The organism is Flavobacterium polysaccharolyticum, assembly GCF_038739875.1.
GTDB lineage: Bacteria > Bacteroidota > Bacteroidia > Flavobacteriales > Flavobacteriaceae > Flavobacterium > Flavobacterium polysaccharolyticum.
Window position 1 is genome coordinate 57,672 of record NZ_JBCGDP010000003.1, and the last position, 57,671, is coordinate 115,342.

Genomic DNA, 57,671 nt, shown 5'->3' on the forward strand with positions numbered 1-57,671 from the left:
TGCCTGCTAAGATTAACAAAGGATGAAGTATCGCGATAAAAGCAGCAATTTTTACCTCTCTTGCTTCGATTTTCTTTCCTAAGAATTCAGGAGTTCGACCTACCATTAATCCTGAAATAAATACAGCCAAAATGATAAAGATGTAAAAATTCAACCAGCCAACTCCACAACCACCATAAAAGGCATTGACCATCATAGCCAACAATTGCATCGTTCCTGAAACTGGCATCGAACTATCGTGCATACTGTTCACAGAACCTGTAGAAATTACGGTCGTAGCAATACTCCAAAAACCAGAAATAGCAGCACCAAAACGCACTTCCTTACCTTCCATCGCGCCGGTTGTTTGGGTAATTCCCATTTTTCCGATAGCTGGATTTCCGTTGATTTCGCTTATCACTGTTGGAATAACGAGTAGTAAGAAACCTACTGTCATTACTCCAAAAACGATATAAGAAAACTTTCTTTTCTTAAGAAAAAAACCTAATGCAAAAATCATTGCAAACGGGATAATTAACTGCGCCCACAATTCAACCACATTAGTCAAATACGTAGGGTTTTCCAAAGGATGAGCCGAATTCGCTCCAAAAAAACCACCTCCGTTTGTACCAATATGTTTGATACCAATAAATGCAGCAGCAGGACCACGAGAAACTTCAACGGTATCTCCTTGCAAGGTCATTATTTTATCTTTTCCTTCAAATGTCATTGGAGTTCCACTAAATACTAGAACTACAGCAACAATAGCAGAAAGAGGCAATAAGATACGAGTACAACTTTTGATGAAAAAATTGTAAAAATTCCCTAGTTTATCTGTGGTTTTTTCTCTCATAGCCACAAATACCATAGCAGCTGCCGCCATTCCTGTTCCCGCAGAAACAAATTGCAAAAACATTAAAAATAGTTGACCCAAGTACGAAAGTCCTGTTTCGCCAGAATAATGTTGTAAATTACAATTCACTACAAATGAAATGGCGGTATTGAATGCCAAATCTGGACACATTGATGGGTTTCCATCTGGGTTTAATGGTAAACTACCTTGGAAGAGTAAAACAAAAAAGCAAAGAAAGAACCAAACCATATTTACACTCAAAAGCGCTTTTAAATGTTGCTTCCAGTTCATTTCTTCAGTAGCATTGATACCACTAATTTTGAAAATAAAGTTTTCAATGGGATTAAAAATTCCGTCAAGCAAAGTTTTATCTCCCAAAAAGACTTTGGCTATATACCTTCCAACAGGAATAGCCAAAACGATAGAGAGGATAAAAATACTGATGACGCCAAAAAATTCTGTGTTCATATTATTTGAGTTGTTAATGGTGAAATGTGAGATGTCAAATGTCAAATGTGAAATGTCAAATGTGAGATGTCAAATGTCAAATGTGAAATGTCAAATGTCAAATGTCAAATGTCAAATGTCAAATGTGAGATGTGAGATGTGAAATTGATATTTCTATAACATTTTACATTTCACAAATCACTTTTTACACATGTTTAAAATTTTTCGGGTTTAATTAGTACATAAACCAAATAACCGAATACGGCAAGTGCGACAATAAATAGTGCTAACATAATTTTAGATTTTTTCAAAAAATTCGACGGATTTAAAACAAAGCGCAAAGAGCAAGGCTGCTAAAGCGAGTAAAAGAATAGTGGTTAACATAAGATTTAAGATTATAGAATTCAGATTTAAGATTAGCGATTAAGAGATAATTGATTATAGAGTTAGTGACTTAATTTTGTCACAAAAAGTGATTCATAGTTTTTAGCCAATTGTCTATATTCTATTATCTTTTTTTAAACTCCAGAAGTATTGATTTGTTTAACGTATTCCGCTTTTAACAAGGGAGGAAAAAAGTTCGAGATACTGCAATGACGCAGTTCCATTTGTTTGTATACATTGGTAATCTGATTTTTCATAACAATGATTTTAATGTTGTGCTGTGCTTATGCCAAAAGTTGTTCCGAAAAAACACCAAACACTCTAAAACATTGTTAACAAAAGGATTGGGATGTATCGCTCAAAATGAAGCATAAAAAAAGCCTATCAAAATGATAAGCTTTTATTGAAATGATAGGATTGTATGGTAGTTACAATATTAAATAAAGGCAGTTTTACAACTTGTATTCTTCAATCTTTCGGTACAAAGTGGCAATTCCAATTTCGAGTAATCTTGCCGCCTCTGCTTTATTGCCTTTAGTGTAAGCTAATACTTTTTGAATATGTCCTTTTTCGATGGTTTGCATCGCCAAAGCCGAAGTAATTTTATTATAATGTTCTTGTTGATATTGAATTTCATAAGGTAAAACGTCTTGCGTCAAGATATCGCCATTGATTAAAATCACGGAACGCTCAATCACATTTTTCAATTCGCGAATATTCCCAGGCCATTGATACTCCTCTAATTTTTGGATAAAATCGGCACCAATATGTAGCTTTTTCTTATTGGTTTTCTCGGCAAACTGTGCCACAAAAAAGGAGGTTAAAACGGCAATATCTTTTACTCTTTCTCGCAATGGCGGAAGGTGGATTTCAAAAATATTCAAACGGAAATACAAATCCGAACGAAAATGATGCGCTTCACTCTCTTGTTTCAAATCGCGATTGGTAGCCGCAATCAGCCTGAAATTGGATTTTCTTGGAGTAGTGTCTCCCAAAGGAATATATTCATTGGTTTCTAGAACCCGTAATAATTTGGCTTGCAACTCGAGTGGCATTTCTCCTATTTCATCCAAAAATAATGTCCCACCATTGGCTTCTTCAATAAATCCTTTTTTGTCTTTTAGTGCGCCAGTAAAAGCCCCTTGTTTGTGACCAAACAACTCACTTTCTAAAATTTCTTTACCAAAAGTACTGCAATTCAACGCAACAAAGGATTTGCCTACTCTCGTACTGTTTTCGTGTATGGCTTGCGCAAAAACTTCTTTCCCAGTTCCCGTTTCACCAGTTAACAAAACGGTAGAATCGGTTTGAGCTACTTTCTTAGCCAAGTCAATAACTTGCTCCAAGGCTTTGGATTTTCCAAGAATCGATTCAAAAGAAAATTGTGCTCCAATACGTTGCTCTAGTTGTTGGACTTTTTTCTGTAGTTCCACTTTTTCTAAGGCTTTGTACAATAGTGGAATAATTTTGTCATTGTCATCACCTTTGACAATATAATCAAAAGCACCGTTTTTCATCGCTTGCACTCCGTCGGCAATATTGCCATATGCGGTTAGCAAAATAACTTCGACTAACGGGTCTGCTTTTTTTAATTGAGGAACAAAATTGACTCCGCTCCCATCGGGTAATTTGACATCGCACAGCACCACATCGATTGTATTTTGCTCTAGTTTTTTCAAACCAGATTTTAAATCACCTGCTTCTAGAACATCAAAATTTTCAGCTTTTATGATGCGAGCGAGTAAACCACGTAGTTTTTCTTCGTCGTCTATAATTAGAATTTTTTTCAAAATAGGTAGTGAATTAAAAAAGCAAAATTACTATATTTACTTTCGTCTTGTATCGATAATCGCTACAATTTTCCATTGTCCATTCTCTCTATACAATGTAAAAACATTGACGCCCGAATGGCTTTTTTTCCCATTGACATAAAATTCATAAGGTGTCCAATCGATAGCCATAGCGCCATCTATATGAATCGTATGGCCTAATAATCGCTCTTCAAACTGCATTGTCGTAGGGATAGAGGCAATCGACTGATAGAATTTTGTAGCCGTTTGTGTTGAAAATTGACTGCCTTTCGTATTCTCAGCTATAGATTGCAAGCCCATCTTATCGGAACACACTTTTTGAATCGCAAGTGAATCTCTAGAATGAAATCCCTTGAAAAAAGTTTCTATGGTTTGTTGTACTTCCTGATTTTGAGCTTGGGTAGTCATTCCGAACAACACCAACATTCCTAGAATAAATTTTCGCATAATTATTTTATTTATAACGTTTTGAATCTCCTATATTCATCTTAAGAGATGAAGATTAAAGGGTAGTAAAATAAGAAAATAAAAAAGGATTTAAGAAATCTACCTCCTTTTAAATAAAGACAGCTTACAAGAAAAAATATAAAACGAATATCGTACTGCTAAACCTTTACAATTTTATTACTTTTGCACCCTAAAATTAAACACAAAGGTATGTCAGTAGCCAAAAAAGATTATAAAAGAATTACGACCAAATCCTTAATTGAGATGAAAGCCAATGGCGAAAAAATCTCAATGCTTACGGCTTATGATTACACTATGGCCAAAATTGTAGATACCGCTGGTATTGATGTTATTTTAGTAGGCGATTCTGCATCCAATGTGATGGCAGGTCACGAAACAACTTTGCCAATTACTCTAGACCAAATGATTTATCACGCTTCATCTGTTGTTAGAGCCGTAGAACGAGCTTTGGTAGTTGTTGATTTACCCTTCGGAAGTTATCAATCCGATCCAAAAGAAGCTTTGCGTTCCTCCATCCGAATTATGAAAGAAAGCGGCGGACACGCTGTAAAATTAGAAGGAGGGAAAGAAATAAAAGAATCGATCAAGAAAATATTGAATGCTGGTATTCCAGTAATGGGACACTTGGGTTTAACTCCACAATCTATTTATAAATTTGGTACTTATACCGTAAGAGCCAAAGAAGAAGAAGAAGCAGAAAAATTAATCGAAGATGCTCAAATGCTTGAAAAATTAGGCTGTTTTGCTTTGGTACTTGAAAAAATACCTGCACACTTAGCTGAAAAAGTAGCCAAAAGTATTTCGATTCCTGTCATTGGGATTGGTGCTGGTGGTGGTGTTGACGGACAAGTATTAGTAATTCACGATATGTTAGGAATGAACAACGAATTCAGTCCACGATTCTTACGTCGTTATTTGAATTTGTATGAGCAAATGACCACAGCTATAAGTAGCTATGTAAGCGATGTAAAATCACAAGATTTCCCTAACGCAAACGAACAGTACTAAGTCCAAATGAAAGTTATCTCTACCAAAAACAATCTTCAAGTCCTTCACGAAGACAATCATTTGATTGTAGTGAACAAACGAGTGGGCGATTTGGTACAAGGAGATAAAACAGGCGACAAACCGCTTTCGGAAGTAGTAAAAGAATACCTTAAAGAAAAATACAACAAACCCGGAGAAGTATTTCTAGGTATTGTACATCGGTTAGACAGACCCACTACAGGAATCGTAGTTTTTGCTAGAACCAGCAAAGCTTTGACCCGAATGAATGAACTGTTTAGTAACCGAGAAACAAAAAAAACCTATTGGGCTGTGGTTAAAAACAAACCCGAAAAACCGCAAGCCCAATTGGTTCATTACCTTAAAAGAAACGAGAAAAACAATACTTCAAAAGCACATAACAAAGAAGTTCCTGATAGCAAATTGGCCAGTTTGGACTATACCATTATCAAAGAACTTACGAACTATTTTGCTTTGGAAATCAATCTACACACTGGAAGACATCACCAAATCAGAGCACAATTAGCCGCTATTGGCTGTCCTATCAAAGGCGATTTGAAATATGGTTTTGACCGAAGCAATCCTGATGGTGGCATTCATTTGCACGCTCGAAAATTAGTCTTTATTCATCCCGTTTCAAAGGAACCGCTATCAATTTTAGCGCCCGTTCCAGACGATGTTATTTGGAAAGCCATTTGATTTTTGTAAAAAAAATTCTTTTTTAAGTTTTTAAAAATTAACTTGCAGTACCTAATTTCATCGCTATAGAAATGAATTATAAAACCAGTTTAGATTTTAGAAAAGATACCTTAATAAAACTACTCAATACCGTTGCCTTACTAGAAGACGAAATCGTAGAAGCATTGTATAAAGATTTCAAAAAACCTGCTTTTGAAGCCGTTTTGACTGAAACCAATTATGTCATTACAGAACTAAAAGACACCATAAAAAACCTTAATAAATGGGCTAAACCAGAAAGGGTATGGCCTTCTATTTTAAATTTTCCTTCCACTGATTATATTTTAAGAGAACCTTACGGAAAAGTTTTAATTATTGCTCCTTGGAACTATCCTTTTCAATTAGCACTTTGTCCATTAGTATCTGCTGTTGCCGCCGGTAATCAGGTGGTTTTAAAACCTTCAGAGCTAACGCCAAATACGGCAGCAATAATTAAAAAAATAATTGAAAAAGTTTTTCACGTAAGTCACGTAAAAATAGAGAACGGTGGTGTTGAAGTCGCTCAAAAATTGCTATCACAACGCTGGGATTATATCTTTTTTACTGGTAGTGTACCTGTAGGTAAAGTGGTAGCCAAAGCTGCCGCTGAACATTTGACTCCAGTAACTTTAGAATTAGGTGGAAAAAACCCTTGTATTATTGACGAAACTGCCAATTTAAAACTTGCAGCTAGACGAATTGTTTGGGGCAAATTCATCAATGCAGGACAAACTTGTATTGCTCCAGATTATATTTTGATACAAAAAGACATGAAAAGTCATTTTGTTGACTATTTGAAAAATGAAATTCAAAAAGCTTACGGAGATGACCCGCAAAAATCTCCAGATTTAGCACGAATTGTAAATGAAAAAAATTGGCTCCGATTGATCAACATGATCGACCCACAAAAAGTCCTTATCGGTGGCGAATCAAATATTGAAGATTGTTACATTGCTCCCACACTCATTGAAGAAACCGTATTAGATAGTTTGGTAATGCAAGATGAAATCTTTGGTCCTTTACTTCCCTTGTTAACCTATGATGATCCCAAAGAAATTGAAACCATAATTACTCGATATGAAAAGCCTCTAGCACTTTATGTGTTTACGGAGGACAAAGTATTTGGAAAAGAAATCATGAAAAAATATTCTTTTGGTGGCGGATGCATCAATGATACTGTGGTGCATTTTTCTAACCAAAGATTACCTTTTGGAGGTGTAGGGCATAGTGGTATTGGAGCTTATCATGGTCGATTAAGTTTTGATGTTTTTTCACATAAAAAAGGAATTGTAAAAAAAGCAAATTGGCTAGATTTACCTATGCGATATGCTCCATACAAAAACAAATTACAATCTATAAAAAAACTATTACAATGGCTTTAGAAAAAACAGTAAGTGAGGCAATCCAATACCGAAGATCTGTTCGCGTTTTTAAAAATGAAGCTATTGATGATGAAAAAGTAAAACAATGTCTAAGCCTAGCCACCTTAGCTCCCACAAGCAGTAATATGCAACTTTGGGAGTTTTACCATATTGTAGATTCCGATAAAATTCAACAAATAGCAAAAGCTAGTTTTGATCAAAATGCAGCAAAATCAGCCAACCAGTTGGTAGTTGTCGTAGCTAGAAAAGATTTATGGAAAAAAAGAAAAGAAGCTAATATCTCCTTTTTAAAAGCACAATTCGGAAACAAAAAAGAATCTGAGTATAGCAAAAGAGAGAAATTTGCCTTGAATTATTATCAAAAAATCATCCCAACGATTTACACAGATTTTTGGGGAATTCTTGGTAGAATAAAATACTTAGCTTTTCAATGTATTGGTTTGTTCAAACCCATTTACAGACAAGCACGACAAAGCGATATGCGAATCGTAGCGCACAAAAGTGCCGCTCTGGCTGCTCAAAACTTTATGATTAGCATGGCAGCTATCAACTATGATACTTGTCCCATGGAAGGATTTGATTCCTTAAGAGTAAAACAAATTATTGGTTTACCGAACAGCTGTGAAATCAATATGATTATAGGCTGTGGTATTCGTGATGAAAATGGTATTTACGGTGAACGCTTTAGAGTACCATTCGAACAAGTCTATTTTAAACTATAATTAACCTACAAAAACATAACTTATGCTTACTCAAAAACCAACTGAAACCAATAAATACAATAACACTTTAGATTTCGAAACAGTATTAAATCATTCTTTTGCCAATTATAAAAAAATAGCTTTGTATGCAGGATCGGCACTTTTAGTTTTCCTGTTTTTCTATGCTATCTTTTTAAGTGCTGTATCAATAAGTATTGTTGGAGCTGAAAATATTAGTAAAAAATCCATAGAAAACTTTCAGAAATTATTACTTACCAAACCATATGTTTGGTACTATACTGGATTTTCCATTCTAACATCTTGTTTATTAAGCCCATTCATGGCAAGTTTTTACAAAATGGCCGATGCTGCCGAAAAAGACACTTCTTTTGGTGTGTCTGGTTTGTTTTCAATGTACACTTCACCATTATTTGTACCTATCTTTTCCGTAACTTTTCTCATCGGTTTAGCCACCAATGGCCTCAGTCTAGTTTTTGACGAAATCGGACTTTCATTTGTTGGAATCCTATTGATCTTAATCATTAGTTTCTTCACCATTTTAACCATTCCATTAATTGTTTTAGGGAATTATTCTACTATTGAATCAATAAAAACGAGTATAGCAATTGTTACAAAACAACCAATTGTAATCTTAATGCTAGTTATTATAGCTATTCTTGGTGTTTGCCTAGGTCTATTTGCTTTCTGTATTGGTGCGTTTTTTACTTATCCTTTTTTAATTTCTGTAGTATATACTATATACAATCAAGCAACTTCTAAAGAAAAACTAGAATAAATACTAAAAAAAAATATCTTTTACACATTTTTAACTATTTTAGTAAACATTTAATTTAAATTACTATTTTTCATACTAACATAAGTACCACACATCAAATCATAGTATAGCATTGCCAACCAATCTATTATATACTATTTTCAATTTACCAACATTAAACAGTTGGTCGTTATTTTTATTGGAGAAAAATTACATCAAAATATTCAGTTATCACCAATTTACTCTCTTTCAAATTGGTATTTTGATTTTTACTATTTGCTTATTTGTGTATATCTATTTCTTTGACAAACGAATTAGACAATCTCCTAACTATAGAATTTCAAAAACTATTGAAAAAGAGTACCAATTATATCTGCTTTTTTTTAGTGCAATAATTATTACAATGGAATTGGTATTTGATGTATTTCAAATGCGAAGCAAAAGTATATTGGTCGAAAAAACAGCTATAACTATTCTTTTAATTTTTATTTTTTTCTTAAGTAACAAAATAAAATTATTAAGAAAAAATATTGATTCATTTTTTACTTTATTTTACTTATTGTATTTTTTTGTAATAGCTAATAATATAGTTAACAACCCCAATGATACTATATCAAAACTGACTTTTGTAATAATGCTGTTTTTGGCTTATGATGCATTAAAAACCAACAAAAAATACACTTATTTCCTTTACTTTTTATTCATATTTTTAATCACTTTAACCTATTTTGATAGAATTTCTAGAAAAACTGGAGTATTGATTATCAGCTATTCTTGCGTTGTAGTTTTATTGAATTATATCAGAAAATTAATAGAAAACTCACTCTCCAAAGAAAGTAATTTCATCAAAGAAATCATCAATAAAGGAAATTCACTTACCATTGCTTGCAATTACAATGGTGAAGTAATTTATTGTAGCGAAACCATTGCATCAATCCTAGGCTATACACATCAAGAAGTGATGGGGTACGAGTTTTGGAGATTAACCGAAGATCCTGATTTTATAGGATTACCCTATCACGATGTATTTGTTGATGGTCAAATTTATACCCGGAAATTAAAATGTAAAGATGGATCTTATAAATTCATACAATGGACAGATAAAAAGTTTGCTGACAATATCATTGTAGGCATTGGACAAGATGTAACAGAACAAAGAAACTTAAATAACAAATACGAAGACATTATACAAAATGCCAATGATTTAATTTTTGAAGCGAGTCCAAGAGGAAACTTTACTTTTATCAACGACTTTTCAGTAAAAACTCTTCAATACGATAAAGATGAGCTTTTAGGTAAAAATTTCATTTCAATAATTCGAGATGATTATTTTGAAGAAATAAGAACATTATTTATCAGGAATACCGATTACCCGTTGGTGGAGTTCCCAATTAACACCAAATTTAACGAAAGCATTTGGATCTCATTAAAAGTGATTATTAGAAAAGACGAAAGCGGAAAAATTATTGGGTATTCCGGAATTGGTCGTGACATTACAAAACTCAAAACCAATGAAATAAAAAACAATCAAAGACAACAAAAAATTGAGTTATATAATTCGACAATAAAGAATTTATTCACCATCAATTTTAGAGACTTTGAACAAATAGAAAGCATCGTAAAACTAATCATTGAGAACGCAGGTACTATTTCTAAATGTGATCGCGTGAGTTACTGGAAATATCGTGAAAAAACTATTATTTGTGAATGTATTTATTTCCTTAGTTCCAATTCATTTGGCAAAAAAATTATCCTAAAAAAAGATAATTATCCTGTTCATACACAAAAGATACAACAAGGCATTCAATTACATAAAAATGATATCAATGTAAATATCGAAAATAATGAATTTTACGAATCGTACTATCGAGTTTATAACATTAAATCAGCAATAGATACTCCTATCCTACTTAATGGCGAATTACTGGGTGTACTCTCTTTCGAAACAACTTCTTTACAACGAAATTGGGATCAAGAAGACCTCACTTTTGCAAGAACTATAGCAGATATACTATCACTTGCCATTGCCACTCAAAAACAATTTGAAGCCGAAAAAAAATTACAAAAAAAGAGTGACTTATTGGCTGAAATGGCACTTTGTACCGAAAAATTTTTATTGAGCAAAAGCTTGAATGAGATGTTTACTGACACCTTTGAAATCATGGGAAATGCGACTCAAGTTGATCATTTATTTTATTACGAAAAAGATACAAAAACCCAATTAATCAGTCAGAAATTCAAATGGGCAAGAAAAGGAATTCCATTACAAATAACCAAACTACAAGAATTCTCAGAAGAGCATCTAGAAGAAATTGTTACAAAAGCCAACAAAAAAAAACTATTCAAAACCAAAACGAGTAAACTAAAAAAATCCTTTTTTAAGCTATTACTCATTAATAACGAAATCAAGTCTATTTTGATTGTTCCTATCTATTACAACGATGAATTTAGTGGATTCATTGGAATGGATGACTGTACTTTTGAAAGAAACTGGTCAAAAGAAGAGAGTTTTATCCTAAAAACATTAGCCAGTAATATCTCTTACGCTTTAGAACGAGATAAAAATGAAAAACTAATTCACAAAAGTGAAGAAAAATTCAAACTTATCGCCAATAATATTCCAGGAACAGTTTATCTCTCAAAATTTGATGAATATGCCTCAAAAGTATACTTAAACGATTCTATAGAAAAACTAACTGGCTATTCAAAATCAGATTTCTTACAACAAAAAATCTCTTTAATTAACTTATTACATCCCGAAGACAAAGATCTTGTAGTCGAACATCAAAATAGAAACTTTAATAATGGCAAACCGTATCACGATCGTTACCGAATCAGAAAAAAATCAGGACAATATATTTGGATAGAAGAATTTAGCGACGCTATTAAAAAAGATAATACTATAGAATACATTGGAGGCATTTTGTTCGACATTACCAATCAAATCGAAACCGAAGCCATTCTAAAAGAAAAAGAACTGGCTGAAGCTGCCAACAAAGCAAAATCGGATTTTTTGGCCAATATGAGTCACGAAATTAGAACACCGTTGAATGGAATCATTGGTTTTACTGATTTGCTCATGAAAACCCACCTTAATCGTACGCAAGAAAAATACATGACTACGATTAATCAATCGGCGCTCTCGCTCTTAGACATCATCAACGATATCTTGGATTTTTCTAAAATAGAAGCAGGAAAACTCGACCTTTTTATAGAGAAACAGGAACTATCCGAAATTTTAAACCAAACCATCGATCTTATTTTTTATGAATCCAATCAAAAAAAATTAGATTTATTCTTAAAAATTGCTCCTGAAGTTCCCAAATTCGTATGGGTAGATTCAGTTCGTTTGAAACAAATTTTGATCAATCTACTGGCCAATGCCGTAAAATTTACCGAAAAAGGAAGCATCACGCTAGAGGTTGGTGTAATTGCCCAAAATAGCGAGTCGCAACAAAGCCTGCGTTTTGCTATCATCGATACCGGAATTGGAATTCTAGAAAAAAATAAGAAAAAAATATTTTATGCCTTCTCTCAAGAAGACAGCTCAACCTCCAAAAAATTCGGAGGAACAGGTCTTGGACTCACCATTTCGAATCAATTATTAAGTTTAATGAATAGCCAACTCCGACTGGAGAGCCAAATCAACAAAGGAAGTACTTTTTACTTCGATATAGATTTAGAAACTTCAAACGAAACAAATTCATCAGAAACCGAATCCAATACCTCACAACTCACCACAATTGCTTCAAATAAAATAAAACACGAGTACCCTAATCTCAAAATAATGATTGTTGAAGACAACAAAATCAACATGTTATTACTCAAAACAATCATCAAAAACCTTTTCCTTGATGTAGAAATCTTTGAATTCTTAAATGGGAAAGAAGCCATAGAACAATTTGAATTCCTAAAACCAACCCTAGTATTTATGGATATTCAAATGCCTATTATGAACGGATACGAAACGAGCAAAGCAATAAGAAATCTCAAAAACGGAAAAGACATTCCAATTATAGCCATCACCGCTGGAACTGAAAAAGAAGAACGCAAAAAGTGTCTAAAAGTCGGAATGAATGATTACATCCCAAAACCTATTATAAAAGGAGTTATTGAAGAAGTAATATTGAGATGCATTAAAAAAATTTAATTAAATTTATTACTAACAAAAAATAAGAACAATATGAAATGGCAAGGAAGAAGACAAAGCGATAACATGGAAGATCGCCGTGGCATGTCTACTGGAGGAAAATCAATCGTAGGCGGAGGCATCATAGGTATTATCATTTTATTAGTCAATATTTTTGGTGGCGAAAATGCTCAGATGATAACTCCTATTTTAGAACAATTCAACAACCAATCACAAAGTGCACCCACAGAACAAAGAGCCTTAACCGCTAGCGAAAAAGAAGAAGGAAGATTTGTAAACGCAATATTGGTAGACAACGAAGATGTTTGGAGTAAAATTTTTCAAGAAAATAATCTTCAATTTGAAGCTGCAAAAATTGTTCTTTTTAGCGGACAAGTAGAAACCGCCTGTGGTGGAGCCAGCTCCGCCTCTGGACCTTTTTATTGCCCTGGCGACAAAAAAATCTATATGGACATGTCATTTTTCGAGGAATTGAGAACTAAATTTGGGGCACAAGGTGGCGACTTTGCCGTAGCTTATGTCATTGGTCATGAATACGGACACCACATTCAGAATCTATTGGGGACTTCAACCAAAATGCGTCAACTACAGCAAGGAAAAAGTGAAGCCGAAGCCAACAAACTCTCCGTAGCTCTTGAACTTCAAGCCGATTTCTATGCGGGTCTTTGGACAAATTACAACGAAAAAACAAACGCTATGTTAGAACCTGGTGATATAGAAGAAGCACTAAGTGCAGCCCAAGCCGTGGGTGACGACGCCATTCAAAAGAAAATGCAAGGTCAAGTCGTACCCGATTCCTTTACTCACGGTACCTCAGAGCAGCGGATGTACTGGTTTCAAAAAGGATTGCAATCCGGAGATATCAAACAAGGCAATACCTTCAATTACATCCAGTAACTCTTAAAAAACGAAAAGAGCTATTTATCCTCAATAAGTAGCTCTTTTTTTTTGAAGCGGCATCAATAGGCATTCTTGTAAAGAGGGCACCCGTTCTCCGCTGCAATCTTTGCAGCCGAACACCGGCAACAAAGGATTTCCACTACGATCGGGGCTAAAAGGAAACAATTTGACTTATCAGTAATCATCTAAAAAACTACCCCAACCAACCTTCTCTATCCAAACTACGGTATTGTATCGCTTCCGCTATGTGCGAGGCCATTACGTTGTGAGACGCTTCAAGGTCAGCAATAGTTCTAGAAACTTTCAAAATTCTATCATAAGCTCTAGCCGAGAGATTCAATCGCTCCATAGCAGTTTTCAACAACTCTTTTGAAGCATCATCCAAAGCACAAAACTCCCGAATATGTTTCGTGTTCATTTGAGCATTGTAATGAATATTTTCTAACGATGCAAAACGTTGACTTTGCAATTCTCTAGCAGCCGTCACACGTTGTCTAATATCCACACTACTTTCAGCTTTTCTATCATCCGACAATTTCTCAAAAGGAACCGGAGTTACTTCAATATGAATATCAATTCTATCCAAAAGTGGCCCCGAAATTTTGCTCAAATACCGCTGCATTTCATGAGGAGAAGAGGTTTGAGGGGCACTAGGATCATTAAAAAAACCACTCGGACTCGGATTCATACTCGCTACCAACATAAACGAGGAAGGATAAGTCACCGTAAACTTCGCTCTAGAAATCGTTACCTCTCTATCTTCTAAAGGCTGACGCATCACTTCCAAAACATCCCGCTTGAACTCGGGCAATTCATCCAAAAACAACACCCCATTATGCGCCATCGAAATCTCACCCGGCTGAGGATAACTCCCACCACCTACCAAAGCTACATTCGAAATAGTATGATGCGGGCTCCTAAAAGGCCTTTGATTCATTAGTCCTATTTCTTTCAATTTACCTGCAACACTATGAATTTTAGTGGTTTCAAGTGCTTCGCGTAGTGTCATCGGAGGCAAAATACTAGGCAAGCGTTTTGCTAACATCGTTTTTCCCGCCCCTGGAGGTCCAATCAAAATAATATTATGCCCACCAGCAGCAGCGATTTCCATACAACGCTTAATACTTTCTTGCCCCTTTACATCCGAAAAATCAAATTCAGGAAAATCTAAAGTCTTATAAAATTCAGCTCTTGTATCAATTCTAGTGGGTTCAAGAGTTCCTTTCCCCTCCAAAAAATCAATAACTTCTTGCACATTTTCAACACCATAGACATCCAAACCTGCAACTATGGCGGCTTCTTTCACATTTTGTTTCGGCAGAAAAAAACCTTTAAATCCTTCTTCTTTGGCTTTTATAGCAATGGGCAATGCTCCTTTTATGGGTTGTAAACTTCCATCCAAAGACAATTCACCCATTATAATGTATTCCTCTAAAACTGTAGTCGAAATCTGAGAAGAAGCTACTAAAATTCCCACCGCCAAAGTCAAATCGTAAGCAGAACCTTCTTTTCGTAAATCGGCAGGAGCCATATTGATGGTAATCTTTTTTCCGGGCAAGGCATACCCATTATTTTTGAGTGCAGCCGCAATGCGATAACTACTTTCTTTGATAGCATTATCAGGCAACCCTACCAAATGGTACCCTACCCCATTATCAATATTAACCTCTACCGTAATAGTGGTGGCTTCCACCCCAAAAACGGCACTTCCAAAAACTTTAACAAGCATATAAATATTCTTTTAAATAAAAGTAAAATAAAATCCGACACTATAACAGTAATCAACTTGTTAAATTTAAAAATTATTCACAATAACTTCAAAAAATAACCTCAAAAAAAGTAAAATTTTAGTAAAAAAAAGCATCCAACCCTAAAACGAAAGTTAAAATTAAAATAGCAATACTTAGTGTAATTAATTTTAGTAATTTTAAAAAAATTAACTAACCCATTATGAAAAAACTTATAATCCTACTCTTTTTTGGTGTTTTTATAGCGAAAACACAAGCACAAGAATACTTTCCGAATAACGAAAGTATTCCAAACAAAAACAACTATTACACTGCGTTTACCAACGTAAAAATCTATGTTACCCCTACTCAAATCATTGAAAAAGGAACATTACTAATCCAAAACGGTAAAGTTCTAGCATCAGGAGCCACAGTAGCAATCCCAAAAAATGCTATGATTATAGATGCAGAGGGAAAATCTATTTATCCTTCATTCATCGATATGTATACTAGTTTTGGTGCCGAAAAACCTAAAAGAGCGGCATCTGGCGAAAGAGGTTCTTCTTATGACACCAAACGAGCAGGCTATTACTGGAACGAAAATATTCGCTCAGAGATCAATGCATACGAAACTTTCTCTTATGACGAAACCAAAGCTGAGGAATTATTAAAAGCAGGATTTGGTGTAGTAGGCACTCACATTCAAGATGGAATTGCCCGAGGAACTGGAGCTATTGTGGCATTGAACAACAGCGATAAAACCAATCGAATTTTGAGCAACAAAGCCACTCAACACTTTGGTTTTACTCGTAGTGTGACCACCAATCAATCCTACCCTTCTTCACTGATGGGAATGATGGCTTTGCTTCGTCAAATGTATCACGATAAAGAATGGTATAAAAATGGTAACGCCACAAACAAAGACTTATCCTTAGAAGCTTTGATTGCTAACGAAAAACTAGTTCAAGTTTTTACTGCTGAGGACAAACTTAATAGTTTAAGAGCTTCAAAAATTGCAAAAGAATTTGGATTGAATTATATCCTAAAAGGAGCTGGAAACGAATTTGAACGCATTCAAGAAATCAAAAAAACGAATGCTAGTTTTATCATCCCGATTAACTTCCCAGAAGCTTACGATGTTTCAAATCCGTTCAATGCGAACCAAATGGAGTTGGCCGATTTGCGTTTTTGGAATCAAGCACCTAGCAACTTAAAAGTACTATCTGAAAACGGAATTACTTTCGCATTAACTACAGACAAATTAAAAAAGATAGAGGACTTTAGAGGGAATTTATTAAAAGCCATTCAATTTGGTTTTGACCCGACCAAAGCGTTAGAAGCTTTGACTACTACTCCAGCTGCTTTACTTGGAAAAAGCAATGAAATTGGAAGTTTAAAAACAGGAAGTTATGCCAACTTCATCATTACCTCAGGTGCTATTTTTGACGAAAAAACCATCGTTTTCGAAAACTGGGTACAAGGCAATAAATATGTGATTAACGATTGGACTGTAAAAGATATTCGAGGAGAATATGATTTGACCGTTAGTAATGAAACCTATAAATTAAAAATTGAAGGAGAAGTTGCCAAACCAAAATCAGATATTACTACGGCTGATAAAAAGAAAGTAAAATCGAATTTGACTTTTGCTAATCAATGGGTAACGTTATTAATTAAACCTAATGACGATGTAAAAACGAGTTTTACAAGATTGAATGGTTTAGTAGACAATACCGAAAATCTTTCAGGCAAAGCTATTCTAAACAATGGATCAGAAGTGACATGGTACGCTAAAAAAACAGCACCATTCAAGATAGCAAAAGACTCAAGCGCTGTTGAAAAGCCATTCGCAGTTCAGCCAATTACTTATCCAAACCTTGCTTACGGAAATACTGAAGTCCCAAAAGCACAAACGCTATTGTTCAAAAATGCAACGGTTTGGACCAACGAAAAAGACGGAATTTTAGAACAAACCGATGTCTTAATTAAAAACGGAAAAATTGCTGCAATCGGAAAAAATCTTTCAGATGGTGGGGCAACTATCATTGACGCCAAAGGAAAACACTTGACTAGCGGTATCATTGACGAACACTCTCACATTGCTATTTCTAATGGTGTAAATGAAGGAGGACATAACTCAAGTGCCGAAGTAACTATCGAAGACGTAGTGAACTCCGAAGACATTAATATTTACAGAGATTTAGCGGGTGGTGTTACTACATCACAATTACTACACGGTTCTGCTAACCCAATCGGTGGTCGTTCGGCTATCGTAAAATGGAAATGGGGAATGGAACCAGAAGAATTGTTATACAAAAATCAACCCAAATTCATCAAATTTGCCTTAGGTGAAAACGTAAAACAATCCAACTGGGGTAACGCGAATCCAACACGTTTTCCTCAAACTCGTATGGGAGTAGAACAAGTATTTACGGATTACTTTCAAAGAGCCAAAGAATATGACTTAGCTTGGAAAACATACAATGCAAGCAGTAAAAAAGACAAAGCAAAAGCGCCAAGAACCGATTTGGAATTACAAACTTTAGCTGAAATTTTAAACAACAAACGATTCATAAGTTGTCATTCTTATGTGCAATCAGAAATCTTGATGTTAATGAATGTGGCGGACAAAATGGGCTTCAAAGTAAACACCTATACCCACATTCTTGAAGGATACAAAGTGGCTGACAAAATGAAAGAACACGGTGTAGGAGCCTCCACTTTCTCTGACTGGTGGGCTTATAAATTCGAAGTAAACGATGCTATTCCACAAAACGGTCCGATCATGCACAACCACGGGTTATTGGTAGCCTACAATTCAGATGATGCCGAAATGTCAAGAAGATTGAATCAAGAAGCTGCAAAAGCAGTAAAATATGGTAATCTTTCTGAAGAAGAAGCTTGGAAATTCGTGACTTTAAATCCTGCAAAATTATTACATATAGATGACAAAGTAGGAAGTATAAAAGTAGGCAAAGATGCCGATGTAGTACTTTGGAACAACAATCCCTTGTCTATTTATGCCAAAGCAGAAAAAACGTTAATCGAAGGTGTAGTTTATTTTGATAGCCAATTAGACGAAGCCAAAAGAGCAGCAAATGCTAAAGAAAGAGCTCAATTGATTGGTCAATTATTGTTAGAAAAAAACAAAGGAATGACTACGCAAGCTCCTAAAAAATCAATCAAACCTGAGTACGAATGCGATACGATGGAAGAATTGTAATCCAATTTAGTATGCACTACAAACACCAAATTTTAAAAAAGATGAACATAAAAATAGCACTTTTATTGGCCACTCTAGGTTTTTCAACACTTAGTCAAGCCCAACAAATACCTGCGCCACCACAATCTCAATCGATACTTATCCTTAATGCAACAGCACATTTAGGAACAGGTGAAGTAATAGAAAACGCAGCCATTGGTTTTAAAGACGGAAAAATCACTTTGGTAGCCAATGCCCAACAAATAAAATTAGCCAAAGATGCCTACAACACTACAATAGATGCCACGGGGAAACACGTATATCCTGGATTCATTGTACCCAATTCTACTTTAGGATTGGTAGAAATTGACGCGGTAAAATCTTCGGATGATGAGGAAGAAATCGGAACTTTTAACCCAAACGTAAGAAGTATTGTGGCTTACACTGCCGATTCAAAAGTGATTGAAACGGTTCGTCCTAACGGAATTTTGATGGCTCAAATTACGCCAAGAGGAGGAAGAGTTTCTGGTAGTTCTTCTATTGTACAATTAGATGCTTGGCACTGGAAAGAGGCTTTGATCAAAGAGAATGACGGTATCCACATCAATCTCCCTGCTACTTTTAGAAGAGGAGGCTGGTGGGCAGAACCAGGTTCAATCGAGCCTAATAAAGAGTACAACAAACAACTTCAAGAATTAAATGTTTTTTTCAAAAGTGCCAAAGCTTATTTAGGCGGTACATCAGACAGCAGAAATTTAGTTACTGAAGCTACCAAAGGCCTATTCGACGGCACACAAACCTTGTTCATTCATGCCGATGAAGAAAAACAAATAACGGATGGCATTCAATTGGCTTTAGAGAACGGAATTAAAAAAATGGTCATTGTTGGCGGATTCGAAGCCTATAAAGTAGCGCCACTTTTGCAAAAAAACAATATCGGTGTGTTTTTGAGAAGAGTACACGATATGCCTACTAACGACGACCAAGATATCGATTTACCGTATAAAATGGCCAAAATACTAACAGACAAAGGAATTCTAGTAGCCTTAGAAAATAGCGGAAGCAAAGAGCGTATGAGCTCAAGAAATCTTCCATTTTTAGCAGGAACTTGTGTCGCTTACGGTTTAGACAAAGAAAAAGCCCTACAGCTGATCACCTTGAATACTGCTAAATTATTAGGCATTGACCAACAATGTGGCTCCTTAGAAGAAGGAAAAGACGCTACTCTTTTCATATCAGAAGGCGATGCTTTAGACATGAGAACCAACAAACTTACCCATGCCTTTATCCAAGGGAGAATGATCAGTTTAGCTACGCATCAAACAAAACTTAGCGATAAATACAAAGCAAAATACAATCAAAAATAAACAACTATGGGACTATTCAATGCCATTTTAGGAAACGCCTCAGAAGTAACTCTCGAAAGTGCTTCTAAAGAATTCGAACCAATATTAATTGAAGGCGAAGTCATCGAAAAAGCCTTTCGATTAATAAAAGATATGTTTGTATTTACTAACAAAAGACTAATCTTGGTTGAAAAACAATTAGTAGGTTCAAAAGTTGACTACTTATCCATTCCATACAAAAACATCAAAAAATTCTCAAAAGAAAGTGCAGGAATACTTGATTTGGATGCCGATTTAAAAATTTGGTTGAACAATGAAAATGAACCCATTTCAAAACAATTTGGAAAAGGAAGCAATAACATCAATGAGGTGTATCGTATTTTAAGTAAACATACCTTAAAATAAAAACATTTTTTTAATTTAAAAAAAGGAGGCGTTTCAAAAAAACGTCTCCTTTTCTTTTTTTAATCCAAAAAAGAAAAACATAGTTAAGGGCTAGAACGACTCAAATTTTTACTTTTATTAAAGTAATCCCCAAAAAAACACATTAACAAAATGTAAAATAAAGAACAATAATTAGCAAATACCCTCAAAATTGATAGGGGTAAAATATCAAATTAATAAAAATTAATTTTTAATTATGATTTTTTATAGGGGTTTGAAATCATTTTATATTTTTAACCCATATTTAACTAAAACTAAAAAACTATGCGAAAGATTATTTTGAGTGTGATACTGATCACAATTTTGGTATTATCCGTTTTTTCAATTTATTTCCAAAGCGAAGCTGCTACTCTTGGCGCACATGTTGTAGCCTTAAAACTAGATACAGGTGACACAGCTTGGATGATTGTGGCTTCTGCCTTAGTATTAATTATGACTCCAGGTCTTGGTTTTTTCTATGGAGGTATGGTTGGAAAAAAGAATGTAATTAGTACCATGTTACAAAGTTTTATGGCTATGGTCATCGTAACTGTATTATGGGTAGTAGTTGGATTCGGATTATGCTTCGGTCCTTCTATTGGAGGAATTATTGGAGATCCATCAAGCAATTTCTTATTTCAAGGGGTAAATTCAACAACCGCATGGGAATTGGCACCAACCATTCCATTTATATTATTTGCCTTCTTTCAAGCAAAATTTGCGATTATCACACCAGCATTAATTACTGGAGCTTTTGCGGAACGTGTTCGTTTCTGGGCTTACTTGTTATTTATGGTGTTGTTCATTTTATTTATTTACGCTCCTTTATGTCATATGACTTGGCATCCTGATGGATTATTCTTCGGATGGGGAGTACTAGATTTTGCTGGAGGAACTGTAGTTCACATGAGTGCAGGTTGGGCTGCTTTGGCAGGAGCAATGTTCTTAGGCAAAAGAAAAGTACAAAAAGTAAACCCAGCTCGTATTACTTATGTATTATTAGGTACAGGTTTATTATGGTTCGGATGGTTCGGATTCAATGCAGGTTCTGCTGTTGGAGCTAGCGGTTTAGCTGCTCAAGCTTTAGGAACAACAACTGTAGCTGCTGCTGCTGCTGCAATGGCTTGGGTTTTCTTAGATAAAATATTAGGTCATAAATTATCAGCAATGGGTGCTTGTATTGGTGCAGTTGTAGGATTAGTTGCTATCACGCCAGCGGCTGGTTTTGTTACTATTCCTCACGCAGTTGCTATAGGTATCATTGCTAGTATTGTGAGTAACTTTGTATGCAGCAAATTCCCTAAAGGAAAAATTGACGATGCTTTGGATGTATTTGCTTGTCATGGTGTAGGCGGTATGGTAGGAATGTTATTAACAGGTGTTTTTGCTTCAAAATCTGTGAACTCAATTGTTGGTGATAACCAAGGATTAATCTACGGTGACGCAACCCTATTCTTAATCCAATTGAAAGCTTTAGTATTGGTTTCTATCTTTGCTTTTGCTGCTTCTTATGCTTTATTCTTTATTGTAAACAAAATCACTCCTTTGCGTGTAAGTGAAGATAAAGAAGAATTAGGATTAGATATTACGCAACACGGAGAATACTTATAAAAAATACCCGCCCCAAATTAAAAAATGGCTGTTTCTTTTTGAGACAGCCATTTTTTTGTAAAAGATACTAAAGTTTAAAATAAATACAACATTTCACTATTCATTTTGAGACGTAAATTATATCCTATTCTTTATGACAACTATTCCATAGAACAATAAATATTGAAGCTTATGGTAATATTTGGCAGCGTTTCATAACTATCAATTAAAGACATATTGGTAGCTGACACATGCCCCTTATTACCATTTTTTGTATAGGCAACTACACTGTTGGGACCATTTACAAAAGTACCTTTTTCAGTAACAAACGTTATTACAACAAAATTTACCTGATTTTCACCATTTGAATAAATGTAATTTCCAGTATTTACATTTCCGTTAAAGGCGCCTAAGTTAACTGTTAACGAATAATCGATATCATTATTCACCGCTTTGAAAGTTAAAATATTTAGGTTGTCGTTTGTTTGAAGAATACATGGGTCTGCTGACAGATTGTATTTTTTATCATTAATAGTAATATAACTTTCATTCTCATTAATACTTTTTTTATTAAAACTAGCTCCTTGGACTTTATTAATTACTGTATTTTGGTTGTCTTTATTTATGAAATCAATTAACAATATGACACTTAATAGATTTATTAAAATTAATATATGAGTTTTCATAGGTTTGGATATAAGAAACTTTAGATATCAAATTTAAATCAAAAAGTAACCCCAAAAACATTGCTATATAATAAATACATTAAAAAGAAATAAAATTTTATAATCTCTTCAATTAACACGAAACAACCATTCATTTTTATCATAAAAAAACCTCCAAACTAGTTTGGAGGTAATTACAAATGAGAGAATTCATTCTTTATTTTAAAACGGTAAATTCAATAGCTGAGTCTGAATACACACGATGGGTTTGTTTTTTGAAATCTTCTGGCTTAGCATAAAATATGTTCGGCACAAAAGTTTGAGGATTCAAATCAATCAAAGGAAACCAAGTACTTTGCACTTGAATTTGAATTTTATGTCCTTTTTTGAAGGTGTGAAAAACATCTTGCAATTTTACATTTACTGGAGTTTTCTCATTGACCACAAAAGGCTGTGGATTCACAAAACTATTGCGAAAACGACCTCTCATTACCTCACTGCGCACCATCATATGATAATTACTCATTTTTAAATACGGTTGCACTTCTTTTGTTTCAGGTTCGTCATTCGGGAAAACATCTACTACTTTAACTACCCAATCCGCATCGGTTCCTGTGGTAGCAACTTGCAATTTGGCTAAAATATCCCCAGCCAAAGTAACATCTTCTGCTAAAACATCTGTCTCAAAAACCAAAACATCAGGTCTTCTAGCCGCAAATCGTTGGTCATCGGTCATATATTTTCTTGGAGTCAAACCTTGTTGTTTGATATCTTCAGAGTGCGGTACTGGTTTCTTTGGGTCACTGATAAATTCCTCAAAAGACACTGCTCCTGCATTATTAGTTAACTTCTGTTGCGGTTGCAAGTAGAATTGTTGTTTCTCTGTGTTTTTTGGTGGCCAAGTATCGTAGGTTTTCCATTCTTTTCTTCCTGTATCAAAAACATACGCTTCGGGTAATTTGTTTTCCCCTTTCCCATTATTTTTCAAGAAATGACGGAAAAAATTAGCCTCAATATTCTTTTGATAAAAACCAGAAATACTGTCACCAAAATTAATATTCCCTATGATTTGTTTTTCTGAATTTCTAGCCCAATCGCCGTGGCTCCAAGGCCCCATAACAATAGTGTTGTAATTTTTACTGCTTTTTTCTATGGTTGAATACGTATTCAATGGACCATACAAATCTTCAGCATCGAACCAACCACCAACAATCATTACAGCAGGTTTGATGTTTTTTAAATGCTGCAACAAACCTCTTTTTTGCCAGAATTCATCATAGCTTGAATGTTCCTTAAGTTGTTGCCAAAATTCATTGGATGAATCGTAGTATTTATCCAAATTCACTAACGGTCCAGCATTCAAAAAGAACTGATAATCGTCATTGGTACCTACATTTGGGAACTTAAACCAAGCTTCTGTAGTTGGCTTTGTTTTTTGAGGACCAAAAAGTGGCGTCACCTTCCAATAGCTTAACAAATAAGCTCCATTATGATGGAAGTCATCAAAGAAGAAATCACTAATACAAGCTTGTGGAGAAACTGCTTTTAAGGCAGGATGCCCGCTCAACAAAGAATAAGAAGCATAATAACCTGGATATGAAATCCCCCAAGTCCCCACATTTCCATTGTTATTGGCCACATTTTTCACCAACCAATCAATAGTATCGTAGGTATCTGAAGCTTCATCAACCTCTGTTTTTTCTTTTTTATTTGGAATATATCCTCTCATATTGTCATATAATCCATCGCTCATATAGCGCCCTCTCACATCTTGATACACTACGATGTATCCTTCTTTCATCATCGTTTCGTTGGGGGCAATGCTTCTTTTAAATTGGTCTGGTCCGTAAGGAGCACAATTGTATGGAGTACGCTGCATTACAATAGGATACTTTTTAGAAGTATCTTTTGGGGAATAAATAGCTGTAAATAATTCTAAGCCATCACGCATTTTGATTCGCACTTCCTGCTTGGTATAATTTTCAGCTACATAGTTGGGTTTCTTTTCTTGTCCTAATGCCGAAAGACACAAAAACAAAAAAGGGAGCATTAGTAATTTTTTCATATTGGTTGGTTTATTGATAATTCGTAAAAATAAGAAATCCCATCGGTTTTCACAGATGGGATTTCAAAAAACCTAGTTTTGTTTAAAACTTTGCTATACCAGACTTTAACCAAGCTTCGTACTCTTCTACGCCAACATAACTTATCGTAGGCTGTGCTGCATTCAAACTTTTTCCTTCTAAATCTGTCAAGACGTACAAAGGCTGGGTGTTTGTTTTATATCGAGTAATCATAAAATCGGTCCATTTATCGCCAATAGTTTCAATTTCAGAATCGGTTGCTTTGGAGAAGAATTGTTCGTTTTTTGGCAATTCTCTTTTATCATCCACATACAATGAAATCACAACCACCTTCTCTTTTAAAATAGACAACACATTAGGATTGGACCAAACATTGTTTTCCATTTTACGACAATTTACACAAGCGAAACCTGTAAAATCGAGCATAATGGGTTTGTTTACTTTTTTGGCATAAGCCAACCCTTCTTCATAATCATCAAAAATAACAATCCCGTGAGGACCACTTTTAGCTCCCTCTGGTAGCATCGCTGTGGTTGCAGATTTTGAAGAACCGCCAAATCCCATTGGGCTTTCACTATATTCCATTGGCGGAGGAAAAGCATTGATAAATTTCAATGGCGCACCCCATAATCCTGGAATTAAATAAAAGGTAAATATCAATGAAAGTAATCCCATATACAGTCTACCCACAGAAATGTGTCCTACTGGACTATCGTGTGGCAGTGTAATTTTCCCAAAAAGATACAACGATAACGCTCCAAAAATAGCAATCCAAATGGCGATAAAAACTTCACGTTCTAGCAAATGCAATTGCAATACCAAATCTGCATTGGATAAAAATTTGAAAGCCAAAGCCAATTCTAAAAATCCAAGAACAACCTTTACAGTATTCAACCAACCTCCAGATTTTGGTAAAGAATTCAACCATCCTGGAAACATTGCGAACAACATAAAAGGTAAGGCTAATGCCAATGAAAAGCCTAACATCCCAACTACTGGTGCGATTCCGCCTTTAGAAGCGGCTTCTACCAATAAAGTTCCAACAATAGGACCAGTACAAGAAAAAGACACAATGGCTAATGCCAATGCCATAAACAAAATACCTATGATTCCACCGCGGTCGGCTTGGCTGTCTACTTTGTTTGCCCAAGAATTCGGCAACATAATTTCGAATGCGCCTAAAAAAGATGTGGCGAAAACAATCAATAAAACGAAGAAAATAAGGTTAAACCAAACATTGGTAGACAAGGCATTCAACGCATCAGCACCGAAAACCCAAGTAACCAATAAGCCCAAACCTACATAAATAACAATTATAGAAATTCCGTAGATAATGGCATTTCTGATTCCTGCTGCTTTATTTTTACTTTGCTTGGTAAAGAAACTTACCGTCATTGGAATCATTGGAAAAACACAAGGCGTTAACAATGCCGCAAAACCAGATAAAAAAGCAATAAAGAAAATTGCCCACAACCCGTGTTCTGTTGTTGCGCTTTTTGCTGGAGCTATTTGAGAAGCATCTGTAGTATCTGAATCTTTTACAGTATCAGTGATAGCTGTTGTTGCAGAATCTATTGTCTGCGCAGTCGTATCTTTTACTAAATCATTAATTGGAGTAGTTGGAGATGCTGTTGTAGCAGCGTTTTTCAACTCAGGAATGGCAATGCTAAATTTCTTTTCGAGATTGATACAAACTTCTTTGCAAGCTTGAAAATTCAGCTCTACTTCTATGGTCTTAACGCCTTTATTTACGAGACTTATTTTTTGAGTAATTTGTGCTTTTTTCTCAAAAAAAGTTTCATTTACTTCAAAAATATCATTGTAAGCGGTTCTTGTTTTACTCTCTTTGGCTTTGCCTAATAAAGTGTAATTCCCTTTTTGATTTTTGAAATTAACTTCTAAAGGCAGTGGACCACCATCAGGAGTAAACTGCGAATATACGTGCCATTCGTTTTCGATGGTCGCATTGAATGTAACTATAAAATTGGTTGCTGTTTTTTGCTCGATTTTGGTTGTCCATTTTACTGGATCCAAAATTTGGGCGTTACCCAAACTACAAAAGAAAACTAAAAGTCCTAAAAGAAGGTGTTTTTTCATTACTATAACTTATATTAATTCTATTTTTATAATTGTGTTGGTGGTGTGTTCTACTTTAAATCGTTCGTCAGCTCGCATTCCTATTACCCAAACGATGGCCTCATTGGAACACAAAAGCCAAGTATTTTCTTTGTCTAAAAGTGAAATTTTTTCATCTTTAAAAAACTTACTTACTTTCTTGCTTTTGCCGTTCATTCCCAAAGGATAAAAGAAGTCGCCTTCTTGCCATTTTCTGAGCACCAAAGGATAGGCTAACTTTGATTCATCGACAAAGATAGCACTTGAATCTGCTTTGTAAATGTCTGTCACTTTACAAAACTGGAGTTTTAAGGGAATCTTAACTTTATCTTGATTTTTTTCGATGAAAAATATCTCCTTTTCAGGTTCTTGTATTGGACTCAAAATAAAAAAATCGCGGTCTTTTAGCAATCGGTAATCTGCTGAAAAAACTTGTTTTCCTGATTGGCTATCGACCAAATTGTAAATGTCATCCCAAGCCGAAAAGCCATATTCTTTAAGCCATTGGTACAAATAAGAGGCATAATTTGGCAAGCGCATTAATTGCTTTAAATCAAAATAGATGGTATCCCCGTCTTCTCTTGCTACTTGTTGATAAACCATACTAGCCGCATCTGAAACCAATTCTTGTGCTTGTTGCAAATACTCTTGAGTCATTCCAAAAGCTTTTAAAAAATCAGGATTCAGTTCTTTGAGCATTGGAACTAAATGATGGCGAATTTGGTTACGCAAATATTTATCCGAGGCATTACTGCTGTCTTCGCGCCACTGTAAATTATTAACTTTGGCATATTCCTCAATTGCTGTTCTAGAAAAAGGCAACAATGGTCGAATTACCGCCTCGTTTTGAGCAGGTATACCCGACAAACCGTCTAAACCTGTGCCTCTTGAGAGATTGATTAAAAAAGTTTCCAGATTATCATCGGCGTGATGGGCTGTTAAAACAAAGTCGAATTGATGGAGCTCTAGTTGTTCGTAGAACCAATCGTATCGCAGTTCTCTTGCGGCTACTTGTGTCGAAAGTTTATAATCATTGGCAAATGCCTGAGTATCGAATTGAGTGCAAAAAAAAGGAATTTGATGTTGAAGCGCATACTCTTGAACAAAACTTTGGTCTTCAAAACTTTCAATACCACGGAGTTGAAAATTACAATGAGCAATGGCAATGGTGCATGGCAATTGCTCCAATAAATGCAAAAGTACCATGCTGTCTAAACCACCGCTTACAGCCAACAATAATTTTTTGTTTTCGAGAAACGGAAATTGCGTTTGTAGATGTTGGTAAAAGAGGTTTTGCATACTCAAATTTACTTTTTTTTAATTAGATGCTTTTTTTGTCTCCAAAAATAGACAATTGTTACTCATTAGCCCAGATAGTAGCGGCATCCTCTTGTATGGCGGAAGCCAATACAATAGATATAGCGGATAGCTGGAAACCCTCTTGGCAAAAAATCCTATTGTTAGCGCTCCTAAAAATAGTTTCTGTTTTAAAAACTTTATTCTAATACGCTCTTCATTGCTTTGGCTTTGAGCAAACATTCTTCGTATTCTTGCTCTGGCACCGATAAGGCTGTGATGGCACTTCCGACCGAAAAAGAAAGGTATTGCTTCTTTTGATTGTACAAAATACTGCGAATTACGACATTGAAATCGAAATCGCCTTCGGGTGTGAAATAACCTACTGCCCCGCTGTACAAGCCTCTTTTGGTGACTTCTAATTCTTCGATAATTTTCATAGCCGAAATTTTGGGAGCTCCCGTCATACTTCCCATAGGAAATGTGAGGCGTAAAACATCAATTACAGAATATTTTTCGTCCATTTTTGAGGTGATGGTTGAAATCATTTGATGGACTTGCATAAAAGAATAAATGCCGCAAAGTTCTTCTACTTGCACCGAACCTTTTTGGGCGGTTCGCGATAAATCATTGCGAACCAAATCGGTAATCATAATATTTTCAGCGCGTTCTTTTGGATTGGCAGCTAAATCTTCTTTTGCTTTTTCGTCGGCCACAGGGTCTTCATAGCGTTTTGCGGTTCCTTTTATGGGTTGCGAAATCAAATCTTCTCCTTCTTTTCTCAAATAGCGTTCTGGCGTGGCAGACAACAAGTACTGTTGGTTGTTTTTTAAGAAAACCGCAAAGGGTGGTTGCGAAATTGAATTTAACTTTTGAAACTTTTCGAGCGGTTGAATGGTTGCGTTTTCTGCATAAAATTCCATACAAAAATTGGCTTCATAAATGTCCCCTTTATGAATGTATTCCTGCATTTTTTGTACTTGTTCGATGTATTTTTTTTGGTCTATTCTAGCTTGTACTTCAACAGATTCCAAAGCGGTATTTTGTTGAGGAACAATAGTCGTGATATCTTGATAATCTTCTTGTAACTCGTCATCACATAGGTGTAAATACCTTGTTTCAAGCTGATTACCTTTTAGCAAAAAAATCTTTTTAGGCTGAAAAAAGAATAAATCTGGAAAATCTAATCCATCAAAATTATTGGATTGCAAGCGCTCGCTATCGTTTTTTAAATCATAAGACAAATAGCCAAACAGCCAGTCCTTAGTGGTTTGCTGATATTGCTTTAAATCCTCAAAAGCATTATGATAATCGGTTTGAAGCAAAGTGAAAGCGTCTACAGCCAACAAACAATCATAACTAGAATACGCTTGTGGATAATTATTGCTATCCAAAAAAGCTACTTCACGAAACTGCTGTGCCCAATGCAAAAGTTGTTCCTTAAAAAGTGAAGGATTGTCTATAGTATAAAATTCAGAGACTCTCAATAATAATTATTTTAAGCTCCAAAATTACGACAAAAAATTCCCTTCTGCCTTCTTCCTCAAAAAAATTGGCACACTTTTTAATAGGTAAAAAAAGTACTACTTCACTAAATAAAATTTAAGTATTGATTAAAAAACTACGCTTACTCCATTTTGGAACATTTATTTGAATTTTAACCCTTTTTTAATCTATTAAACTATTTTATTTATGAAAACAATTGCAAAAGCAGGCATCCTAGCCGTAATCATCGCAGTAGCACTATTTTCGTGCAAAAAAGCCGAGGTTCCGGCAGAAGAAACCGCAGATTATGCCACAGCTGTTGCCGATAGTGCAACCGTAAGCAACACCCAAGAAAAAACCACCGAAACTCCAAAAACAGTAGAAAAAAGGAAGCTCATTCGAACAGCAGATATCAAATTCAAAGTAAAAAGTGTCGTCCAATCGACCAACTTGATTGAGAATACCACTAAAAAATGGGGTGGTTTGGTTACCTACTCCAACCTCCAAAGTACCATAAATGACAAAATAAGTACTAAAGTTAGTCAGGATAGCACCCTAGAAACCACAAAATACAAAGTTGAAAACACCATCACCCTTCGTGTACCTCAACAAAATATGGATACTGTGGTAAAAGAAATTGCCAAAGAAATTGATTATTTAGACTACCGATTAATCAAAGCTGATGATGTAGCGTTACGATTATTGTCCAATGAGTTGTTACAAAAGAGAAGCGCTACCAATGAAAAAAGAATCGCTAATGCCATTGATACAAAAGGTAAAAAAATCAATGACATTATGAATGCCGAAACGCAACTTGAAAATAAAAAAGCGCAAAGCGACAGTAGTGCTATTGAAAACTTATCCCTTCAAGACCAAATCAATTATAGCACCATTACCCTTCAGTTGTATCAAAGAGAAGTGGTCAAACAAGAATTGGTAGCCAATGAAAAACAAGGGTATTATTTTGAACCCTCCATTGGAATTCAAATCTTGGATGCGTTACAATCTGGTTGGTTTCATTTGCTGTCGTTGGTAGTTTTACTTTTGAAATTATGGTGGCTAGCCCTAATTGGTTTAGTAATATATTGGATATTCAAGAAAGTCCCTTTCATAAAAAACATAAAATAAGTTTTCTAAATCCTTTTTTTTCTTCCCACTACAAAATCAAAATCCGAAAAACAAGACTTTCAATTCATTACATATCAATAAATTACCTAAATTTGATAAGCGATTAAACATTTCCTAAAAAACTATAATTTTAGATGTACAACCCAAACTAAGAAATGATTAGTTGTTAATTTCAAAAAAAGTAACCCCTAAAATTTATTATAAATATGAAAATAGCCACTACCATTATTCGGATTTTGATTGGACTACTATTACTGTTCGCTTCAATCAGTTATTTTTTTCATTTAATGCCTGAACCTGAAACAACAGGAAATTTTAAAGCATTCAATGTAGGACTTGTAGCCGCTACCTATCTTATGCCTCTAGCCAAAGCAATTGAACTCCTTTGTGGATTAGCTTTTGTGAGCAATCGTTTTGTGACGTTAGCCAATATTTTGATTCTTCCCATCACAATAAACATTTTGTTCATCAATATCTTTTTAGCTCCCGAAGGCATCCCGATTGCAGTAGCCTTATTCTTGGGGAATTTATTTTTGATTTATCGTTATTGGGATAATTACAAAAGTGTTTTTACTCCTTGATTTAACGCAGATTCCGCATTAGAAATCTGGTTTTAAACAACAAAACCCGTCTCATAATCACGAGACGGGTTTCTTATTTTTGAAAGCTACGCTTTTATACGTGTAACGCTCTATTATCAGTGGCAGCTAATGCCGCTTCTTTGATTGCTTCCGCAAAAGTAGGATGTGCGTGTGACATTCTAGAAATATCTTCGGCTGAAGCTTTAAATTCCATAGCAGTAACTGCTTCTGCAATCAAATCAGCTGTTCTAGCTCCAATCATATGAACACCAAGAACTTCATCCGTTTTTGCATCAGCAAGGATTTTTACGAAACCGTCTAAATCTGCACTAGCGCGTGCACGACCCAAGGCTTTGAAAGGAAAATTACCCACTTTGTATGAAACACCTGCCGCTTTTAATTGCTCCTCTGTTTGTCCAACAGCTGCAACTTCTGGCCAAGTATACACTACACCAGGAATTAAATTATAATCGATATGTGGTTTTTGACCTGCTATAATTTCAGCAACCATCGTACCTTCTTCCTCAGCTTTGTGAGCCAACATTGCGCCACGAACCACATCACCAATAGCGTAGATGTTTGGAGTAGACGTTTGCAAGTGGTCATTCACTTCAATTTGACCTCTATCAGAGATTTTTACACCTGCTTTATCTGCATTCAATCCATCAGTATAAGGACGACGACCTACAGAAACTAAAGAGTAATCTCCTTCTAAAGTAATGATTTCACCTTTAGCATTTTCAGCTTTCACGGTTACTACATCACCAGCTCTTTCTACTGACTGTACTTTGTGAGAAGTGTAAAACTTCATTCCTTGTTTTTTAAGGACTTTGGTCAATTCTTTAGACAAAGAAGCATCCATTCCTGGAATGATTCTGTCCATAAATTCCACAACAGATACTTGTGCACCAAGACGTAAATACACTTGTCCTAATTCAATTCCAATTACACCTCCACCAATAATTACAAGGTGCTTAGGCACTTCTTTTAATTTTAAGGCTTCAGTAGAGGTAATAATTCTTTCTTTATCGATTGAGATAAAAGGTAAAGAAGAAGGTTTTGAACCTGTTGCGATGATGATATTTTTAGCTTCAATAGTTTCAGAAGTCCCGTCAGCTTTGGCAACAGTAACGTGAGTCGCGTCTGCAAAAGAACCCAAACCGTTAAAAACCGTGATTTTATTTTTATCCATCAAAAACTGAACACCTCCAGATGTTTGATCAACAACGGCTTGTTTACGAGCAATCATTTTCTCTAAATTCACCTTAACCTCACCAGAAAGTTCAATTCCGTGATCGGCAAAATGTTTAATTTCATCGTAATGATGTGAAGAAGCTAGAAGCGCTTTGGATGGAATACATCCTACGTTTAAACAGGTTCCTCCAAGTGTGGAGTATTTCTCGATAATTGCGGTTTTGAAACCTAATTGTGCGCAACGAATAGCCGACACATATCCTCCAGGACCAGAACCTATAATGACTACGTCAAATGAACTCATAGTGTGTTGATTTATTTTTTTTGAATGACAAAATTAAGGAATAAAGTTTTGTTTAAACGCTAATTTTTAAGGTTTTTTGTGTGAATTTCTTGAGGTATGAAATACAGAATGAACAACAACTTCATTTTGACTTATCAAGTTACTTACATAAAAACACTCAGATTTATAGTAAATACAAGGATATGGAAAAGATATTTCAGGATGAAAACATTTTAGAGTTCATTAATTCTTTCCCTGACAAACAAAATAGTCATGTACTAAAGCAAGTGATAATAAAAACATAGCTATGAACGTAAACATTGTGCGATAACATAAAGCATATTTATTTTTAAACCCAAATTCCATATTAGACTTCGTGACGAAACTGATTTGCTAATAAAACAAGAGCTCAAGGACTATTTTAAAAATACAATATTTTGTGTATTGAATTTAAAAACGGATGTAAGCTCTTGTTTTTGAAGAATAGCTCTGTTGTTATAAATTTCTAATGTAGAATTTGGGTTAAAAATAATGGTTAGTTAATTAGGAATTATTTCTTAATAATTTTTTTTATTGTAACACTATTTTCAGTGTGTACTTTTACCAAATAGGTTCCATTGGCAAGATTACTCATATCAATACTTGTATTACTTCCTTGATATGTATTTACTATTGATCCAGTTAAATTATAAACTTCGACTTTTTGAATTGCTTCATCTGAATCAATATTCAAGTCACTAGAAACTGGATTTGGATACAAGGTCAGTTTTGTAGAAACCACATCTTTTTCTAATAAACTATTAGTAGACTCTCGCGCTAAAGTATTAAAAGTCGTACTGATGTAATACAGATTTGCAACAGAACCTTTTGTTATTGTATTTGCTCCTGCTGGAAGCGATACCGTAACAACTCCAGAAACAGCAGTATAAGATACATTATTCACTTTTATTGTTCCTGTAAAATTAGAATCAAATACCAATGTTAATGTCGAAGCCGCAGTTGTATTGTATGTTATAGATGTATTGGACTCCATTTTTAAACGGGCTGTTAATGTTAGTCCAGCATATGTTACAGAACCCGCAGTCGAATTCATATTCCCTGTAATGCTGTAAAATGTACTTGTTTTTCCGGATGTTGTAAAATTATGAATCTGGTTTCCTGTAGCTGTACCAGCAACTGTAATCGTTCCTGATCTTGTAGCCGCTGTTCCGCTTCCAGTTGTAACAATAGAATAAGAAACCGTTGCCGTTGGTGTTCCAGTAATCGTAATGGTTTTAGAAGTGGTGTTTTTTACAAAACTAATACCTGAGGCTGGCAATCCTGTTACCGTAGCATCTGTTGCACTTCCTCCCCAAGTGAAAACAATTGAACTAATTGCTGTTCCACTGCTAACCGTTTGATTATTGTTTGTCGTTGAAGTAAGTGTTTGAGCGCTTACCGTTGTTACTGTAATCGTTCCAGATCCAGTCGCAGCTGTACCAGTGCCTGTAGTAGCAATAGAATAAGAAACTGTTGCCGTTGGTGTTCCTGTAATCGTAATGGTTTTAGCTGTGGTGTTTTTTACAAAAGAAATACCTGAGGCTGGTAATCCTGTTACTGTAGCATCTGTTGCACTTCCCCCCCAAGTGAAAACAATTGAACCAATAGACGTTCCGCTTGTTACAGTTTGATTATTGTTAGTAGTTGAAGAAAGAGTCTGATTACTTACCACATTTGTTTCACCTTGTACTGAAACTAATGTTCCTACATAATTAGTAAGAGCTGATTTTAATGCTGTAATTACTGTAGAAGACACATCATCGACTGAGTTATTAAAGGTCCATTTTAAGTCACCTCCAGAAACACGACCGGAATATTGAACTACCTTACTTTGCGCCACTGCAGGCTGATCGATAACCAGATTTTTAACATAAAACGCTGCATTGGTATCAAAGTTATTATAACTATTAGCTCCTAGCTTTGATTTAATACTACTGCTGATAATTTCTCCTCTAGTTGCAACTTCAACAGCATCAAACTCTATAGGATAATTTGTAGCATTATACGAGACATAACGTGTCTGACCAGTCATAGCATTATTGAACGCTTTGATAGATCCGCCTGCTTCTCCAGAAAAAGTACCTGCAGAATCATAAAAAATATCTGTTCCCTGCTTTGAAGTCAGCATTGGAAATTTACAATTTCGGAAAACATTTCCTTCTATAAATAAAGATGAACCTAATGTAGAACCAGCTCCATATTTTGAATTTCCATCATAATAATTGTTATAAATATGTGCCGAATAATAACGAACCCTTGGATGACGAGAATCAGAATGATCAAACCAGTTGTGATGATAGGTAATATACAAACCCGTTGTTGTTCCTTCACTCAATCCTAAAAGACTGGCTTTTCCACTATCCCAAAAGTGATTGTAGGACAATGTAATATAAGTAGATGATTTATTGTCTAATGCACCATCCCCTTTTATTTGATCCGCATCGCTTCCTGCATCACCATAAAAAAGATCACAATTATGAACCCAAATATGATCGTTATCCTGCTGCATCCCTATGTTATCTCCAGCAGTACTATTACAATTCATAAATCCTATATTCCTAACTTCGATATTTGAAGCCGATTTAAGACGAACCCCCCAGCCATTAGCAACTGCATCATCACCAACACCTTCAAAAGTGACATAACTTGAGGCATTATTGTCATTTTCAATAACGACATCACCCCCTTCCATAACAGTCATATCTGTAATATTTCCTATCAGACGAATAATGAACGGACGAGTATCCATTCCTTTTTTAATGGCATACAAAATATTTTGCAAACCAACACATGGGTTAGCACTTGCCCCGGTAATATTCATTGAAATAGTGTTTTTAGTATTCTGAGAGATATAAAGGATTACGGCATTATCCTTTGGAGTTCCATCAGCCTTATATGCTCCCGGAATACGACCACCATCAAAGGCAAAGCCATTACGATCATGAGCTAAAACAGTTAGAGTACCTGTTGTAGTACCCGTTCCTTCAACGCCTGAAATAACTGGTTTAACTTTTACAGTATAAGTTCCTGCCTTAAGCCCCAGAATATCGGCGCGAAAGTAAGAACCATAACTGCGGATCAACTGATTATCAATTTTTTGGTCTGTAAAACCATTTCCGGTATAATAAACATTATATGTTTGAGCATTACTCAAGGGCTGCCATTTTACAAAAGCGGATTCCAGCCAGCCAGCTGCCTCATTAATTTGCTGTGACCATGTTTGCATTGAAACAAACAAAACGATCAATAAAAATAGTTTTTTTCTCATTTGTAGTTTGGGTTAATTAATAGTTATTTAAAGTGTTTTTTGTTTTTTTATCAATACAAAAAATGTAATCGATTACATAAAAATAAACATTATTTTGATATTCATAATATTTTAAAACTAAAAAAACATATTTAACAAAAAAATATCTTATAAATATCAGATATGTAATTTATCACACAATACTATAAGTAACTACATATACATAAAAATCTTATTACACCTGACCTCATGAGTTTTCAAAAATCGATATTTAAAAAAATAACTAAAACTTATTATTTTGTTCAAAAAAATTCGATTTACTTTTGAAAGAAAATAATATAAGAAAAAACTTAATCAAGCGATTAAGTTTTTTCAAAATCAAAAAAAATTACATTAGGAGCCAAACTACCGATGTGTTGCACTAACAGATAATGAAAAGACAGAAAGAAGTTACACAAATGTCATTGATGATTATTCTACAAAGTAAATAAGACTCTAATTAGAAAAGTATGTAAGTTAAGGATGTGAATGTCAAAAAATAACCAATGGACTGCTAACAAAATAATTGCAAAAACCTATAACATCACCCAAGAAAAAAGCGTGTCTGAGATTTTGACAATATATCCGAAAGATTGACTTCAAACTTGCATCGGGATCGAAAACAAATACTTGTTATTAAGTAACTCAATAACATTTAACCCTCCAAAGGAGTTGATGTTTTCTAAAGCTATTGTAATTTATGCTTTGAGAAATTTCAGGGTAGAAAAAAACTTTCACTTATTATCTATTTGGCTTTTACTCTTCCTATAAATAGCGTTGACATATTTAAGGAAATGCAATTATGAATCAAAAACCAATTACAGTTGTGTTTTTTACTTCGCTAATCATAAAGGTGCTTTGTGTACTTCCAATGTGTTGAAGCGTGGTGAGTTTGGTCACCAAAAACTCGCGATAGGCTTCCATATCTTTTACTAAAACTTTGAGAATATAATCATAATCACCACTCACGTGATGGCATTCTAGGACTTCGTCTAGTTGTATCACTTCGTTTTCGAATCGGGTGAGGAATTCCTTGGTGTGTTGTACTAATTTTAAATGACAAAAAACAACAAATCCTTTTTCTACTTTGGATTTATCTACTAAAGCAACATACTTACTAATGACACCCTCTCGCTCTAACTTCTTGATGCGCTCATAGACTGCGGTTACCGAAAGATTAAGTTTTAAAGACAATTCTTTGGTTGTTTTCTTACTATCGGTTTGGAGTAAAATCAAGAGTTTTTTATCAATAGCATCTAAGGTCATAGCTTTATTAAGGGTTGAAGGGTTTGTGGTTTATCGTTTGTTGTTTAGAGTTTAGAGTTTAAAAGTTTTGGGATTTGGTTTTTGGGATTTAGAGTTGTTTCTGTTGTGAAAAAAAATCTATCTATACAGTATTTGAATGACAAAAATAGAAATATAATCTATATTAATAATTAATTAAAGATTTAAAAACTATAATTAAATCATGCTATTGATTAATAATCTACCTATTTGTTATTTTGGTGTGGTTCTCAACAAAAAAGCCTAGCCCCGATAGCAGCGGCATCCTTTGCCTTTTTCCTTTAAAAAGGCAAAGATATAGCGGATAGCGGGAGGAGCTCCTAATAAAAACAATAACTAAACAAAATATCGACTATGAAAAATAACGATTTTAACCCAGCAGATAATATTCAGGATTTACAGTATTTTGGGGAATTTGGAGGCGTAAATCCTTCAATATCTGACTCTTCTACCTACACTTTTTTATCTGCCAAAACGATGTTTGACACCTTTGAGGGCAATATGGAAGGTTGTTATTTGTATTCTCGTCATTCCTCCCCTAGTAACTTGTATTTAGACCAAGCGCTAGCAGCTATGGAAGGAACGGAAGCGGCCAATGTTTCGGCTTCGGGAATGGGAGCCATTACGCCAACACTTTTGCAATTATGTGGTGTGGGCGACCATATTGTATCAAGCCGCACGATTTATGGTGGAACCTATGCTTTTCTAAAAAATTTTACGCCGCGTTTAGGCATTGAAACGACCTTTGTGGACATCACAAAACTAGAGGTTGTAGAAGCGGCGATTACGCCAAAAACCAAAGTATTGTATTGCGAAACGGTAAGTAACCCGTTGCTAGAAGTAGCCGATATTGCGGGATTGTCAGCAGTCGCCAAAAAACACAACTTAACTTTGGTAGTCGATAATACTTTTTCACCACTTTCAGTTTCTCCTGCCCGTTTGGGAGCTGATGTTGTGATTCATAGTTTGACCAAATACATCAATGGAAGTAGCGATACCGTTGGCGGTGTAACTTGTGCAAGTCGCGAATTTATCAATAGTTTGAAAAATGTAAATACAGGAGCAAGTATGCTTTTGGGACCTACAATGGACAGTCTTCGCTCGGCTAGTGTGATGAAAAATCTTCGAACACTTCATATTAGAATGAAGCAACACAGCTACAATGCACAATATTTGGCTGAACGATTTGAAAGAGACGGTTTAAAAACAGTTTATCCTGGTTTAGCCAGTCATCCGAGTCATCAACTCTACAAAAATATGATCAATCCTGAATACGGCTTTGGCGGAATGATGACTATTGATGTTGGAAATTTAGCAACTGCTAATACCTTAATGGAGTTGATGCAAGAACGTAATCTAGGGTATTTGGCTGTGAGTTTAGGCTTTTATAAAACCTTGTTTAGCGCACCTGGCACCTCAACATCAAGCGAAATTCCATTGGAAGAACAAACCGAAATGGGACTTACAGATGGTTTGATTCGTTTTTCAATTGGACTAGACAACGACATTGAAAGAACTTACCAAAGTATGAAACAATGTATGCGAGAATTGAATGTTTTATAATACTCTCGATAACTTTTATACATCCGTTACTTCACTGTAACGGATTTTTTTTGATAAAAATTCTCTTTTGAAAGAAGAATGATTTCCACAAAAAATCAGAATCCCAAAAAGAAAGAATATTTTTGTAGTCTATTTAGACGATACATTATGCACCAAGAAAAGTTTATTTTCTGCCTCGAAGGAGTTCCTGATGCAGCAATTGAGCAACAAACAGCGGTAATCAAAAACCTTGAAAGAATGGCTTTCGAACAAGGTTTAACGAGTATTTACAAAACTTGTGACACGATTGAAGGCCTTGAAGAAAGTTTGAGTACCTTACTTTATGACGATAACAATTTTCAGGCATATGAAATCATTTACTTGGTGATGCCTGGAGAAGCCAACAGCATTTGCTTGAACGATTACTTTTATAGTTTGGAAGAAATTGCAGAACTATTTGAAGGCAAAATGAAAGGTAAAATCATTCACTTTGCCAATGCAAAAGCACTAGACTTAGACGAAGAAGAAGCCCAATACTTTTTGGATATTACAGGAGCTCGAGCTGTTTCGGGCTACGGTTTAGCCTCAACCCAAATAAGCAGCCATTTACTCGACAAAACTTTTTTTGATTTGTGCCAAAAAGAAGACGACATCACGGACGTAGTAGAAAGACTGTTCGAAAAACAATACGCTTTGTGTCAGCTTTTGGATTTTAGGTTGTACTATTAAGAGGTTTCTTTTGAGGCTTTCTTTTTTTGTAGTTTTTGCTTGTAATGCACTTTGCTACTGATGTAAATAGTTTTCTCTAACTCTGTAAAAACTTCTTGATTGGCATTGGTAATCATCAGTTGTTTGACGTAGTTCACCTCATTTTCTTCAGCAACTTTTTGTTGAATTTCGGCAATTTCATCACTGGTGAAATGAAAGTCAGCATAGGCCACACTAAAAGCAGGTTTTCGGAATCGAATAACAGAAGCTTTATCCCAAACCACATAGTCTTTTCCTAAAATTTGCATAAGTTGAATCATATAAATTGGATCGGTTGCTGCGAACAAACTTCCTCCAAAAATGGAACCAACATAATTTTTGTTTTTATAACTCAAAGGAATCTTGACACGAACCGTATGCAAATCTTTTGAAACATGAATAATTTTTCCGCAACTTCTTCGGTACATTGGCGACCAGTTGAATAAAACCTTGAACAAGGTTGCCTTTTCTACAAATTGATTAAGAGTTAAATAAATCTTTTCGTACATACTAACCAACCAATTTTTGAACAATCTGTTGCACTGGTAAAATAGCAGTTGTATCTTCTATACTAGGTCCAGCAACCCAAACGGTTTTGTAAGTTACTTGAGTCGCTGCTTTTTCGGTGGCTTTCATCCCGATATAAAAACGAATCATTTTTACCCATTTTTTTAAGCTCTTATTTTTATTTAAAAGTGTTTCAATCCAAGTTTGCTTTGTACCCACTTTTTGCACATAAGGCGTATTAATCACTGTACACGGAGTACCCGAAATACGTTCTGTCATAATAATATCTTTGGCACCATAATCCACACAAGCTTGTTTGTATTCTTGAGAAACTCCAGCTTCGTTTGAGGCTATAAATGGGCTACCAACAGAAACACCAACTGCACCATAGCCAAGCATTTTATCTAAATCTGCTTTGCTTCCTACTCCACCAGCAGAAATTACAGGCAAATTGGTTTGCTCATTCAATAATTTAATTAATGCTTCTGGATCTATATTTCCACGGTGTCCGCCTGCTTGATTATTTACTGCAATAATCGCATCGGCACCAAGACTCTCTACTTTTTTGGCAAAAGCTAAATCAGTAACATCACAAAAAACCTTGATACCAACTTTGTGAGCTTCAGCAATTGTTTCCTCAGGTGAACCCAAAGAAGTAATAATAAAATCTACGCCTTCTTCACACAAAACACGCAATTGTTCTTTGTATTTTACATTTGATTTATTGACAATCAAATTATATCCAAAACTACCACCTGAAACTTTGGCTTGCTTTAACTCAATGATAGAAGTTCGCAACTCCTCGAGCGTACGATAATTCAATGCGGGAATGCAAGCTGCAATTCCACTCTTCATTCCTTCGATTACCATTTTTGTATTGGATACCAAAAACATAGGAGCCATAATCACTGGATGAGTGATTTGCAAAAGTGATTGTAAAGACTGTTTTTCCATACTATAGATTTTTATTGGAATCAAAAATAGAAAAAGAAAACGATATATTATGCATGCATATAAAATAAATGAAATCGTTTTCGTATACCTTGCATCAAAACAGAAAAAATAAAAAAAATCAATTCACTATTTGATGTCAAAATAACACAAAACTATCATATTTATATGTGATTTTTAGAATTTTAAAAACAATACTTCAACAAAAAAATAAAATTAAAAACAGATATGCAGTAGCATAAAATTGATTTCAATTTGAGCACTAAATATTAAGCCAGATAAACAATAATTTTTTCAAAAAAAATTAGTTTATTTGCGCGATTATACGTAAATACTCAATACCACTATAAACCAAGCAAATACAAATTTAATATGAAGAAAATTTTACTAGTTGTTTCATTTTTAATCATCACCTCATTTTCGCAAGCACAGACTTTAACCGATTTCTTCGAACAAACCAATGAATTTTTGAAGAAAAATGTTTCTCCAGAGGGAAAAGTAAATTACGCTCAACTAAAGAAAAGTCCAGGAGAATTAATTTATATTTTGGAAAATATTTCTAAATTAAAAACAGAATTTAAAACCAAAGAAGAAGCTAAAGCATTTTGGATAAACGCATACAACTTATTAGTCATCAAAGCAGTGGTTGAGAAACTTCCAATTGTATCTGTAAATACAATTCCTGGTTTTTTCAACGAAAAAACATTTATAGTAGCCAAACAAGAATTGACTCTTGACGACATTGAAAACACGATTTTAAGAGAAATCATTGCTGATGCTGGAGTTCATTTTGTGTTATGCAAAGGGACAAACGGCGATGCTCCACTTTTAAACGCTGCCTATACTCCGGAACAAGTAAACGATCAAATAAAACAACGTGCTAAGTTTTATATAAACGATAAAGATTTTTACAGAATTTTCAAAAACACCAATTCTATTGAATTACCTAAAATGTTCGAAAGATACAAAGGTGATTTTGTAACCGGGTATTTTAACGAAATTGACTTCATCAATATCTTTTTGGAAAAAAAAATAGAAACTACCTATAAAGTAATGACTCGTGCATATGATTGGTCATTGAATGGAAAATAATTTCTAATTCAAAAACAGAAAAAGGGCAGTTCATGTGAACTGCCCTTTTTTATTTAAAACCCTTGATTAATTAGACACAAAACTATCTTGTATAAGGAAAATAAGCTACCAAAGCCCTAAAACCAGCTGTTTTTTGAATTTTATCTTTAGTATCAATATTATCCTTTAAAAGTACCGGAACACTGTACAAAAGGCTTCTCCATTTTCATGCTTTCAGCTCTATACCTATACTTTAGCAATAGCATTGGAAACCATTTTTATCTACTGCTTGAATCTGATTAAAATTAGCTTGAGTAATGCCTTCTATAGATTTTTTTTGCGATAGCCTTCTTGCAAAGTTATAATATTCATTTCATCTCCTAGTTCCAATTCTACTTTCTTTTAAGCATACAAACCATAGGTAAGCTGAATAATAACAGTCGTAAAAACAAAACAAATTTTAGAACATAAACAGTTTTTTTCTATGTTTTAAGTTTAAAAAAAAATAGAAATACCTCGTCCTAATTATCAAAAGCCAACCCAATCAAAGAAAACTCATTTTTTTTTATCATTAATAAATAGGTCAACACATTTATATATCGTAATATTGCAATATTAAAATATAACAATGGGCGCATCTAAAACAGAACATTTTACAGAGTATCAAAATCAAATTGCTCTTTTAGCTAAAGCTATGGGACACCCAGCACGTATAGCCATTTTAGAATTCCTGCTAAAATCTAAGTCTTGCATTTGTGGAGACATCGTAAATGAACTTCCTCTAGCACAACCTACTATTTCTCAACACTTAAAAGAACTAAAAAATGCTGGACTTATAAAAGGAAATATTGAAGGCAATGCTATTTGCTATTGCATCAATGAAGAAGGATTTGAAAAAATCAAGACTTTTTTTGAAACCTTAACTTCCAAATCAAATTCTAACTTATCGAGCGAATGCAATCCAAACGAAACTTGTTGCTAAACTTTTAAAATAAATAATCATGAAACTTTCAGAAGTAAAATCAATTTTAGAAAAACTAGAGGATGTTAACTTTAGTTTACCCAACGGACAAATGGTACCTATTCATTTTCATGTGACAGAAGTTGGAATCATAACCAAAAAATTCATTGATTGCGGCGGAACGGTACGTGAAGAAAAGGTCGTTAATTTTCAATTATGGAATGCCAATGATACCGATCACCGACTAAAACCAAGCAAATTACTAAACATCATCGATCTCTCCGAAAAAGTACTTGGAATTGATGATCTAGAAATTGAAGTAGAATACCAAAACGAGACTATCGGCAAGTATGATATAGGATTCAATGGCAATCATTTTTTATTGTTAAGTAAGCAAACCAATTGTTTAGCACAAGATAACTGTGGCATTCCAGCCGAAAAACAACATATTTCTCTACAAGAACTGACTACTTCAAAAAATTCTTGCATTCCTGGAGGTAGTTGTTGCTAATACATATCACATTTAAATTCTATTTTATGTTTCCAAAAATTAAATCAACTATAGAACAACTCAGTTTTGACACCATTTCCGAGGAAAGAAAACAAGTTTTAGCACCACTTGTTCAATTCATCCAATCTAAAACAAACAGTGGATTAGCTATTCGCCTCAACTTCATTTGTACCCACAATTCTAGAAGAAGTCATTTGTCTCAAGTTTGGGCTCAAACTGCTGCTGCATATTACAATATCAAAAATGTATTTTGTTATTCTGGCGGTACAGAAGCAACTGCTTTATTTCCAAAAGTAGCCGAAACCTTGACCAATTCAGGATTTGAAATAAAAGTTATCAGCAAAGGAGATAATCCAATTTACACTATAAAATTTAACACTAATGATTACCCCATAATCGGATTCTCAAAAAATTATGAAGACGATTTTAATCCTCAAAGCGAATTTGCTGCCATTCTAACCTGCTCGCAAGCAGATGGTGGATGTCCTTTTATTGCTGGGGCCGAAAAAAGAATCCCTATCACTTTTGAGGATCCAAAAGCTTTTGATGATACCCCTTTACAAGCAGAAAAATATCAAGAAAGAAGCCTACAAATTGCTACCGAGTTACTGTATGTTTTTAGTCAAATTAAATCATTATAATTTATGTCAGCAAATAATTGCACACCTGTTGTTGCTCGAAAAAAACTTGGTTTTTTAGATAAAAATTTAACACTGTGGATTTTCTTAGCTATGGCTTTAGGCGTAAGTATTGGGTATTTCATTCCTTCGAGTAGCACTTTCATCAATTCCTTTTCAAGTGGAACCACTAATATCCCATTAGCCATTGGATTGATTATTATGATGTACCCACCTCTAGCAAAAGTAAACTATAGCAAAATAAATGAGGTCTTCCAAAACACCAAAGTACTTGGAACTTCATTATTCTTGAACTGGATTATTGGACCAATTTTGATGTTTTTCTTAGCTTTAATCTTCTTAAATGGCTATCCAGAATATATGATTGGTGTTATCCTAATCGGACTAGCAAGATGTATTGCAATGGTTGTTGTTTGGAACGATTTGGCAGACGGAAACAGAGAATATGCTGCTGGTTTAATCGCCTTAAACAGTATATTTCAAGTCTTACTATACAGTATATATGCTTACCTATTCATTTCAGTGTTCCCTCCCTATTTTGGCTATTCAGGTTTTGATGTAGCCATCAGTATTGGTCAAATTGCAGAAAGTGTTGGCATTTATCTAGGAATTCCATTTGCACTGGGAATAATAAGTGGATATAGCTTAATTGCCCTGAAAGGACAAGAATGGTTTGATAAAAAATACATACCAATGATTTCTCCAATTACTTTAATTGCACTTTTATTTACAATTGTAATAATGTTTAGTCTTAAAGGAGAATTAATTGTTCAAATCCCACTTGATGTAGTCCGAATTGCTATACCTCTTGTAATCTACTTCAGCCTGATGTTTGTTCTTAGCTTTTTTGCAGGCAAATATTTTGGTGCCGATTATTCTAAAGCTACTGCGATTGCTTTTACTGCAACTGGAAACAATTTCGAACTAGCCATTGCTGTTAGTATTGGGGTTTTTGGCATTAATAGCGGACAAGCTTTTGCAGGAGTTATTGGACCATTAGTAGAAGTTCCAGCATTAATAGCATTAGTTAATTTAGCTTTTTGGTTTAGGAAAAAATATTTTACCAACTAAACAAAAATACTGCTTGATTTCAATGGAAATCAAGCAGTATAAAAAAACTGTCACAACACTTTAAAAAGTGTCATGACAGAAAAAAAAATAGCTTGTGATTAGAAGGAGTAAGTAGTCGCAAATAAGATATTACCCGCAGAACTAGAAGCTACACCATTACTTTTAAAGAAAATATCTTTTGAAGAAGAATCAAATCGAATCTCTGGAATGAAAGTAAAATTTCCTTCTTTGAAATTAAGTGATAATGTATTAGCAAAAACATTATTATCAATTACAGCGTATTTTGCAGCATCTTTATCGTCAAAATATTCAATTCTATATGCCAAACTTACTTTATCAGTAAATGAATAGTTAGCATAACCCACTAAAGCAAACCAACTAGCATCAAGTGAACTATCTGCATCATCTTTCAAAGAAGCATAAGTTCCATTAAACCCTAAAGCAAATTTGTCACCTAATTTTTTAGTAGCCACAATATCATACTGCGTGGTATTTGTATCAGAGGCTGGATTGTTACTTCCAGAAGTAAAGTTCAAGTAAACAGCTCCAGTTTCTCCAGTATAAGAAAGTTGAGCTATATACGTTTTTTGATCCGTTCCACTATCTAATGCTGTTTTGAAATCGGTTGGATTAGTAATACCTGCCATCAATCCAAATTTACCAGCAGTATACTGTGCTTTAACCCCTGTATTAAAAAAAGGTCCATTGGTAAATGCATACGACATACTGTAGTTTTTATTATCAACAGCATCCACTAATTCATAACCAACATGTGTAGCAAAACTACCAGCAATTATTTTAAACTTATCTGATAATTCATAAGTAAAATTCAATTGTTTAATTAAGAAAGTAGCATTATCATTTGGTGATGTATCATTATATGAAAAATCAGCAGCTCTTTTACCAAATCCTAGATCAACAAACACAGAGGCTTTACCAAACTTGTGTGACGCTTCGATAGAAGCCATACCTAGTTCAAAAGAATTACTAGAATTGGTAAAACTGGTTTTATTGTTTGCTATATTATTAGCAAAATCATATTTATAATAAGCATCGGCAGAACCGGCAAAAGTTGTTGTTGGAGGCGTTTTTGTTCCTTCCTCTTGAGCTAAAATTAAGTTAGACGTAAGCAATAAAGCTAAAATTAAGGTGGCTTTTTTCATGTGCATTTAATTTTGGTTAAAATTTCAATTATTTGGTTATTGTTTTTTGGTATTCGAAATGATTTTAGCTAAAAATCGAACCTAAAAGAAAGTACCTTTTGTAGGTTTTTTTTCCTTTTTCTTTGACGAATTTATTACCTTTTTTTCTAACAACTCCTAAAAAAAAATAACTTTTTGCCGATTTTGATAAAGAATTATCAAATCAAAAATTTCAATAAAAAATAATATCAATATGCTATTTAAAGAGCTAATTTTTAAAAAAACAATAATGGGCACTTGAATGGAATTTTAACTTTTTGTTACACAAAATCACTAAAACAAAGGGTTTTGTTTTAAAAAATTATATTAAAAAAAATAATACCCCCTAAAAAAATAGGGGTGTCTATAAAAATATATAATTTTAATCAATTTTAAAAATCATCAAAAAGGGTGAGTAAAAAAATAAAACATAAAGTCTAAAAGTCATTTCTTGAAGCATCAGTCCATAACGATTTACTATATTTTCAACTTCATTGTATGCCCCTTTATTTAATTCTGTATTTTTACAACTCAATTACGCAAAAAAATGAAGCCATTTGCCACCCTATTATTATTATTTTTCATCTTGTTTCTATTCAAGCCCTCAATTGTTTCAATTATTGAAAAGAAAACAACCATTAGCTTCACAAAAGAAGCAATAGAAGAAGATGATACTAATGAAGAAAAAAAAATAGCTTCTTTTGAACAACCAATAGAGATTAATATTCCCAAAAAAACAATAAATACATCTTCCAAAAGAAGCAGTATGGAGGTTTTTTCGTTTTCTAACAATCCTATTCAGAAAATAAACACACCTCCTCCTCAGAAAGCCCGATTAGTCTAAATAAGAACATTTTTAGATGTGTAAAAAACATCTTTTTAACTAATTTATTTCTGAATTAAATGTCAAAAAACGTAAATTTATTTACCAACCTTAACTCTGACTTTGCCGCGGGGTTAGTGGTTTTTTTAGTAGCCTTACCCTTGTGCTTAGGTATCGCAATGGCTTCTGGTGCACCATTATTTTCTGGTATTATATCAGGAGTAATTGGAGGAATTATCGTGGGTTACTTTAGCCAATCACATATAAGTGTATCAGGTCCTGCCGCAGGATTAACTGCGATAGTACTAACCTCCATAACCGATCTTAAAGCTTTTGACGTCTTTTTATTAGCTGTTTTTTTAGCAGGTGTAATACAACTTTTATTAGGTTTTATCAAAGCAGGAAGTATTTCAAATTATTTTCCAAACAATGTAATTGAAGGCATGCTGGCCGGTATCGGAATTATTATTATTTTAAAACAATTACCCCATGCGGTTGGTTATGACACCGACTTTGAAGGTGATGAAGCCTTTTTCCAAACCGATGGAGGCAATACTTTTTCTTCACTTTTAGGTTTCTTCGATTATATTCAATTAGGCTCAATAGTTATAACACTAATTTCGCTTACAATATTAATTGCATGGGACAAACTTCCTGCTCTAAAAAAACTAAAACTAATTCCTGGCGCCCTGGTTGCTGTAGTTGTAGGTGTAATTTTAAATGAAATATTCATAGCAAGTGATAGTACCTTAGCAATTCAAAAAGAACATTTAGTTTCTCTACCCATTCCAACATCCTTTGAAGAATTTAAAAACATACTTATCACTCCAAATTTTTCGAGTATAACCAATCAAAAGGTATGGATTGTAGCTCTAACCATAGCTATTGTTGCTTCGATAGAAACGTTATTATGCATTGAAGCCGCCGACAGAATGGATTTACAGAAAAGATACACCAATCCCAATGTAGAATTAAAAGCTCAAGGAATTGGAAATATTATAAGCTCACTTTTAGGAGGTTTACCAATGACATCTGTTGTGGTTAGGACTTCCGCTAACAATAATGCAGGAGCCAAATCAAAAATGGCCGCTATTATTCACGGCGTTTTACTATTAATTAGCGTAATCGCGATTCCGTCTATTCTAAATAAAATTCCACTAGCGACTCTTGCAGCAATTCTATTATTAGTAGGATACAAACTAGCCAAACCAGCCACTTTTCTTCATTTTTGGCATTATGGAAAATATCAATTTACTCCATTTATAGCTACTTTACTAGCAGTAGTGTTTACTGATTTACTAAAAGGCGTCGCCTTAGGCATTGTCATCAGCATCCTATTCGTGTTGAGAGGAAACTTAAAAAGAGCCTATAGTTTCAGAAAAGAAATTTATGAAGACGGAGATATTATCCATATTGATTTAGCCCAAGAAGTTTCCTTTTTAAATAAAGCAGCTATCAAATCAACTTTGGCTAAAATCCCTGAAAACTCAAAAGTAGTTATCGACGCCAAAGAGACTATATATATAGCTCATGATGTTTTAGATTTGATTACTGAATTTAAAGAAATCAGATCTAAAGATCTCAATATTAAAGTTAAATTAAAAAACTTTAAAGATGAATATCGACTTGAAAACACAGAAAACCCTAATCATGTCACCGTTGAACATCATTATGATTTTGTAAAACGCAAAATGGTAGAAAAAGAAACCTTTTAAATCAATTAGTAAAAAAAATGAGTGATTTTTATAAAAAAATACTAGACAACAACAAAGAATGGGTTGAACAATCTTTAGCTAAAGATCCTAATTATTTTCAAGATTTAGCCAAAGGACAAACCCCACCCTTGCTATGGATTGGATGTTCTGACAGTCGTGTTCCTGCAAACGAAATCATTGGTGCTAAACCAGGCGAAGTTTTTGTTCATAGAAATATTGCTAACATGGTAGTTCATACCGATATGAACATGCTAAGTGTATTGGATTATGCCGTTAATGTCTTAAAAGTAAAACACGTTTTGGTTTGTGGTCATTATGGTTGCGGTGGAATCAAAGCTGCTATGGGAAATAGTTCTATTGGAATTATAGATAACTGGATTCGACACATCAAAGACGTATATCGCTTACATTATGAATACCTAGATTCTATAGAAGATGAAGAAAAACGATTCAATACTTTTGTAGAAATAAATGTAAAAGAACAAGTCTTTGATTTAGCCAAAACATCCATTGTTCAATCAGCATGGAAAAATGGACAAGAACTTACTTTACACGGATGGGTTTATGGTTTGAATTCTGGATTTGTAACTGATTTGCAGGTCAACATTAGTTCAAACAAAGATTTAGATGAAGTGTACCAATTAAAGTTCTAAACTTATCCCATACAAAACACATTAAGAGAAATTATAACAATTTCTCTTTTTTTTTATGTATATCCAGAATTTTGTCGGAATAAAAATAAAATTGTAATTTTATTAACAAAACAAACCGTTATGATTAGAAAAGCCACCCTCACCGACATTGATGCATTAACTATTTTATTTGATCAATATTTAGTTTTTTATAAAAAACCATCCGATATCAAAACGCATAAAAACTTTTTAACAGAACGACTAGAAAATAACGACGCCATTGTATTTATGGCTTTTGATGAAGAAAATAAAGCCATAGGATTTGCTTTAAATTATATTACCTTTTCTTCGCTGTTGCTAAGCAAAATTTTGATTCTAAACGATTTATTTGTTGATTCTTCTATCCGAAAAAAAGGTACTGCAAGAGCATTAATTGAGGAAACAAAAAAATTTGCACAAGAAATTGGCTCACCCATTATTCGCCTTCGAACAGCAAAAAATAATTTTGTGGCGCAAAATTTATATCAGAAAATGGGTTTTGTTCGCGACGAACATTTGTACGGTTATGATTTAACATTAACCAAATAGCATTAAAAAAAGCTCAACATCTAATTTCAAATGTTGAGCTTTTTTTTTCAAAAAGGAAGGCCTACTTTTTTTGAAGGATATATTTCGAAGCTAAACTTCCTTCTACTACTTTACCTTGCCTATCCATTTGAACCAAATGATTTTCGCCTACTTTATATTGATTTGGCTTATATTCTAAACCATGCAAAACAATTACAGATCCTGATTCATCCCAAGAAAAAGTTCCTTTTTCTGTATTAATTTTTTCAGCACCTTTACCAACATACTTAGTTTTCAAAACAAAAGTTTTATCTTTTCTTAAAACTAGTTCAATCTCTATACCTTTACAATTAGCACAAGGTGTTATTCCTGCATACACTCCATCCCAATCCAATGACGTCTCTGAATTATCATCTGCATAAATAGTGTCGAGTGGCATTCCTGCAACTGAATCTGCTTTAATTTCGGTAAGGTTGGTTGACGTGTCTTTGTCTTCCTTTTTACAAGAAAAACAAAACAAAAATATAATTACAAATAGAATGGGGATTTGCTTCATTTTAAAATAGTATTAATTAATAAAATAAATAAGTCATGAATTTAGGACTTTAAACTCACAAAACACAGTAAGACTCTATTTTAATTATTTTTATGACTTAGAAATAACTCCCAATATATAATATACTAGCTCTAAACAATATACTACAGACGCTTTTCATCTTTTGTGCATTAAAATTATTTTTTCTCAAATCGCAGTAAACGAACTCCATTACGTGTCATGATTAATTCTTTTCCATCAGCTGAGATAGTAAAGCTATCTACTTTTTCGAGCATGTCCATATAAACACTATCTCCATTTCCTGGACATGCCATCATAGTAACAGCCATTTTACTATCCTTGAAACTTATCTTACTCCCATCTAGATTGAGCATACCCGAATAATTATTACAACTATTTTTTCCAAACACTTTTTTAAATGTCACATCAAAATTGATAGTAGGTTTTTGATTCGGATAAAGTCCTTCAAAAGCAATTCTTGGACCACTGATATAAGTTAACACCCATTCTCCTTGTAGAGAATTTGATGATTTTGTTGTATTTTTGGTTGCATGGCAAGCGGTTAAAGTCAGAGCTATAAATATGACTATCAAATTCACTTTTTTCATATCATGTTTTTTTTAAAGCTTGAACATAAATTTACGAAAACCATACCAAAAAATGAATTTTAAAACACTTTTCAATTTAATACTATTTTAAGAAAAAAAATATCAAAAAACCATGAAAATACTAGGAATTGGATCACGAATTCATCACGAAAAATTAGGCAAAGGAGTAATAACCAATGTAACTTCTACAGACTATTGGGTTACCTTTATCGACTCTGGATTAGAAACCATAGCATTAGACAGTACCTTTGAAATCATCGAAGCAGCAGAAAACGAAGTCGACACCATAAGTTTTTATGAAGTAGAAACTACTCTAAAAAAATTATTACAAAAATGGTCTGATGTCTCCGAAATTGTTCCGATAGCTGATAAATGGAAAGGCGGCAAAATTATCCTTGAGCCAGGACAAGCAGGATTGGCCTCAAAAGAAATACCAATCGATACCTTTTTTCATAAAATAATAATGGTAAGAGACCGTTTAAGAGTTATGGAGCAAAAAATCAATTCAAGCAAAATGGAGGAAATCGAAAAAATCGAATTACAACAATATCTGACTCGAATTTACGGCACATTAACTACATTTAATATACTTTTTAAATCTCCCAATCATAATTTTGTGGGAGAAAAGTCAAAATAATTCCAAAAACATACTTAATCAACTAATTCAAAAAAAATGGAAAACAACAGCAGTAGAAGAGATTTTATCAAAAAATCGGCTCTTCTTTCAACAGGAATTTTCATGGGAAGTTCAATTATCAATTCGAGTTTAGCTGCAAACACAAGTGATTCAGCATCATTTATTTTTCATGATGACTTGTTAAACACACAAGAAGCGGCCTACACTTTGCCCAAATTACCCTACTCTTATGATGCTTTGGAGCCTCACATAGACAAACTAACTATGGAAATCCATTATTCAAAACACCATCAAGCTTACGTCACCAATCTTAATAAAGCTGTTGAGACTTTAGACAAAGCCATAGTGGATAAAGCAAAAAATCTTTCTTCAATTTTCGAAAATATGAGTCTGTTTCCTGAAGCAATTCGCAACAATGGTGGAGGTCATTACAATCATAGTTTATTTTGGAGTTTAATGAAACCCAACGGTGGTGGTGAACCAAAAGGAAAACTAGGCGAAGCCATAAATACAACATTTGGCTCATTTGATGCTTTCAAAAAGCAATTTGCCGATGCCGCCGCAAAACGCTTTGGTTCAGGATGGGCATGGCTAGTGGTTAGCAACGGAAAACTAACCATTACCTCGACTCCAAACCAAGATAATCCACTAATGAGTTTACCTACGATTGTTGCCAAAGGAAAACCTGTTTTGGCACTAGACGTATGGGAACATGCTTATTATTTAAAAAACCAAAACAGAAGAGCCGACTATATAGCTTCTTTTTGGAACGTTGTAAACTGGGAAGCAGCTGAAGCACTCTTCATCTCTTAAACCTAAAACATTTGGAAGAAAAAGAACATTTATATTTTAAAAATGCAAACGAATGGCGAACATGGCTTCATGAAAACCACCATTCGTCGAAAGGCGTTTATCTGCTGTTTTACAAAGTTAGCAGTACTTTTGAAAGCATGCGCTGGGAAGAAGCCGTTCAAGTAGCCATCTGTTATGGTTGGATAGATTCGACTGTAAAAAAAATGGACGAACACCAACGCAAACAGCTTTTTACTCCAAGGAAAGACAAAAGTGTTTGGAGTAAATTAAACAAAACCTATATCGAAAAACTGATTCAAGAAAATATTATGCATGAAAGTGGTTTACGGAAAATTGAAATCGCAAAGCAGAATGGTTCTTGGAACTCCCTTGACGATGTAGAAAACCATATCATTCCAGAAGATTTACAACTTGCGTTTGATGATAACCCAAAAGCTTGGAGCAATTATCAAGCTTTTAGTCCTTCTTACCGAAAAAGTTATTTATACTGGCTTAATCAAGCTAAAAGAGTAGAAACTAGACAAAATCGAATTCAAGAAATCATTAGCCTTTGCGAACAAAATTGCAAATCAAGAAGCTCTTATTAATTTTAAACTAAAGTTTAACTTTTACTAACTATTGTCGTTGTAAAAAAACATAGCTTTGCAACTTCAAAACATAACAATGATTAACCCATCTGCTCCTGGTTGGATAGACAAATTTTTTATAGAACAACCGTTTTCTGAAGAACTTTCATCAGACAACAGTGCTTCATTTTATCTTAAAACAAGGGAGACTGGATTTATTTATGGTCATATTATTTCGTTCAACACCATAAACCCCATTGATTCCAAAAGATGGTTTAAGGAAGAAATCTCAAAAGTTGCTTTACTAAATACACTTTATGGAGCTTTTTGCTTATCCGAATCCAACAAAACGCCTGAACTGTTTGTAACAAAAGCTTTGGAATTTTACAATCAGATGAATCCACAAGGTTTCAGCCTACTCAAAAAAATATTACCCAAAAACAGTAGATCTTTAACTTTAGAAAAATTTATTGATGAAAGAGTACAAACCAACGATGGCATCATCAATAAAAATTTTTCACATTTAGTGACTAATGCTCTTTTATTTATAGATGTTTTGGCTTTTTGCCAATACTTGAAAAACGGAGAAATCCCTGAAAAATACTTGAAACGTATTGAAGAAACCGTTGTCAATATTGTGGCTTTGGCTCTAAAAATAAAAAGCAACAAAACGCAGTATGACGACTTACTAATCAAACTTTTTGAAGCTTCAATTCGTTATACTAAATTTTCTAAAAATGCCTCATTGTCTTTAGAAACATTAGAACTCGATTATTTCACTCATGATTTAGAAAAAAAATACCTAATCGACATTACTGGTATGGCTCTTTGGAGCGATGGGGTAATAGAAAAAGAAGAGGCCTATTTTTTACATACTTTAGGCACTATTCTCAATGAATCCGATGAATTTGTTGCAGCATCAATTCATCATACCAATGATTTCATCACAAAATACAAAAGTGAAATTCCTTATTTTAATTATTCCAATCCTGTTAAGCATTTTTACGACCAGACTACCGAAAGTGTGGTAACTTTGGTGACCCGAAATAAAAATAGATTGGTTAAAGAAATTTTGGAAAGCAAAGAATTAATGATACTCTTGGCACATTCAACCCATCGTGATCTTGATGAAAAAGAGAAGAAAAAAATCAGAAAACAAATCTTAGATATCTGCAAAACAATACCTTCACTTACCATATTTTTATTACCAGGCGGTAGTTTATTGCTTCCAATTCTAATTAAATTTATACCAACATTATTACCCTCTTCATTCAATGAAAATTTAGAAGAAGATTGATATTTAGACATAAAAACAGAAGTACAAAAGCTTCTGTTTTTTATCTAAATTGAAATTTAGAATGATTAAGCCAACCAAGCCTGCATCATCCATATTGTTTTTTCCTGTTCTACAATAAAATCACTCATCATAGAGCTCGTTCCTTCGTCATTAATAGCCGAAGCATTTTCTAATATCTTTCTTTCGATCGTTAGTAGACTAGCCAAAGAATCAACAATCAGTTGAATCGCCTTTTCGTCATTTGAAATATCTTTACCCACTTCTAGTTGGTTGTGCTTTATATAGTCATCAAAAGTATGTAAAGGAGTTCCTCCAAGTGTAAGTACACGCTCTGCAATTAAATCGATCTTCAGCTGTGAATCATTATACAATTCTTCAAATTTAAGGTGCAAGTCAAAAAAACGTTTCCCTCTAATATTCCAATGCATTCCTCTCAAACTTTGGTAATACACTTGAAAATTAGACAACAAAACGTTCAATTCTATTACAATTTTTTCTGTCTCTTGTATTGGTAAACCAATAGTATTTAGTCTCATAATAATTCACTTTTAAATATGTTGCAAAATTACCCATAATTTAAGGCGAAAGCGGCATCAGTTAAATTGATTGTTTTTATATTTACATCAAATATTACTATCAATGACAATCACTCAACTTAAGTATGTTCTTGCTGTTGCTGAACATAAAAATTTCACCCTTGCTGCAGAAAAATGCTTTGTTACTCAACCCACATTGAGTATGCAAATTCAAAAAATAGAAGAAGAATTAAACATTCAAATATTTGACCGCACCAAAAAACCCATTCAACTTACCGACATTGGTCAAAAAATAGTTACACAAGCCAAAAATATTGTAAACGAAGCCGATCGTATTCAAGATATCGTTGAACAACAAAAAGGATTCATAGGTGGGGAATTCCGCTTGGGAATCATTCCAACGATCATGCCTACTTTATTACCAATGTTTTTAAAAAATTTCATCAAAAAGTATCCAAAAATACGCTTGATTATCGAGGAACTTAATACCGCAGATATCATTACCAAACTAAACAATGGTCATTTAGATGCCGCCATTGCAGCTACGCCTCTTTTAGAAGATAAAATAAAAGAAATCCCTTTGTATTATGAACCTTTTGTAGCATACATTCCAGAAGAACACCAACATTTCTCGAAAAAAGAAATCGAAGTTAGCGATTTGAATTTAGACGAAATCCTGTTACTACAAGATGGACACTGCTTTAGAGACGGTATTTTGAATTTGTGTAAAAACAGTAATTCAAACGAAGTAAATCACTTCACTATTGAAAGTGGTAGTTTCGAAACATTAATCAAATTAGCCGATGAAGGTCTTGGTACTACTTTGCTCCCTTACCTTCATACCTTAGATTTAAAAGAAACCGATAAACTAAAACTAAGACATTTTATTGAACCAAAACCAGCAAGAGAAATTAGTTTAATTTATCCAAAAAATGAGCTGAAAATTCAGATAATAGATGCCCTACGAAACACAATCGCTGGAGTCATAAAAGGAGCAATTGTTTTCCAGAATGTAGAAATAATAAGTCCTGTCCAGAAAAAATAAGTATAAAAAAAGGAACCAATTGGTTCCTTTTTTTTATCTATTTACTATAACAAGACATTGTTTTAATTCTGGCTTTTCATAAGTAAAATCAAATAACCATTCTTTTAGTTGTTCCAATTCATACGGTAATAAAGTTCTTATGGCTTTTTCTAATTCTTTACAAAAAAGGATGGGATCAAAACTTACTCTTTCTAACACTGATTTAGTGTAATCAAACATTATTTTCGACATAATTAAATAAGATTTTTGGGGTTATCTTGCAGTAAATTTAATCTTTTTATTTTTAGCTTTTACATAATTAACTAAGATTTATTCTTTTTTTAAACTCATTTTTCATAGCTAAAAACGTTTTCGTAGTGTTTTCAAGGGACGAGCTTCGTTGCACGAAACATTTCTCTTTTACCAGGTGGTCCAGCTAATTTTTCTACTTTAAAACCTACTTCAATCATACTTCTTTTAACCACTCCTCTAGCAGCATAAGTTACCAATATACCATTGTTTTTGAGTGCAGTAAACATTTTTTTAAAAATTGCAGTACTCCACAAATCAGGTTGAACTCTGTAGCCAAAAGCATCAAAATAAATCAAATCATACTGTCCAACATCATCAATAGCTTCAAAAAATTGTTGTCTTTTTGTTAAACAAAAATCTTTATCTATTACATTGGACTGTTCCCAGGCATCATTATGCAATTTTTCAAAAATGGATTCATACTCCAACACTTCAAGTTCCTCTACATAATTCATCCCTTTTAATTCCTCAACCGAAACAGGATAAGCTTCTACTCCAACATAATCAATAGTTTGATTTCGTTTTTTAGCTTCCAAAAAAGTTATAAAAGCATTGAGCCCTGTTCCAAAACCAATTTCTAGAATTGAAACCTTCTGAGCAGAAAACAAAGCCAATCCGTTTTTAATAAAAACATGTTTAGCTTCTTGGATGGCTCCATGTTTAGAATGATAGCATTCGTCCCAATCTTCAATTTGAATAGTAGTTGAGCCGTCTGAAGTTTGAATGATTCTTCTTTTCATACTTTTAAGGATTGATCAGGTAAAGATTTCCGCTTGTTAGTTAAGTGTTGACCGGTGCAAAGATAGCACGAATGAAGATTTCAAAACAAATTGATGTTTATTTGTGAATTAGTAATTTCATTTTAATACAAAATTTATCAATAGTTAGGTTCTTTAACGGACAAAAACGCAAGTATTTATTATATATTTCATATAAAATCACAGTAAATAATTCTGATTTTTAGAAAATACACAAATCTCAGTTAAACGAAATATGTCTTACAATTTTCGCATCGTTTTTAGGGTTTTTTATTTAATTTTGTAAAAAAATAAAATCAAATAAGAAAATTCATTTTTTTTGATTTTGATTATCGAATCTAACTATT

General features: G+C 34.0%; 51 protein-coding genes (1 of these 51 only partly in view). 29 read left to right on the forward strand and 22 right to left on the reverse strand.

The genetic code is table 11. The features are described 5' to 3' along the window. The 5 genes from kdpA to WFZ86_RS03730 all read right to left on the reverse strand — a co-directional run. On the reverse strand, nucleotides 1-1,300 hold the 5' portion of the coding sequence (gene kdpA / locus WFZ86_RS03710) for a potassium-transporting ATPase subunit KdpA (protein WP_342690684.1). It extends 422 nt beyond the left edge of the window; only the first 1,300 of its 1,722 coding nucleotides appear in the window; its start codon is at nucleotides 1,298-1,300; its stop codon lies off the left edge, out of view. Between the two features lie 194 nt (nucleotides 1,301-1,494). Beyond that, nucleotides 1,495-1,572, reverse strand: a complete 78-nt coding sequence (gene kdpF / locus WFZ86_RS03715) for a K(+)-transporting ATPase subunit F (protein ID WP_342690927.1) — start codon at nucleotides 1,570-1,572, stop codon at nucleotides 1,495-1,497. Nucleotides 1,573-1,797: 225 nt separating this feature from the next. Then, complete coding sequence (locus tag WFZ86_RS03720; protein WP_342690685.1) at nucleotides 1,798-1,920, reverse strand: hypothetical protein; 123 nt, start codon at nucleotides 1,918-1,920, stop codon at nucleotides 1,798-1,800. 195 nt (nucleotides 1,921-2,115) lie between these two features. Continuing rightward, nucleotides 2,116-3,456 (reverse strand): sigma-54-dependent transcriptional regulator, encoded by a 1,341-nt coding sequence (locus tag WFZ86_RS03725; protein WP_342690928.1) that lies wholly within the window; start codon nucleotides 3,454-3,456, stop codon nucleotides 2,116-2,118. A 33-nt stretch (nucleotides 3,457-3,489) separates the two neighbouring features. Beyond that, nucleotides 3,490-3,921 carry a Cif family virulence factor gene (locus tag WFZ86_RS03730; protein ID WP_342690686.1) on the reverse strand — a complete coding sequence of 144 codons (432 nt, stop codon included), beginning with the start codon at nucleotides 3,919-3,921 and terminating at the stop codon, nucleotides 3,490-3,492. Between the two features lie 210 nt (nucleotides 3,922-4,131). Between WFZ86_RS03730 and panB the strand changes: the two genes are divergently transcribed. The 7 genes from panB to ypfJ all read left to right on the forward strand — a co-directional run bounded on the left by panB (nucleotide 4,132) and on the right by ypfJ (nucleotide 13,569). Beyond that, the gene (panB, locus tag WFZ86_RS03735) at nucleotides 4,132-4,950 is read left to right on the forward strand and encodes a 3-methyl-2-oxobutanoate hydroxymethyltransferase (RefSeq protein ID WP_342690687.1); all 819 of its coding nucleotides are present in this window, start codon (nucleotides 4,132-4,134) and stop codon (nucleotides 4,948-4,950) included. 6 nt (nucleotides 4,951-4,956) lie between these two features. Next, a complete protein-coding gene (locus WFZ86_RS03740; protein ID WP_342690688.1) occupies nucleotides 4,957-5,646 on the forward strand; it encodes an RluA family pseudouridine synthase in 690 nt (229 codons plus the stop codon). A gap of 71 nt (nucleotides 5,647-5,717) precedes the next feature. Continuing rightward, on the forward strand, nucleotides 5,718-7,046 hold the full coding sequence (locus WFZ86_RS03745; RefSeq protein ID WP_342690689.1) for an aldehyde dehydrogenase: 1,329 nt from the start codon (nucleotides 5,718-5,720) through the stop codon (nucleotides 7,044-7,046). Further along, the gene (locus tag WFZ86_RS03750; protein ID WP_342690690.1) at nucleotides 7,037-7,768 is read left to right on the forward strand and encodes a nitroreductase family protein; all 732 of its coding nucleotides are present in this window, start codon (nucleotides 7,037-7,039) and stop codon (nucleotides 7,766-7,768) included. The genes WFZ86_RS03745 and WFZ86_RS03750 overlap by 10 nt, the downstream gene beginning before the upstream one ends. Nucleotides 7,769-7,790: 22 nt before the next feature. After that, nucleotides 7,791-8,543 carry a hypothetical protein gene (locus WFZ86_RS03755; protein WP_342690691.1) on the forward strand — a complete coding sequence of 251 codons (753 nt, stop codon included), beginning with the start codon at nucleotides 7,791-7,793 and terminating at the stop codon, nucleotides 8,541-8,543. A 613-nt stretch (nucleotides 8,544-9,156) separates the two neighbouring features. Next, on the forward strand, nucleotides 9,157-12,672 hold the full coding sequence (locus WFZ86_RS03760; RefSeq protein WP_342690692.1) for a PAS domain S-box protein: 3,516 nt from the start codon (nucleotides 9,157-9,159) through the stop codon (nucleotides 12,670-12,672). A gap of 33 nt (nucleotides 12,673-12,705) precedes the next feature. Beyond that, complete coding sequence (ypfJ, locus tag WFZ86_RS03765; protein ID WP_342690693.1) at nucleotides 12,706-13,569, forward strand: KPN_02809 family neutral zinc metallopeptidase; 864 nt, start codon at nucleotides 12,706-12,708, stop codon at nucleotides 13,567-13,569. Nucleotides 13,570-13,765: 196 nt separating this feature from the next. Here ypfJ and WFZ86_RS03770 read toward each other — a convergent pair whose 3' ends face one another. Then, on the reverse strand, nucleotides 13,766-15,301 hold the full coding sequence (locus WFZ86_RS03770; RefSeq protein ID WP_342690694.1) for a YifB family Mg chelatase-like AAA ATPase: 1,536 nt from the start codon (nucleotides 15,299-15,301) through the stop codon (nucleotides 13,766-13,768). 221 nt (nucleotides 15,302-15,522) lie between these two features. On the opposite strand from WFZ86_RS03770, the gene WFZ86_RS03775 reads away from it, so the two are divergent. The 4 genes from WFZ86_RS03775 to WFZ86_RS03790 all read left to right on the forward strand — a co-directional run bounded on the left by WFZ86_RS03775 (nucleotide 15,523) and on the right by WFZ86_RS03790 (nucleotide 21,881). Then, entirely contained in the window at nucleotides 15,523-18,522 is a 3,000-nt protein-coding gene (locus WFZ86_RS03775) for an amidohydrolase family protein (protein WP_342690695.1), read from the forward strand. A 41-nt stretch (nucleotides 18,523-18,563) separates the two neighbouring features. Next, complete coding sequence (locus WFZ86_RS03780; protein ID WP_342690696.1) at nucleotides 18,564-19,868, forward strand: amidohydrolase family protein; 1,305 nt, start codon at nucleotides 18,564-18,566, stop codon at nucleotides 19,866-19,868. 6 nt (nucleotides 19,869-19,874) lie between these two features. Then, the gene (locus tag WFZ86_RS03785) at nucleotides 19,875-20,252 is read left to right on the forward strand and encodes a PH domain-containing protein (protein WP_342690697.1); all 378 of its coding nucleotides are present in this window, start codon (nucleotides 19,875-19,877) and stop codon (nucleotides 20,250-20,252) included. Between the two features lie 303 nt (nucleotides 20,253-20,555). Beyond that, nucleotides 20,556-21,881 (forward strand): ammonium transporter, encoded by a 1,326-nt coding sequence (locus WFZ86_RS03790; protein ID WP_342690698.1) that lies wholly within the window; start codon nucleotides 20,556-20,558, stop codon nucleotides 21,879-21,881. A 140-nt stretch (nucleotides 21,882-22,021) separates the two neighbouring features. Here WFZ86_RS03790 and WFZ86_RS03795 read toward each other — a convergent pair whose 3' ends face one another. The 5 genes from WFZ86_RS03795 to WFZ86_RS03815 form a co-directional block, all read right to left on the reverse strand. Further along, a complete protein-coding gene (locus WFZ86_RS03795) occupies nucleotides 22,022-22,546 on the reverse strand; it encodes a hypothetical protein (RefSeq protein ID WP_342690699.1) in 525 nt (174 codons plus the stop codon). A gap of 196 nt (nucleotides 22,547-22,742) precedes the next feature. Further along, nucleotides 22,743-24,590: a CocE/NonD family hydrolase gene (locus WFZ86_RS03800; RefSeq protein ID WP_342690700.1), complete on the reverse strand. Its 1,848-nt coding sequence runs from the start codon at nucleotides 24,588-24,590 to the stop codon at nucleotides 22,743-22,745. Between the two features lie 82 nt (nucleotides 24,591-24,672). Then, the gene (locus WFZ86_RS03805) at nucleotides 24,673-26,706 is read right to left on the reverse strand and encodes a protein-disulfide reductase DsbD family protein (protein WP_342690701.1); all 2,034 of its coding nucleotides are present in this window, start codon (nucleotides 26,704-26,706) and stop codon (nucleotides 24,673-24,675) included. Between the two features lie 9 nt (nucleotides 26,707-26,715). Next, nucleotides 26,716-28,023 carry a tRNA lysidine(34) synthetase TilS gene (gene tilS, locus WFZ86_RS03810; RefSeq protein WP_342690702.1) on the reverse strand — a complete coding sequence of 436 codons (1,308 nt, stop codon included), beginning with the start codon at nucleotides 28,021-28,023 and terminating at the stop codon, nucleotides 26,716-26,718. 197 nt (nucleotides 28,024-28,220) lie between these two features. Next, a complete protein-coding gene (locus WFZ86_RS03815; protein ID WP_342690703.1) occupies nucleotides 28,221-29,507 on the reverse strand; it encodes an anthranilate synthase component I family protein in 1,287 nt (428 codons plus the stop codon). A 205-nt stretch (nucleotides 29,508-29,712) separates the two neighbouring features. On the opposite strand from WFZ86_RS03815, the gene WFZ86_RS03820 reads away from it, so the two are divergent. Together WFZ86_RS03820 and WFZ86_RS03825 are read left to right on the forward strand one after the other, a co-directional pair. Beyond that, nucleotides 29,713-30,633: a DUF4349 domain-containing protein gene (locus tag WFZ86_RS03820; protein WP_342690704.1), complete on the forward strand. Its 921-nt coding sequence runs from the start codon at nucleotides 29,713-29,715 to the stop codon at nucleotides 30,631-30,633. Nucleotides 30,634-30,839: 206 nt separating this feature from the next. Further along, a complete protein-coding gene (locus WFZ86_RS03825) occupies nucleotides 30,840-31,214 on the forward strand; it encodes a DoxX family membrane protein (RefSeq protein WP_315169744.1) in 375 nt (124 codons plus the stop codon). 94 nt (nucleotides 31,215-31,308) lie between these two features. Here the strand turns inward: WFZ86_RS03825 and lpdA are convergent, their stop codons facing one another. From lpdA to WFZ86_RS03840, 3 genes are all read right to left on the reverse strand, one after another. Next, nucleotides 31,309-32,712: a dihydrolipoyl dehydrogenase gene (gene lpdA, locus WFZ86_RS03830; protein WP_342690705.1), complete on the reverse strand. Its 1,404-nt coding sequence runs from the start codon at nucleotides 32,710-32,712 to the stop codon at nucleotides 31,309-31,311. 529 nt (nucleotides 32,713-33,241) lie between these two features. Beyond that, a complete protein-coding gene (locus WFZ86_RS03835; RefSeq protein ID WP_342690706.1) occupies nucleotides 33,242-35,998 on the reverse strand; it encodes a pectate lyase family protein in 2,757 nt (918 codons plus the stop codon). Between the two features lie 825 nt (nucleotides 35,999-36,823). Beyond that, on the reverse strand, nucleotides 36,824-37,282 hold the full coding sequence (locus WFZ86_RS03840; RefSeq protein WP_342690707.1) for an Lrp/AsnC family transcriptional regulator: 459 nt from the start codon (nucleotides 37,280-37,282) through the stop codon (nucleotides 36,824-36,826). 372 nt (nucleotides 37,283-37,654) lie between these two features. Here WFZ86_RS03840 and WFZ86_RS03845 point away from each other — a divergent pair, with 372 nt between their 5' ends. Both WFZ86_RS03845 and WFZ86_RS03850 read left to right on the forward strand, forming a co-directional pair. After that, nucleotides 37,655-38,863: an aminotransferase class I/II-fold pyridoxal phosphate-dependent enzyme gene (locus tag WFZ86_RS03845; RefSeq protein ID WP_342690708.1), complete on the forward strand. Its 1,209-nt coding sequence runs from the start codon at nucleotides 37,655-37,657 to the stop codon at nucleotides 38,861-38,863. Nucleotides 38,864-39,010: 147 nt separating this feature from the next. After that, nucleotides 39,011-39,571 carry a DUF6642 family protein gene (locus WFZ86_RS03850; RefSeq protein WP_342690929.1) on the forward strand — a complete coding sequence of 187 codons (561 nt, stop codon included), beginning with the start codon at nucleotides 39,011-39,013 and terminating at the stop codon, nucleotides 39,569-39,571. Here WFZ86_RS03850 and WFZ86_RS03855 read toward each other — a convergent pair. Then, nucleotides 39,568-40,098: a DUF4442 domain-containing protein gene (locus tag WFZ86_RS03855; protein ID WP_342690709.1), complete on the reverse strand. Its 531-nt coding sequence runs from the start codon at nucleotides 40,096-40,098 to the stop codon at nucleotides 39,568-39,570. The genes WFZ86_RS03850 and WFZ86_RS03855 overlap by 4 nt on opposite strands. A 1-nt stretch (nucleotide 40,099) precedes the next feature. Next, nucleotides 40,100-41,050: an NAD(P)H-dependent flavin oxidoreductase gene (locus tag WFZ86_RS03860; RefSeq protein WP_342690710.1), complete on the reverse strand. Its 951-nt coding sequence runs from the start codon at nucleotides 41,048-41,050 to the stop codon at nucleotides 40,100-40,102. 369 nt (nucleotides 41,051-41,419) lie between these two features. On the opposite strand from WFZ86_RS03860, the gene WFZ86_RS03865 reads away from it, so the two are divergent. The 5 genes from WFZ86_RS03865 to arsB all read left to right on the forward strand — a co-directional run bounded on the left by WFZ86_RS03865 (nucleotide 41,420) and on the right by arsB (nucleotide 45,299). After that, the gene (locus WFZ86_RS03865) at nucleotides 41,420-42,139 is read left to right on the forward strand and encodes a DUF547 domain-containing protein (RefSeq protein WP_342690711.1); all 720 of its coding nucleotides are present in this window, start codon (nucleotides 41,420-41,422) and stop codon (nucleotides 42,137-42,139) included. A 607-nt stretch (nucleotides 42,140-42,746) separates the two neighbouring features. Further along, a complete protein-coding gene (locus WFZ86_RS03870) occupies nucleotides 42,747-43,100 on the forward strand; it encodes an ArsR/SmtB family transcription factor (RefSeq protein ID WP_342690712.1) in 354 nt (117 codons plus the stop codon). A 19-nt stretch (nucleotides 43,101-43,119) separates the two neighbouring features. Further along, complete coding sequence (locus WFZ86_RS03875; RefSeq protein ID WP_342690713.1) at nucleotides 43,120-43,590, forward strand: DUF6428 family protein; 471 nt, start codon at nucleotides 43,120-43,122, stop codon at nucleotides 43,588-43,590. Nucleotides 43,591-43,616: 26 nt separating this feature from the next. Beyond that, complete coding sequence (locus WFZ86_RS03880; protein ID WP_342690714.1) at nucleotides 43,617-44,231, forward strand: arsenate-mycothiol transferase ArsC; 615 nt, start codon at nucleotides 43,617-43,619, stop codon at nucleotides 44,229-44,231. 3 nt (nucleotides 44,232-44,234) lie between these two features. Beyond that, the gene (gene arsB / locus WFZ86_RS03885) at nucleotides 44,235-45,299 is read left to right on the forward strand and encodes an ACR3 family arsenite efflux transporter (RefSeq protein WP_342690715.1); all 1,065 of its coding nucleotides are present in this window, start codon (nucleotides 44,235-44,237) and stop codon (nucleotides 45,297-45,299) included. Between the two features lie 98 nt (nucleotides 45,300-45,397). Here the strand turns inward: arsB and WFZ86_RS03890 are convergent, their stop codons facing one another. Then, on the reverse strand, nucleotides 45,398-46,462 hold the full coding sequence (locus tag WFZ86_RS03890; protein WP_342690716.1) for an outer membrane beta-barrel protein: 1,065 nt from the start codon (nucleotides 46,460-46,462) through the stop codon (nucleotides 45,398-45,400). Nucleotides 46,463-47,027: 565 nt separating this feature from the next. On the opposite strand from WFZ86_RS03890, the gene WFZ86_RS03895 reads away from it, so the two are divergent. The 4 genes from WFZ86_RS03895 to WFZ86_RS03910 all read left to right on the forward strand — a co-directional run bounded on the left by WFZ86_RS03895 (nucleotide 47,028) and on the right by WFZ86_RS03910 (nucleotide 50,238). After that, nucleotides 47,028-47,324: a hypothetical protein gene (locus WFZ86_RS03895; RefSeq protein WP_342690717.1), complete on the forward strand. Its 297-nt coding sequence runs from the start codon at nucleotides 47,028-47,030 to the stop codon at nucleotides 47,322-47,324. Between the two features lie 59 nt (nucleotides 47,325-47,383). Beyond that, entirely contained in the window at nucleotides 47,384-49,018 is a 1,635-nt protein-coding gene (locus WFZ86_RS03900) for a SulP family inorganic anion transporter (protein WP_342690718.1), read from the forward strand. A 17-nt stretch (nucleotides 49,019-49,035) separates the two neighbouring features. Continuing rightward, a complete protein-coding gene (gene can, locus WFZ86_RS03905; RefSeq protein ID WP_342690719.1) occupies nucleotides 49,036-49,671 on the forward strand; it encodes a carbonate dehydratase in 636 nt (211 codons plus the stop codon). Between the two features lie 120 nt (nucleotides 49,672-49,791). Continuing rightward, the gene (locus WFZ86_RS03910) at nucleotides 49,792-50,238 is read left to right on the forward strand and encodes a GNAT family N-acetyltransferase (RefSeq protein ID WP_342690720.1); all 447 of its coding nucleotides are present in this window, start codon (nucleotides 49,792-49,794) and stop codon (nucleotides 50,236-50,238) included. Nucleotides 50,239-50,299: 61 nt separating this feature from the next. Here the strand turns inward: WFZ86_RS03910 and WFZ86_RS03915 are convergent, their stop codons facing one another. Both WFZ86_RS03915 and WFZ86_RS03920 read right to left on the reverse strand, forming a co-directional pair. Beyond that, nucleotides 50,300-50,773: a copper resistance protein NlpE gene (locus tag WFZ86_RS03915; RefSeq protein WP_342690721.1), complete on the reverse strand. Its 474-nt coding sequence runs from the start codon at nucleotides 50,771-50,773 to the stop codon at nucleotides 50,300-50,302. A 176-nt stretch (nucleotides 50,774-50,949) separates the two neighbouring features. After that, nucleotides 50,950-51,381 carry an META domain-containing protein gene (locus WFZ86_RS03920; protein WP_342690722.1) on the reverse strand — a complete coding sequence of 144 codons (432 nt, stop codon included), beginning with the start codon at nucleotides 51,379-51,381 and terminating at the stop codon, nucleotides 50,950-50,952. 112 nt (nucleotides 51,382-51,493) lie between these two features. On the opposite strand from WFZ86_RS03920, the gene WFZ86_RS03925 reads away from it, so the two are divergent. From WFZ86_RS03925 to WFZ86_RS03940, 4 genes are all read left to right on the forward strand, one after another. After that, the gene (locus WFZ86_RS03925) at nucleotides 51,494-52,018 is read left to right on the forward strand and encodes a hypothetical protein (protein WP_342690723.1); all 525 of its coding nucleotides are present in this window, start codon (nucleotides 51,494-51,496) and stop codon (nucleotides 52,016-52,018) included. Nucleotides 52,019-52,054: 36 nt separating this feature from the next. After that, the gene (locus WFZ86_RS03930; protein WP_342690724.1) at nucleotides 52,055-52,831 is read left to right on the forward strand and encodes a superoxide dismutase; all 777 of its coding nucleotides are present in this window, start codon (nucleotides 52,055-52,057) and stop codon (nucleotides 52,829-52,831) included. Between the two features lie 11 nt (nucleotides 52,832-52,842). After that, nucleotides 52,843-53,418, forward strand: a complete 576-nt coding sequence (locus WFZ86_RS03935; RefSeq protein ID WP_342690725.1) for a YdeI/OmpD-associated family protein — start codon at nucleotides 52,843-52,845, stop codon at nucleotides 53,416-53,418. A 76-nt stretch (nucleotides 53,419-53,494) separates the two neighbouring features. Beyond that, complete coding sequence (locus WFZ86_RS03940; RefSeq protein ID WP_342690726.1) at nucleotides 53,495-54,694, forward strand: LETM1-related biofilm-associated protein; 1,200 nt, start codon at nucleotides 53,495-53,497, stop codon at nucleotides 54,692-54,694. A gap of 65 nt (nucleotides 54,695-54,759) precedes the next feature. Here WFZ86_RS03940 and WFZ86_RS03945 read toward each other — a convergent pair whose 3' ends face one another. Then, complete coding sequence (locus WFZ86_RS03945) at nucleotides 54,760-55,230, reverse strand: Dps family protein (protein WP_342690727.1); 471 nt, start codon at nucleotides 55,228-55,230, stop codon at nucleotides 54,760-54,762. A 103-nt stretch (nucleotides 55,231-55,333) separates the two neighbouring features. Here WFZ86_RS03945 and WFZ86_RS03950 point away from each other — a divergent pair, with 103 nt between their 5' ends. Then, nucleotides 55,334-56,275, forward strand: a complete 942-nt coding sequence (locus WFZ86_RS03950; protein ID WP_342690728.1) for a LysR substrate-binding domain-containing protein — start codon at nucleotides 55,334-55,336, stop codon at nucleotides 56,273-56,275. Nucleotides 56,276-56,308: 33 nt separating this feature from the next. On the opposite strand, the gene WFZ86_RS03955 is transcribed toward WFZ86_RS03950, so the two are convergent. Together WFZ86_RS03955 and mnmC2 are read right to left on the reverse strand one after the other, a co-directional pair. After that, complete coding sequence (locus WFZ86_RS03955) at nucleotides 56,309-56,506, reverse strand: hypothetical protein (protein WP_159683969.1); 198 nt, start codon at nucleotides 56,504-56,506, stop codon at nucleotides 56,309-56,311. 131 nt (nucleotides 56,507-56,637) lie between these two features. After that, complete coding sequence (gene mnmC2, locus WFZ86_RS03960) at nucleotides 56,638-57,306, reverse strand: tRNA (5-methylaminomethyl-2-thiouridine)(34)-methyltransferase MnmC2 (RefSeq protein ID WP_342690729.1); 669 nt, start codon at nucleotides 57,304-57,306, stop codon at nucleotides 56,638-56,640. Between the last annotated feature and the right edge of the window lie 365 nt (nucleotides 57,307-57,671).

What these genes read in the sequence shown, in the direction of transcription:
- kdpF (WP_342690927.1), bottom strand. Translation starts at nt 1,572, where the DNA reads ATGTTAGCACTATTTATTGTCGCACTTGCCGTATTCGGTTATTTGGTT.
- WFZ86_RS03720 (WP_342690685.1), bottom strand. Translation starts at nt 1,920, where the DNA reads ATGAAAAATCAGATTACCAATGTATACAAACAAATGGAACTGCGTCAT.
- WFZ86_RS03730 (WP_342690686.1), bottom strand. Translation starts at nt 3,921, where the DNA reads ATGCGAAAATTTATTCTAGGAATGTTGGTGTTGTTCGGAATGACTACC.
- panB (WP_342690687.1), top strand. Translation starts at nt 4,132, where the DNA reads ATGTCAGTAGCCAAAAAAGATTATAAAAGAATTACGACCAAATCCTTA.
- WFZ86_RS03740 (WP_342690688.1), top strand. Translation starts at nt 4,957, where the DNA reads ATGAAAGTTATCTCTACCAAAAACAATCTTCAAGTCCTTCACGAAGAC.
- WFZ86_RS03745 (WP_342690689.1), top strand. Translation starts at nt 5,718, where the DNA reads ATGAATTATAAAACCAGTTTAGATTTTAGAAAAGATACCTTAATAAAA.
- WFZ86_RS03750 (WP_342690690.1), top strand. Translation starts at nt 7,037, where the DNA reads ATGGCTTTAGAAAAAACAGTAAGTGAGGCAATCCAATACCGAAGATCT.
- WFZ86_RS03755 (WP_342690691.1), top strand. Translation starts at nt 7,791, where the DNA reads ATGCTTACTCAAAAACCAACTGAAACCAATAAATACAATAACACTTTA.
- WFZ86_RS03760 (WP_342690692.1), top strand. Translation starts at nt 9,157, where the DNA reads ATGCTGTTTTTGGCTTATGATGCATTAAAAACCAACAAAAAATACACT.
- ypfJ (WP_342690693.1), top strand. Translation starts at nt 12,706, where the DNA reads ATGAAATGGCAAGGAAGAAGACAAAGCGATAACATGGAAGATCGCCGT.
- WFZ86_RS03770 (WP_342690694.1), bottom strand. Translation starts at nt 15,301, where the DNA reads ATGCTTGTTAAAGTTTTTGGAAGTGCCGTTTTTGGGGTGGAAGCCACC.
- WFZ86_RS03775 (WP_342690695.1), top strand. Translation starts at nt 15,523, where the DNA reads ATGAAAAAACTTATAATCCTACTCTTTTTTGGTGTTTTTATAGCGAAA.
- WFZ86_RS03780 (WP_342690696.1), top strand. Translation starts at nt 18,564, where the DNA reads ATGAACATAAAAATAGCACTTTTATTGGCCACTCTAGGTTTTTCAACA.
- WFZ86_RS03785 (WP_342690697.1), top strand. Translation starts at nt 19,875, where the DNA reads ATGGGACTATTCAATGCCATTTTAGGAAACGCCTCAGAAGTAACTCTC.
- WFZ86_RS03790 (WP_342690698.1), top strand. Translation starts at nt 20,556, where the DNA reads ATGCGAAAGATTATTTTGAGTGTGATACTGATCACAATTTTGGTATTA.
- WFZ86_RS03795 (WP_342690699.1), bottom strand. Translation starts at nt 22,546, where the DNA reads ATGAAAACTCATATATTAATTTTAATAAATCTATTAAGTGTCATATTG.
- WFZ86_RS03800 (WP_342690700.1), bottom strand. Translation starts at nt 24,590, where the DNA reads ATGAAAAAATTACTAATGCTCCCTTTTTTGTTTTTGTGTCTTTCGGCA.
- WFZ86_RS03805 (WP_342690701.1), bottom strand. Translation starts at nt 26,706, where the DNA reads ATGAAAAAACACCTTCTTTTAGGACTTTTAGTTTTCTTTTGTAGTTTG.
- tilS (WP_342690702.1), bottom strand. Translation starts at nt 28,023, where the DNA reads ATGCAAAACCTCTTTTACCAACATCTACAAACGCAATTTCCGTTTCTC.
- WFZ86_RS03820 (WP_342690704.1), top strand. Translation starts at nt 29,713, where the DNA reads ATGAAAACAATTGCAAAAGCAGGCATCCTAGCCGTAATCATCGCAGTA.
- WFZ86_RS03825 (WP_315169744.1), top strand. Translation starts at nt 30,840, where the DNA reads ATGAAAATAGCCACTACCATTATTCGGATTTTGATTGGACTACTATTA.
- lpdA (WP_342690705.1), bottom strand. Translation starts at nt 32,712, where the DNA reads ATGAGTTCATTTGACGTAGTCATTATAGGTTCTGGTCCTGGAGGATAT.
- WFZ86_RS03835 (WP_342690706.1), bottom strand. Translation starts at nt 35,998, where the DNA reads ATGAGAAAAAAACTATTTTTATTGATCGTTTTGTTTGTTTCAATGCAA.
- WFZ86_RS03840 (WP_342690707.1), bottom strand. Translation starts at nt 37,282, where the DNA reads ATGACCTTAGATGCTATTGATAAAAAACTCTTGATTTTACTCCAAACC.
- WFZ86_RS03845 (WP_342690708.1), top strand. Translation starts at nt 37,655, where the DNA reads ATGAAAAATAACGATTTTAACCCAGCAGATAATATTCAGGATTTACAG.
- WFZ86_RS03850 (WP_342690929.1), top strand. Translation starts at nt 39,011, where the DNA reads ATGCACCAAGAAAAGTTTATTTTCTGCCTCGAAGGAGTTCCTGATGCA.
- WFZ86_RS03855 (WP_342690709.1), bottom strand. Translation starts at nt 40,098, where the DNA reads ATGTACGAAAAGATTTATTTAACTCTTAATCAATTTGTAGAAAAGGCA.
- WFZ86_RS03860 (WP_342690710.1), bottom strand. Translation starts at nt 41,050, where the DNA reads ATGGAAAAACAGTCTTTACAATCACTTTTGCAAATCACTCATCCAGTG.
- WFZ86_RS03865 (WP_342690711.1), top strand. Translation starts at nt 41,420, where the DNA reads ATGAAGAAAATTTTACTAGTTGTTTCATTTTTAATCATCACCTCATTT.
- WFZ86_RS03870 (WP_342690712.1), top strand. Translation starts at nt 42,747, where the DNA reads ATGGGCGCATCTAAAACAGAACATTTTACAGAGTATCAAAATCAAATT.
- WFZ86_RS03875 (WP_342690713.1), top strand. Translation starts at nt 43,120, where the DNA reads ATGAAACTTTCAGAAGTAAAATCAATTTTAGAAAAACTAGAGGATGTT.
- WFZ86_RS03880 (WP_342690714.1), top strand. Translation starts at nt 43,617, where the DNA reads ATGTTTCCAAAAATTAAATCAACTATAGAACAACTCAGTTTTGACACC.
- arsB (WP_342690715.1), top strand. Translation starts at nt 44,235, where the DNA reads ATGTCAGCAAATAATTGCACACCTGTTGTTGCTCGAAAAAAACTTGGT.
- WFZ86_RS03890 (WP_342690716.1), bottom strand. Translation starts at nt 46,462, where the DNA reads ATGAAAAAAGCCACCTTAATTTTAGCTTTATTGCTTACGTCTAACTTA.
- WFZ86_RS03895 (WP_342690717.1), top strand. Translation starts at nt 47,028, where the DNA reads ATGAAGCCATTTGCCACCCTATTATTATTATTTTTCATCTTGTTTCTA.
- WFZ86_RS03900 (WP_342690718.1), top strand. Translation starts at nt 47,384, where the DNA reads ATGTCAAAAAACGTAAATTTATTTACCAACCTTAACTCTGACTTTGCC.
- can (WP_342690719.1), top strand. Translation starts at nt 49,036, where the DNA reads ATGAGTGATTTTTATAAAAAAATACTAGACAACAACAAAGAATGGGTT.
- WFZ86_RS03910 (WP_342690720.1), top strand. Translation starts at nt 49,792, where the DNA reads ATGATTAGAAAAGCCACCCTCACCGACATTGATGCATTAACTATTTTA.
- WFZ86_RS03915 (WP_342690721.1), bottom strand. Translation starts at nt 50,773, where the DNA reads ATGAAGCAAATCCCCATTCTATTTGTAATTATATTTTTGTTTTGTTTT.
- WFZ86_RS03920 (WP_342690722.1), bottom strand. Translation starts at nt 51,381, where the DNA reads ATGAAAAAAGTGAATTTGATAGTCATATTTATAGCTCTGACTTTAACC.
- WFZ86_RS03925 (WP_342690723.1), top strand. Translation starts at nt 51,494, where the DNA reads ATGAAAATACTAGGAATTGGATCACGAATTCATCACGAAAAATTAGGC.
- WFZ86_RS03930 (WP_342690724.1), top strand. Translation starts at nt 52,055, where the DNA reads ATGGAAAACAACAGCAGTAGAAGAGATTTTATCAAAAAATCGGCTCTT.
- WFZ86_RS03940 (WP_342690726.1), top strand. Translation starts at nt 53,495, where the DNA reads ATGATTAACCCATCTGCTCCTGGTTGGATAGACAAATTTTTTATAGAA.
- WFZ86_RS03945 (WP_342690727.1), bottom strand. Translation starts at nt 55,230, where the DNA reads ATGAGACTAAATACTATTGGTTTACCAATACAAGAGACAGAAAAAATT.
- WFZ86_RS03950 (WP_342690728.1), top strand. Translation starts at nt 55,334, where the DNA reads ATGACAATCACTCAACTTAAGTATGTTCTTGCTGTTGCTGAACATAAA.
- WFZ86_RS03955 (WP_159683969.1), bottom strand. Translation starts at nt 56,506, where the DNA reads ATGTCGAAAATAATGTTTGATTACACTAAATCAGTGTTAGAAAGAGTA.
- mnmC2 (WP_342690729.1), bottom strand. Translation starts at nt 57,306, where the DNA reads ATGAAAAGAAGAATCATTCAAACTTCAGACGGCTCAACTACTATTCAA.